50 protein-coding genes, 1 tRNA gene and 1 pseudogene (1 of these 52 cut by a window edge) are annotated in these 57,490 nt (G+C 62.7%); 31 read left to right on the top strand and 21 right to left on the bottom strand.

The window, feature by feature from the left end:
* The 5 genes from NTD88_RS21710 to NTD88_RS21690 all read left to right on the top strand — a co-directional run.
* A protein-coding gene (locus tag NTD88_RS21710) for an NAD(P)H-dependent flavin oxidoreductase (RefSeq protein WP_262153378.1) crosses the window boundary here: on the top strand, positions 1-207 show its 3' portion. The gene continues 750 nt to the left of window position 1, outside the view; 207 of the gene's 957 nt are visible here — the last part of the coding sequence; its start codon lies beyond the left edge, outside the window; it ends in the stop codon at positions 205-207.
* A 61-nt stretch (positions 208-268) separates the two neighbouring features.
* Complete coding sequence (locus tag NTD88_RS21705; RefSeq protein WP_095156129.1) at positions 269-1,042, top strand: SDR family NAD(P)-dependent oxidoreductase; 774 nt, start codon at positions 269-271, stop codon at positions 1,040-1,042.
* Between the two features lie 73 nt (positions 1,043-1,115).
* A complete protein-coding gene (locus NTD88_RS21700) occupies positions 1,116-1,454 on the top strand; it encodes a histidine triad nucleotide-binding protein (RefSeq protein WP_009408519.1) in 339 nt (112 codons plus the stop codon).
* 65 nt (positions 1,455-1,519) lie between these two features.
* On the top strand, positions 1,520-2,167 hold the full coding sequence (coq7, locus tag NTD88_RS21695) for a 2-polyprenyl-3-methyl-6-methoxy-1,4-benzoquinone monooxygenase (protein ID WP_262153379.1): 648 nt from the start codon (positions 1,520-1,522) through the stop codon (positions 2,165-2,167).
* A 6-nt stretch (positions 2,168-2,173) separates the two neighbouring features.
* Complete coding sequence (locus NTD88_RS21690) at positions 2,174-3,214, top strand: DUF2157 domain-containing protein (RefSeq protein ID WP_262153380.1); 1,041 nt, start codon at positions 2,174-2,176, stop codon at positions 3,212-3,214.
* Between the two features lie 43 nt (positions 3,215-3,257).
* Here the strand turns inward: NTD88_RS21690 and NTD88_RS21685 are convergent, their stop codons facing one another.
* Entirely contained in the window at positions 3,258-3,680 is a 423-nt protein-coding gene (locus NTD88_RS21685) for an OsmC family protein (RefSeq protein ID WP_262131203.1), read from the bottom strand.
* Between the two features lie 191 nt (positions 3,681-3,871).
* On the opposite strand from NTD88_RS21685, the gene crp reads away from it, so the two are divergent.
* Positions 3,872-4,516 carry a cAMP-activated global transcriptional regulator CRP gene (gene crp, locus NTD88_RS21680; protein WP_095156133.1) on the top strand — a complete coding sequence of 215 codons (645 nt, stop codon included), beginning with the start codon at positions 3,872-3,874 and terminating at the stop codon, positions 4,514-4,516.
* 8 nt (positions 4,517-4,524) lie between these two features.
* Here crp and NTD88_RS21675 read toward each other — a convergent pair whose 3' ends face one another.
* The 4 genes from NTD88_RS21675 to NTD88_RS21660 are packed head-to-tail and all read right to left on the bottom strand — an operon-like array spanning position 4,525 to position 7,765.
* The gene (locus NTD88_RS21675; protein WP_095156134.1) at positions 4,525-5,229 is read right to left on the bottom strand and encodes a biotin/lipoate A/B protein ligase family protein; all 705 of its coding nucleotides are present in this window, start codon (positions 5,227-5,229) and stop codon (positions 4,525-4,527) included.
* 53 nt (positions 5,230-5,282) lie between these two features.
* On the bottom strand, positions 5,283-6,116 hold the full coding sequence (gene trpC, locus NTD88_RS21670; RefSeq protein ID WP_095156135.1) for an indole-3-glycerol phosphate synthase TrpC: 834 nt from the start codon (positions 6,114-6,116) through the stop codon (positions 5,283-5,285).
* A complete protein-coding gene (gene trpD, locus NTD88_RS21665; protein ID WP_095156136.1) occupies positions 6,113-7,162 on the bottom strand; it encodes an anthranilate phosphoribosyltransferase in 1,050 nt (349 codons plus the stop codon). The genes trpC and trpD overlap by 4 nt, the downstream gene beginning before the upstream one ends.
* Positions 7,163-7,171: 9 nt before the next feature.
* The gene (locus NTD88_RS21660; protein WP_095156137.1) at positions 7,172-7,765 is read right to left on the bottom strand and encodes an aminodeoxychorismate/anthranilate synthase component II; all 594 of its coding nucleotides are present in this window, start codon (positions 7,763-7,765) and stop codon (positions 7,172-7,174) included.
* 360 nt (positions 7,766-8,125) lie between these two features.
* On the opposite strand from NTD88_RS21660, the gene estP reads away from it, so the two are divergent.
* Positions 8,126-10,033 carry an esterase EstP gene (estP, locus tag NTD88_RS21655; RefSeq protein WP_262153381.1) on the top strand — a complete coding sequence of 636 codons (1,908 nt, stop codon included), beginning with the start codon at positions 8,126-8,128 and terminating at the stop codon, positions 10,031-10,033.
* Positions 10,034-10,112: 79 nt separating this feature from the next.
* On the opposite strand, the gene trpE is transcribed toward estP, so the two are convergent.
* The 9 genes and pseudogenes from trpE to NTD88_RS21610 form a co-directional block, all read right to left on the bottom strand.
* Positions 10,113-11,594 carry an anthranilate synthase component I gene (gene trpE / locus NTD88_RS21650; protein ID WP_262131205.1) on the bottom strand — a complete coding sequence of 494 codons (1,482 nt, stop codon included), beginning with the start codon at positions 11,592-11,594 and terminating at the stop codon, positions 10,113-10,115.
* 72 nt (positions 11,595-11,666) lie between these two features.
* A pseudogene (locus NTD88_RS21645) lies at positions 11,667-12,484 on the bottom strand (phosphoglycolate phosphatase).
* Entirely contained in the window at positions 12,481-13,155 is a 675-nt protein-coding gene (rpe, locus tag NTD88_RS21640; RefSeq protein WP_095156140.1) for a ribulose-phosphate 3-epimerase, read from the bottom strand. Before rpe ends, NTD88_RS21645 begins: the two are co-directional and overlap by 4 nt.
* Before the next feature lie 123 nt (positions 13,156-13,278).
* Positions 13,279-14,106 carry an ABC transporter permease gene (locus NTD88_RS21635; protein WP_095156141.1) on the bottom strand — a complete coding sequence of 276 codons (828 nt, stop codon included), beginning with the start codon at positions 14,104-14,106 and terminating at the stop codon, positions 13,279-13,281.
* An 11-nt stretch (positions 14,107-14,117) separates the two neighbouring features.
* Positions 14,118-15,365 (bottom strand): ABC transporter permease, encoded by a 1,248-nt coding sequence (locus NTD88_RS21630; protein WP_095156142.1) that lies wholly within the window; start codon positions 15,363-15,365, stop codon positions 14,118-14,120.
* Between the two features lie 67 nt (positions 15,366-15,432).
* Positions 15,433-16,467, bottom strand: coding sequence for an ABC transporter substrate-binding protein (locus NTD88_RS21625; RefSeq protein ID WP_262153382.1), 1,035 nt, complete (start codon positions 16,465-16,467; stop codon positions 15,433-15,435).
* Positions 16,468-16,507: 40 nt separating this feature from the next.
* On the bottom strand, positions 16,508-17,632 hold the full coding sequence (locus tag NTD88_RS21620; RefSeq protein ID WP_095156144.1) for an ABC transporter ATP-binding protein: 1,125 nt from the start codon (positions 17,630-17,632) through the stop codon (positions 16,508-16,510).
* A gap of 244 nt (positions 17,633-17,876) precedes the next feature.
* A complete protein-coding gene (locus NTD88_RS21615; protein ID WP_095156145.1) occupies positions 17,877-18,506 on the bottom strand; it encodes a response regulator transcription factor in 630 nt (209 codons plus the stop codon).
* Between the two features lie 15 nt (positions 18,507-18,521).
* Positions 18,522-20,906 (bottom strand): PAS domain S-box protein, encoded by a 2,385-nt coding sequence (locus NTD88_RS21610; RefSeq protein WP_262153383.1) that lies wholly within the window; start codon positions 20,904-20,906, stop codon positions 18,522-18,524.
* Between the two features lie 94 nt (positions 20,907-21,000).
* On the opposite strand from NTD88_RS21610, the gene NTD88_RS21605 reads away from it, so the two are divergent.
* A complete protein-coding gene (locus tag NTD88_RS21605; RefSeq protein ID WP_262153384.1) occupies positions 21,001-21,999 on the top strand; it encodes an alpha/beta hydrolase family protein in 999 nt (332 codons plus the stop codon).
* Here the strand turns inward: NTD88_RS21605 and NTD88_RS21600 are convergent.
* From NTD88_RS21600 to NTD88_RS21590, 3 genes are read right to left on the bottom strand one after another with little or no spacing between them, the layout of a single operon-like run.
* Entirely contained in the window at positions 21,996-22,757 is a 762-nt protein-coding gene (locus NTD88_RS21600) for a DnaJ domain-containing protein (protein WP_095156148.1), read from the bottom strand. The two genes, NTD88_RS21605 and NTD88_RS21600, sit on opposite strands and share 4 nt — an antisense overlap.
* Position 22,758: 1 nt before the next feature.
* Positions 22,759-23,430: an N-acetylmuramate alpha-1-phosphate uridylyltransferase MurU gene (gene murU / locus NTD88_RS21595; protein ID WP_095156149.1), complete on the bottom strand. Its 672-nt coding sequence runs from the start codon at positions 23,428-23,430 to the stop codon at positions 22,759-22,761.
* Positions 23,427-24,452: an aminoglycoside phosphotransferase family protein gene (locus NTD88_RS21590; protein ID WP_262131211.1), complete on the bottom strand. Its 1,026-nt coding sequence runs from the start codon at positions 24,450-24,452 to the stop codon at positions 23,427-23,429. The genes murU and NTD88_RS21590 overlap by 4 nt, the downstream gene beginning before the upstream one ends.
* Positions 24,453-24,737: 285 nt before the next feature.
* Between NTD88_RS21590 and NTD88_RS21585 the strand changes: the two genes are divergently transcribed.
* The 11 genes from NTD88_RS21585 (at position 24,738) to NTD88_RS21535 (ending at position 38,755) form a co-directional block, all read left to right on the top strand.
* The gene (locus NTD88_RS21585) at positions 24,738-27,509 is read left to right on the top strand and encodes an LPS-assembly protein LptD (RefSeq protein WP_262153385.1); all 2,772 of its coding nucleotides are present in this window, start codon (positions 24,738-24,740) and stop codon (positions 27,507-27,509) included.
* Positions 27,490-28,806, top strand: coding sequence for a peptidylprolyl isomerase SurA (gene surA / locus NTD88_RS21580; RefSeq protein WP_095156153.1), 1,317 nt, complete (start codon positions 27,490-27,492; stop codon positions 28,804-28,806). The genes NTD88_RS21585 and surA overlap by 20 nt, the downstream gene beginning before the upstream one ends.
* Entirely contained in the window at positions 28,803-29,792 is a 990-nt protein-coding gene (pdxA, locus tag NTD88_RS21575; protein WP_095156154.1) for a 4-hydroxythreonine-4-phosphate dehydrogenase PdxA, read from the top strand. Before surA ends, pdxA begins: the two co-directional genes overlap by 4 nt.
* Positions 29,789-30,595 carry a 16S rRNA (adenine(1518)-N(6)/adenine(1519)-N(6))-dimethyltransferase RsmA gene (gene rsmA / locus NTD88_RS21570; protein ID WP_262153386.1) on the top strand — a complete coding sequence of 269 codons (807 nt, stop codon included), beginning with the start codon at positions 29,789-29,791 and terminating at the stop codon, positions 30,593-30,595. The genes pdxA and rsmA overlap by 4 nt, the downstream gene beginning before the upstream one ends.
* Before the next feature lie 99 nt (positions 30,596-30,694).
* Entirely contained in the window at positions 30,695-31,075 is a 381-nt protein-coding gene (gene apaG, locus NTD88_RS21565) for a Co2+/Mg2+ efflux protein ApaG (protein ID WP_095156156.1), read from the top strand.
* On the top strand, positions 31,075-31,932 hold the full coding sequence (locus tag NTD88_RS21560; RefSeq protein WP_095156157.1) for a symmetrical bis(5'-nucleosyl)-tetraphosphatase: 858 nt from the start codon (positions 31,075-31,077) through the stop codon (positions 31,930-31,932). Before apaG ends, NTD88_RS21560 begins: the two co-directional genes overlap by 1 nt.
* A gap of 32 nt (positions 31,933-31,964) precedes the next feature.
* Complete coding sequence (glpE, locus tag NTD88_RS21555; RefSeq protein ID WP_095156158.1) at positions 31,965-32,294, top strand: thiosulfate sulfurtransferase GlpE; 330 nt, start codon at positions 31,965-31,967, stop codon at positions 32,292-32,294.
* Positions 32,295-32,575: 281 nt separating this feature from the next.
* A complete protein-coding gene (locus NTD88_RS21550) occupies positions 32,576-34,498 on the top strand; it encodes a PrkA family serine protein kinase (protein ID WP_095156159.1) in 1,923 nt (640 codons plus the stop codon).
* A 136-nt stretch (positions 34,499-34,634) separates the two neighbouring features.
* The gene (locus NTD88_RS21545) at positions 34,635-35,906 is read left to right on the top strand and encodes a YeaH/YhbH family protein (RefSeq protein WP_095156160.1); all 1,272 of its coding nucleotides are present in this window, start codon (positions 34,635-34,637) and stop codon (positions 35,904-35,906) included.
* The gene (locus NTD88_RS21540; RefSeq protein ID WP_095156161.1) at positions 35,903-37,465 is read left to right on the top strand and encodes a SpoVR family protein; all 1,563 of its coding nucleotides are present in this window, start codon (positions 35,903-35,905) and stop codon (positions 37,463-37,465) included. Before NTD88_RS21545 ends, NTD88_RS21540 begins: the two co-directional genes overlap by 4 nt.
* Positions 37,466-37,525: 60 nt before the next feature.
* Complete coding sequence (locus NTD88_RS21535) at positions 37,526-38,755, top strand: multifunctional CCA addition/repair protein (protein WP_262153387.1); 1,230 nt, start codon at positions 37,526-37,528, stop codon at positions 38,753-38,755.
* 15 nt (positions 38,756-38,770) lie between these two features.
* Here NTD88_RS21535 and folK read toward each other — a convergent pair whose 3' ends face one another.
* The gene (folK, locus tag NTD88_RS21530) at positions 38,771-39,286 is read right to left on the bottom strand and encodes a 2-amino-4-hydroxy-6-hydroxymethyldihydropteridine diphosphokinase (protein WP_262153388.1); all 516 of its coding nucleotides are present in this window, start codon (positions 39,284-39,286) and stop codon (positions 38,771-38,773) included.
* A complete protein-coding gene (gene folB, locus NTD88_RS21525) occupies positions 39,277-39,630 on the bottom strand; it encodes a dihydroneopterin aldolase (protein ID WP_095156164.1) in 354 nt (117 codons plus the stop codon). The genes folK and folB overlap by 10 nt, the downstream gene beginning before the upstream one ends.
* A 74-nt stretch (positions 39,631-39,704) precedes the next feature.
* Between folB and plsY the strand changes: the two genes are divergently transcribed.
* Positions 39,705-40,274, top strand: coding sequence for a glycerol-3-phosphate 1-O-acyltransferase PlsY (gene plsY / locus NTD88_RS21520; protein ID WP_262131217.1), 570 nt, complete (start codon positions 39,705-39,707; stop codon positions 40,272-40,274).
* A 26-nt stretch (positions 40,275-40,300) separates the two neighbouring features.
* On the opposite strand, the gene tsaD is transcribed toward plsY, so the two are convergent.
* Positions 40,301-41,326, bottom strand: coding sequence for a tRNA (adenosine(37)-N6)-threonylcarbamoyltransferase complex transferase subunit TsaD (tsaD, locus tag NTD88_RS21515; RefSeq protein ID WP_095156166.1), 1,026 nt, complete (start codon positions 41,324-41,326; stop codon positions 40,301-40,303).
* A gap of 201 nt (positions 41,327-41,527) precedes the next feature.
* Here tsaD and rpsU point away from each other — a divergent pair, with 201 nt between their 5' ends.
* From rpsU to NTD88_RS21490, 5 genes are all read left to right on the top strand, one after another.
* On the top strand, positions 41,528-41,743 hold the full coding sequence (gene rpsU, locus NTD88_RS21510) for a 30S ribosomal protein S21 (RefSeq protein WP_002551877.1): 216 nt from the start codon (positions 41,528-41,530) through the stop codon (positions 41,741-41,743).
* A gap of 324 nt (positions 41,744-42,067) precedes the next feature.
* A complete protein-coding gene (dnaG, locus tag NTD88_RS21505; protein ID WP_262153389.1) occupies positions 42,068-44,044 on the top strand; it encodes a DNA primase in 1,977 nt (658 codons plus the stop codon).
* 67 nt (positions 44,045-44,111) lie between these two features.
* A complete protein-coding gene (gene rpoD / locus NTD88_RS21500) occupies positions 44,112-45,962 on the top strand; it encodes an RNA polymerase sigma factor RpoD (RefSeq protein WP_095156168.1) in 1,851 nt (616 codons plus the stop codon).
* 124 nt (positions 45,963-46,086) lie between these two features.
* On the top strand, positions 46,087-49,830 hold the full coding sequence (locus NTD88_RS21495; protein ID WP_262153390.1) for a bifunctional diguanylate cyclase/phosphodiesterase: 3,744 nt from the start codon (positions 46,087-46,089) through the stop codon (positions 49,828-49,830).
* A 13-nt stretch (positions 49,831-49,843) separates the two neighbouring features.
* Positions 49,844-49,920, top strand: a tRNA-Ile gene (locus NTD88_RS21490).
* Positions 49,921-49,971: 51 nt separating this feature from the next.
* Here the strand turns inward: NTD88_RS21490 and NTD88_RS21485 are convergent.
* On the bottom strand, positions 49,972-50,760 hold the full coding sequence (locus NTD88_RS21485) for an AraC family transcriptional regulator (protein WP_262153391.1): 789 nt from the start codon (positions 50,758-50,760) through the stop codon (positions 49,972-49,974).
* Between the two features lie 85 nt (positions 50,761-50,845).
* On the opposite strand from NTD88_RS21485, the gene panB reads away from it, so the two are divergent.
* From panB to pqqA, 6 genes are all read left to right on the top strand, one after another.
* A complete protein-coding gene (gene panB, locus NTD88_RS21480; RefSeq protein ID WP_262153392.1) occupies positions 50,846-51,667 on the top strand; it encodes a 3-methyl-2-oxobutanoate hydroxymethyltransferase in 822 nt (273 codons plus the stop codon).
* A 57-nt stretch (positions 51,668-51,724) separates the two neighbouring features.
* Positions 51,725-52,183, top strand: coding sequence for an Lrp/AsnC family transcriptional regulator (locus tag NTD88_RS21475; RefSeq protein WP_095156172.1), 459 nt, complete (start codon positions 51,725-51,727; stop codon positions 52,181-52,183).
* A gap of 210 nt (positions 52,184-52,393) precedes the next feature.
* Positions 52,394-54,076 (top strand): flavin monoamine oxidase family protein, encoded by a 1,683-nt coding sequence (locus NTD88_RS21470; RefSeq protein ID WP_262153393.1) that lies wholly within the window; start codon positions 52,394-52,396, stop codon positions 54,074-54,076.
* A gap of 13 nt (positions 54,077-54,089) precedes the next feature.
* Positions 54,090-54,890, top strand: a complete 801-nt coding sequence (locus tag NTD88_RS21465) for a carbon-nitrogen hydrolase family protein (protein WP_262153394.1) — start codon at positions 54,090-54,092, stop codon at positions 54,888-54,890.
* A gap of 41 nt (positions 54,891-54,931) precedes the next feature.
* On the top strand, positions 54,932-57,142 hold the full coding sequence (gene pqqF, locus NTD88_RS21460) for a pyrroloquinoline quinone biosynthesis protein PqqF (RefSeq protein WP_262153395.1): 2,211 nt from the start codon (positions 54,932-54,934) through the stop codon (positions 57,140-57,142).
* Between the two features lie 161 nt (positions 57,143-57,303).
* The gene (pqqA, locus tag NTD88_RS21455) at positions 57,304-57,375 is read left to right on the top strand and encodes a pyrroloquinoline quinone precursor peptide PqqA (protein ID WP_003243383.1); all 72 of its coding nucleotides are present in this window, start codon (positions 57,304-57,306) and stop codon (positions 57,373-57,375) included.
* The last annotated feature ends 115 nt before the right edge of the window (positions 57,376-57,490 follow it).

Genomic DNA, 57,490 nt, shown 5'->3' with positions numbered 1-57,490 from the left:
CTGGCCAACCTGAACAAGGGTGGCGAGATCCAGCTCAAACCTATTCACGACGAAGCGAAGGCCTGGAAGACCGTCTGGTCCGCCGGCCAAGGCGTGGGCGGTATCGATGAGCAGTTGCCGACACAGGCACTGATCGAGCGCCTGGACACCGAATATCGCCAGGCCCTGGCCAACGCCCAGCGCCTCGGCACGCACTGGCCGCGCTGAGCGAGCGGCCTTTGTGTAGACTAGGCCGCCCTTTCAAACGCCCCCGCCATTGGAGAACTGCATGACCCGTTACGCCATGATCACCGGTGCCTCCAGCGGTCTGGGCCTGGCACTGGCCGAAGCATTGGCGCGTCGGGGGCGCAACTTGATCCTGGTGGCACGCCAGCGCGACCTGCTGGAACCCGTCGCCATCGAGCTGACCCAGCGTTTCGGCGTGGAAGTCTTGTTCCGCGCCTGCGATATCGGCGAGCCGCTGCGCTTGTCGGGCTTCCTGCTGGAGCTCGAAGAAAGCGATCGGCACATCGACCTGCTGGTCAATTGCGCCGGGATTCGTTCCTACGGTCATTTCCTCGCGCAGGAATGGGCCGACGAGCAAGACCTCATCGAAGTGAACATCATCGCCCTGACCCGCCTGTGCCATGCCATGGGCAATGCCATGGCCGTGCAGGGCGGCGGGCAGATTCTCAATGTCGCGTCGCTGGCCGCCTTCGCGCCGGGCCCATGGATGAGCAGCTATGCCGCCAGCAAGGCGTACGTGCTGCACTTCTCCGAAGGGTTGCGCGAGGAACTGAAGCAAACTGGCATCAAGGTCTCGGTCCTCTGCCCCGGGCCGGTCCGCTCGCCCAACCGGCGCATCCCGCGCCTCGAGTCCGGCAAGCGCTGCCTGAGCCCCGAAGAAGTGGCGCTCTACACAGTTCGCGCGCTGGACCGCAACAAGGCGATCATCATTCCCGGCCGGCGCAACCGCTGGCTGGCCTTCAGTCCGCGTCTGCTGACACGCTGGATGAGCCGCAAACTGGCCGGCGCCATCAACCGCGCCTACTGCCCGCGCTGAATCGAATCGCTACTGGGCGGCGGCGCGCGGGCTGAGTACACTCAGGCCCGACCACCACCATGGAGCAAGCGTTGTGGAAACTATTTTCACCAAGATCATCAACCGGGAGATCCCGGCCAAGATCATCTACGAAGACGACCAGGTCCTGGCGTTCCACGATATCGCCCCCCAGGCCCCGGTACATTTCCTGGTAATCCCGAAAAAGCCGATCCGCACCCTCAACGACCTCACCGAGGAAGACAAGGGCCTGGCCGGACACATCCTGTTCACCGCGCAGCGGCTGGCCAAGGAACTGGGCTGCGAAGACGGTTTCCGCGTCGTGATGAACTGCAACGAGCTGGGCGGGCAGACGGTCTACCACATCCACATGCACGTGCTCGGCCAGCGCCAAATGCACTGGCCACCGGGCTGATCCAGCGCAAGCCCTGTCACATCGATTGGGTTAAACTGTCGGGCACATTCTTGCGGAGGTGCCCGATGGCTACCGAACGTCAATATTCCCCGCTCGACCGCTTGTTGCTGCAGGCCGACACCGCCATGCGCACCTTGCTGCCCTTCAGCGGCCAACCTACCCGCCCGTCCCCGGCGATCGTCCAGCCCGAGTCCGAGCTCGACGAGAAACAGACCCGCCACATCGCTGGCCTCATGCGCATCAACCACACCGGCGAAGTCTGCGCCCAGGCGCTGTATCAGGGCCAAGCCTTGACCGCCAAGCTGCCGCAAGTGCGCAAGGCCATGGAACAAGCCGCCGATGAAGAAATCGACCACCTGGCCTGGTGCGAACAGCGCATCCGTCAGTTGGGCAGCCATCCGAGCGTGCTCAACCCGCTGTTCTACGGCCTGTCCTTCGGCATTGGCGCCTTTGCCGGGCTGATCAGCGACAAAGTCAGCCTGGGTTTCGTCGCCGCTACCGAGCACCAGGTCTGCAAGCACCTGGACGAGCACCTGGAGCAGATCCCGCCGGAAGATGAGAAATCCCGCGCCATCCTCGAACAGATGCGTATCGACGAAGAGCACCACGCCGAGTCGGCGCTCAACGCTGGCGGCTTCCGCTTCCCGGCCCCGGTCAAATTTGGCATGAGCCTGATGGCCAAGGTCATGACCAAAAGCACCTACCGCATCTGATCCGCCATGACCGGGCGCTTCGATGCCAGTGACCTGACCCGCGCGGTCGACGCGGGCGTCCTCGACGCCGCGCAAAAACAGGCGCTGCTGTCCTTTCTGGAGCAGCAGACGCCACGACAGGCCAGCTTCCAGTTGGCCCACGTCGCCTTCTACCTTGGCGCCCTGCTGATCATGGGCGCCATGGGCTGGCTGCTCAGTGAAGCCTGGATGCGCATCGGCGATGGCGCGCTGCTGACGGTTGCGCTGGCCTACATTCTGCTGCTGACCCTGGGCGGCCTGGCGTTGCAACGCCGAGGCCAGCTCATTCCCGGAGGCGTCCTCGCCGCAGTGGCGGTCAGCATCGTGCCGCTGGCGGTGTTCGCCATTGAGCGCCTCGCCGGCTTCTGGCCACTGGACGACAACCAGTCCAACTACCACCACTACTACACCTACGTGCAAGGCGGCTGGCTGCTGATGGAGTTGGCGACGGTGTGCGCCGGCCTGCTGATGCTGCGGCTGATCCCTTTCCCGTTCATCGTCATGCCGATCGCCCTCGCGCTGTGGTTCATTTCCATGGACCTGACGGAATGGCTTTATGGCTCACCGTTCGACTGGGATCAGCGCCAGCAGGTGTCGCTTTGGTTCGGCCTGGGGTTGCTGATGGTGTTCCTGCTGATCGACGGCCGCACCCGCCAGGACTTCGCCTTCTGGGGCTACCTGGCCGGATTGCTGGCGTTCTGGGGAGGACTGACGTCGATGAACAGCGACAGTGAAGTGGGCAAGGCCCTGTACTGCCTGATCAACCTGGGGCTGATGTTGATCGCCGTGCTGTTGCGCCGGCCGATGTTCATGGTCTTCGGCGCACTGGGCGTGGCGGCGTACCTGGGTTATCTGTCGTATGAAGTGTTCGCCGACTCGCTGCTGTTCCCGCTGGTATTGAGCGTGATCGGCCTGGGCGTGATTGGCCTGGGGCTGCTGTATCAGAAGCATCGCGAGCGCTTGAGCGCGACATTGCGCGCCGCCATTCCGACGGGCGTGATGGCATTGTTGCCGGGGTTGCGTCGCTGAACCTTGCCACGGAGCTGTCGGGCTCCGTGGAAGTTGCCACGGCTCAGCCGAGTTCGACGATCTCGTAGCTGTGGGTGATGTCCACACCCGCGCGGCCCAGCATGATCGAGGCCGAGCAGTACTTCTCCGCGGACAGTTCCACGGCACGCTTGACCTGCGCTTCCTTCAGACCACGCCCCTTGACCACAAAGCGCAGGTGAATCTTGGTGAAGACCTTCGGGTCTTCATCCGCCCGCTCGGCTTCCAGGAAGGCTTCGCAGCTTTCCACGGCCTGGCGGGATTTCTTCAGGATGCTGACCACATCGAAATTGCTGCAGCCGCCCAGGCCCAACAGCAGCATTTCCATCGGACGGACACCGAGATTGCGACCACCGGCATCGGGCGGACCGTCCATTACCACGACGTGGCCGCTGCCCGATTCACCGAGGAACATGGCCTCACCGGCCCACTGGATACGCGCCTTCATTAACCGGTCTCCCCTTGCTTGAAAAAATGGCTGCCAGCTTAGTCCCTACACGCACAGGCGAAAAGACTTAAGCGTTCGATCAAATCTGCCGACACAGAGGGTGGTCTGATAAACTGGCGCCAAATTGATGGCGTTTTGCACCCATCCCACCTACAAGAATACTCACGGACCGCGTATTTCGGGGCTTAACCATGGTTGCCGCAGCACTTCCAGCCAAGATCAAAAACGTCGACAAGTTGCTCGCTCATTGCCAGCGTCGTCGTTTTGCAGCAAAAACCAACATCCTCAGTGCTGGCGACACAGCCGATACCCTGTCGTTCATCGTCAAGGGCTCGGTCACGATCCTTATCGAGGACGATGAGGGCAGGGAAATGATCATCGCCTACCTCAATAGCGGTGATTTCTTCGGAGAACTGGGCCTGTTCGAGCCTGCGGGCAAGGAGCAACACCGCAGTGCTTGGGTACGGGCCAAGACCGAATGCGAGGTCGCGGAAATCAGCTACGAGAAATTCCGCGAACTGGCACGCCAGGATCCGGACATTCTCTATGCCCTGGGCAGCCAGATGGCCCAGCGCCTGCGCAACACCACCCGCAAGGTCGGCGATCTCGCCTTCTTCGATGTCACCGGACGGGTTGCCCGCTGCCTGCTGGAGCTGTGCAAGCAGCCGGACGCCATGACTCACCCGGACGGCATGCAGATCAAGATCACCCGCCAGGAAATCGGCCGGATCGTGGGTTGTTCACGGGAGATGGTCGGTCGCGTTCTGAAGGACCTGGAAGAACGCAACCTGGTCAACGTGAAGGGCAAGACCATGGTGGTCTTCGGCACGCGCTGAACCCAGGGTCAATCCTTGGGGATAGCCTCGATGGTCCGGGCGTAAGCCTGGGCCAGCCGCTCCAGCAGCGGCGCTTCGGGGACCACTTCATGCAGGGCGATGTGACTGTCGGCCAGACAGCGCTGTTCCAGCTCGCAACATTCATTGAAGCGGTTGACCGCCGCCACCATCGACTCGCGCTCGTTATCCAGCAGCAGCGCCCCATGCACCAGCACAACCGGTCGTTTGCCACCGAGGCCCTGACGCCAGCGCTGGGCCGTGCCGACCAACTTGCGACCATTGAGGTTGACGTTGTAACGCCCGTCGCAGAACGCCCCTTCGATCTCACCGACCGACGCCACCCCGCCCCATTCCCGCAGCACCTCGCACAACGGCTCGCACAGGCGCAGGTAAGCGTTCTCGATGCGTCCGTTATCGCCTTCGCTGCGCGGCGCCACATACACCAACGCGATATTGATCACCGCAGGCGATTGCGGCACCGGCTCGCCGCCCGTCTCGCGCAACAATACCGGCCAGCCGGAAATCGCCAGTTCGCCGCAAGCGGCCTCGAAGCCCTCCAGCCGGCTCATGCGCCGTGGCATCACCAGCGCCCGGTCCGTAGGGCGCCAGAACAGCACGCCGTGATCACGCTCGCCCTTGCAAACGGCCGCCAGCAGATCCTGCTCGGCATGCAGCCCGGCCTCGACGGTGACGGCAACAGGTTGTTCAGTCATGACAATCATCCTGAAAGAAAAAAGCCGGCAATGAATGCCGGCTTTCGAAGGGATCAGTCCAGCCCGTTCAGGCCTTGCACCACGCGTCCCGGGAAGAACAGGCGCTGCAACTCCAGCCCTGGCTGTTCGGCACGCATGAAGGCTTCGCCCACCAGGAACGAGTAGACCTCGTTGATTTCCATCAGCTCGACATCGGCGCGATTGAGGATGCCGCTCTCGGTGATGGCCAGGCGATCGCGAGGGATGCGTGGCAACAGGTCGAGGGTGGTTTCCAGGCTCACTTCGAAGGTGTGCAGGTTGCGGTTGTTGACGCCGACCAACGGGGTGTCGAGGGTCTTCAGCGCGCGCTCCAGCTCGTCACCGTCGTGCACTTCCACCAGCACGTCGAGGCCGACGCTCTTGGCGGTGGCCGCCAGTTCGGCCATCTTCACGTCATCCAGAGCGGAGACGATCAGCAGCACGCAGTCGGCGCCCAGGGCGCGGGCTTCGACGATCTGGTACGGATCGATCATGAAGTCCTTGCGGATCACCGGCAGTTGCACCGCGGCACGGGCCTGCTGCAGATAGACGTCGGCGCCCTGGAAGTAATCAACATCGGTCAGCACCGACAGGCAGGTTGCCCCACCCTTCTCGTAGCTGACGGCGATATCGGCGGGCACGAAGTCCTCGCGGATCACGCCCTTGCTCGGCGATGCTTTCTTGATCTCGGCGATCACCGCTGGCTGCTTGCGCTTGGCCTGCTCGATCAGGGCGTTGGCGAATCCGCGCGGCGCGTCGGCGGCAGCCGCCAGACGTTCCAGTTCGGCGAGGCTGACCCGGGCGCTACGCTCGGCGACTTCCTCGACCTTACGGGCGAGGATCTTTTCCAGAACCGTCGGCACACTCATCCTTCGTTCTCCTGCTTGAATACCGCGGTAAAGGCGCCCAGCTCTTCGAGTTTTTCCCGGGCAAGGCCGGTGTGCAGCGCATCGTGAGCAAGCTCGACGCCCTGCTTGAGGCTCATGGCATGGTCCGCGGCGTAAAGCGCGGCGCCGGCGTTGAGCACGATCATCTCCGCGGCCTTCTGGCCGTTTTCGGTTTTGCGCCGGCCAATGGCGTCGCGAATCAGCGCCAGCGATTCTTCCGGACCGCTTACCGACAAGCCGTGCAGGCTCTGGCTCTTCATGCCGAGGTCTTCGGGCTCGACCCAGTATTCGCTGATCTCGCCGTTCTTCAGTTCGGCAACGAAGGTCGGCGCGGCCAGGCTGAACTCGTCCAGCCCGTCCTTGGAGTGCACCACCAACACGTGCTTGCTGCCGAGACGCTGCAGCACTTCGGCCAGCGGACGGCACAGCGCCTGGGTGAACACGCCGACCACCTGATGCTTGACCCCGGCCGGATTCGTAAGCGGGCCGAGCATGTTGAACAGGGTGCGTAGACCCAGGTCGCGACGCGGGCCGGCGGCATATTTCATGGCGCTGTGGTGAGTCTGGGCGAACATGAAGCCGATGCCCACGCTGTCGATGCAACGAGCGACCTGGACCGGCGTCAGGTTCAGATAGATACCGGCGGCTTCCAGCAGGTCGGCGCTGCCGCTCTTGCCCGAAACGGCGCGGTTGCCGTGCTTGGCCACGGTGCAACCGGCGGCGGCAACGACGAAGGCCGACGCGGTGGACACGTTGAAGATATTCGCGCCATCGCCGCCGGTGCCAACCACGTCGACCACGCCGTCGAGGCTGTTGAGCTCGACCTTGTCAGCCAGCTCGCGCATGACCGAAACGGCACCGACGATCTCGTCGATGCTTTCGCTCTTCATGCGCATGCCCATCATGAAGGCGCCGATCTGCGCCTCGGTGCACTGACCGGTCATGATCTGGCGCATCACACCGCGCATTTCCTCGGTGGACAGGTCCAGCTGATCGACGATCCGACCCAACGCGTTCTTGATATCCATATTCAATCCTTAGCGGTGGCCGCCGGTCTGCTTGAGGAAATTGGCGAACAGCGCGTGGCCCTGCTCAGTGAGGATCGATTCGGGGTGGAACTGTACGCCTTCGACGTTCAGGGTCTTGTGACGCAGGCCCATGATTTCGTCGATCGAACCGTCTTCCAGCGCGGTCCAGGCAGTCAGTTCAAGGCAATCAGGCAGAGTCTCGCGCTTCACCACGAGCGAGTGGTAGCGGGTCACGGTCAGCGGATTGTTCAGGCCGGTGAACACGCCTGTGTTCTCGTGTACTACAGGGCTGGTCTTGCCGTGCATGACCTGGCGGGCACGGACCACCTCACCGCCGAAAGCCTGGCCGATGGACTGGTGGCCCAGGCACACGCCCAGGATCGGCAGCTTGCCGGCGAAATGCTTGATGGCTTCGAGGGAAACACCGGCTTCGGTCGGGGTGCACGGACCGGGAGAGACGACAATGCGCTCGGGCTGCAGGGCTTCGATCTGGGCGATGGTCAGTTCGTCGTTGCGAATGACCTTGACCTCCGCCCCCAACTCGCCGAAGTACTGCACGACGTTGTAGGTGAAGGAATCGTAGTTGTCGATCATCAGTAACATCTGGGTTCAACCTCTTGAATACTGACTTTGAATAACCGCCTTTCGCGATACAGGGCTGCCCGACGCACAGCAGGTGTGCGCTGTTGCGGGGCGTGAAGCGATTTCGGAAAGGCAAAACGTAACGGGCCGGCACTGGCCGGCGGGAGATAAAGTCAGGCGCGCCAACGCCAACGGGCGTGGGCCTTGATAACGCGCATCAAGAGTTTGCTGACGATCAACACGGGGTAGGTCTCGTTCATACGTTTCGGCACAGTAGCTCACGGAAACATTGCGTGCAATATCGACAAGGCAGGATCCGGGGTATTTGCTACTTTCTTCGGACGCAATACCAAAAACAAAGACAAAAAAAGGACTCTTGCGATGAGAAAGTGCCGTTATCTGCGTCAATCCGCTGCATGTCTGCTGGCCGCAGCCTGCTCCACCGCTATTGCAAGCCCCTCGCCTTACTCCACCATGATCGTTTTCGGCGACAGCCTCGCCGATGCCGGGCAGTTTCCCGACTCAGCCGGGGCGCCAGGCACCAGCCAGCGCTACACCAACCGCAATGCCGACGGCAGCTTTGCGCCCGTGTCGCCGATGATCCTGGGTGGCTACCTCGGAATCGCACCCGGTGACCTGAATGCCTCCACTTCGCCCATGAATGCAGCCCTCGGTATCCCCGACGGCAACAACTGGGCAACCGGAGGCTATCGCACCGACCAGATCTTCCAATCCATCACCGGCGAATCGCTGGTGGTGATCCCGCCCGGCAACCCCGGTGCGGGCACGGTACTGCGGCAGAAGCCCGGCTACCTTGCCGGCGGACGACTGGCCGATCCCAATGCCCTGTATTACCTGACCGGTGGCGGCAACGACTTCCTTCAGGGGTTGATCACCTCCCCCGTCGGAGCCGCCACGTCGGCAACCCAACTGGCCGCCAGCGCCCAGGCCCTGCAACAGGCGGGCGCACGTTACATCATGGTCTGGCTGCTGCCCGATCTCGGCCTGACGCCTGCCCTCAACGGCACACCGCTGCAAGGCCCGAGTTCGCAGCTCAGCGCCGTCTTCAACCAGACACTCGTCGCCAGCCTCGCCCGGATCGACGCCGAGATCATCCCGCTGAACATCCCGTTGCTGTTTCAGGAGGCCCTCGCCTCACCGGTGCAGTTCGGCCTGGCCAGCGATCAGAACCTGATCAATACCTGCTACAGCGGCAATGGCTGCGTGCAGAATCCGGTGTATGGCGCCAACGGCACCACCCCGGATCCGACCAAGCTGTTGTTCAACGACTCGGTGCACCCGACCATCGCCGGCCAACGGATGATTGCCGACTACGGCTATTCGATCCTCTCCGCGCCCTGGGAACTAACGCTGCTACCGGAAATGGCCCACGGCACATTGCGCGCCCACCAGGACGAACTGCGCAATCAGTGGCAGGCCGACTGGCAGCCAGCCGGGCAATGGCAGGCGATTGTGGCGGCAGGTGGCCAGAACCTCGACTTCGACAGCCAGCGCAGTTCCGCCAGCGCCGACGGTCGCGGCTACAACCTGACCGTTGGTGGCAGCTACCGCCTCGATGAAGCCTGGCGCGCCGGCATCGCTGGCGGCGTGTACCGGCAGAAACTGGAAGCCGGCGCGCAGGACTCCGACTACCGCCTCGACAGCTACCTCGCCACCGCCTTCGCGCAGTTCCATCAAGGCCGCTGGTGGGCAGATGCGGCGCTGACCGGTGGCCGGCTGGACTACGACGACCTCGAGCGTACCTTCGCCCTCGGCCCGAACAACCGCAGCGAGAAAGGTGACACCGATGGCGACTTGCTTGCCGTCTCCGCCCGCCTCGGCTTCGAGCTGGCCGCGCCGGGCAGCGACTGGCAGCTTTCGCCGTTCGTTAGCGCCGATTACGCCCGTGTCGAGGTGGATGGCTACAGCGAAAAAGGTGCGCGCGCCACGGCACTGACCTTCGACGATCAGAAACGCGACTCACGGCGGCTGGGCGTGGGCTTGCAGGGCAAATACCGGGTAGCGCCGGCGACGCTGCTGTTCGGCGAAGTGGCCCATGAGCATGAGTTCGAGGACGACCGTCAGGACCTGACCCTGCACCTCAACAGCCTGCCGGCCAACGACTTCACCCTGACCGGCTATACGCCGCAGAGCAATCTCAACCGGGTGAGTGTGGGGTTGAGCCAGAGCCTGGCGCCGGGGTTGGCGCTGCGTGGCGGCTATAACTGGCGCAAGAGCGATGAGCTGACTCAGCAGGGGGTCAATCTGGCGCTGAGCCTGGAGTTCTGACAGCGGCCTATCGCGAGCCAGCTCGCTCCTACAGGGTTTGGTGCATTCCTGTAAGAGCGAGCTTGCTCGCGATCAGGCATCACTGTTTCGGCGTCTGCTCAGCCAGCGCCACCGCGCGGAACATTGCGCGACGCTTGTTGATGGTTTCCTCCCACTCCAGCGCCGGCACCGAGTCGGCGACGATGCCGCCACCGGCCTGCACATGCAGCTCACCGTCCTTGATCACCGCGGTGCGAATCGCAATGGCGGTGTCCATGTTGCCGTTCCAGGCGAAATAACCCACCGCGCCACCGTAGACGCCACGCTTGACCGGCTCCAGCTCGTCGATGATTTCCATCGCGCGAATCTTCGGCGCACCGGACAAGGTGCCCGCCGGCAGGATGGCGCGCAGCGCGTCCATCGCGGTCAGGCCGCTCTTCAGTTGGCCGGTGACGTTGGAAACGATGTGCATCACGTTGGAATAACGCTCGATGACCATCTTCTCGGTGACCTTGACCGAACCGGTTTCCGACACACGACCCGCGTCGTTGCGGCCCAGGTCGATCAGCATCAGGTGCTCGGCGATTTCCTTGTCATCGGACAGCAGGTCTTCTTCAAGTGCCCGGTCGGCTTCCTCGTTGGCGCCACGTGGACGGGTGCCCGCAATCGGACGCACGGTGACCAGATTGTCTTCGACCCGCACCAGCACTTCCGGCGAGCTGCCGACCACGTGGAAATCGCCAAAGTTGAAGAAGTACATGTACGGCGTCGGGTTGAAGCAGCGCAACGCACGGTACAGGTCGATCGGCGCGGCCTTGAAGTCGATGGACATCCGTTGCGACGGCACGACCTGCATGCAGTCGCCGGCGAGAATGTATTCCTTGATGGTATCGACGGCGCGCTCGTAGTCAGCCTGAGTGAAACTGGAGCGGAACTCAGGCTCGGCAGCCTGCGCACCGCTGAAGTCGAGGCCACGGCGCGGGGTGATCGGCTGACGCAGTTGTTCGAGCAGGTCCTGCAGTCGCGCCTGACCTTGCTCGTAGGCATCGTCCTGGGACGGATCGGCGAGAACGATGGCGTGCATCTTGCCTGCGAGGTTATCGAAGACCACCACCGCGTCGGACACCATCAGCAGGATATCCGGCACGCCCAGCGGATCCGGGTTCGGGCACTTGCCCAGGCGCTTCTCGACATACCGCACGCAGTCATAGCCGAAGTAACCGACCAGGCCGCCGTTGAAGCGCGGCAGGCCAGGAATGGTCGGCACCTTGTAGCGTTCTTTGAAGGCTTCGACGAAGGCCAGCGGATCTTCCACATCGTGGCGCTCGATTTCGACGCCGTCGTGGGTGATCCGGACCTGATGGTCATACACCCTCAGCACGGTGCGGCACGGCAGACCGATGATCGAGTAACGGCCCCACTTCTCGCCGCCTTGCACCGATTCGAGCAGATAGGAGTTGGGTTGGTCGGCGAGCTTCAGGTAGATCGACAGCGGTGTGTCGAAGTCGGCCAGGGTTTCGCAGGCCAGGGGAATGCGGTTATAGCCGGCAGCGGCCAGGCGCAGGAATTCTTCGCGGATCATGATTGCCTCGTGGCAGTAGGGCAAGAAAAGTCGAATGGCAAACGTGCCGGATCAGAGCCGGCCGGAGAGGAGTCAGGCGCGCCAACGCCAACGGGCCAGGGCCTTGATGACTTTCATCCAGAGTTTGCCGGGTGCTACCACGATGGAATCTCTACCAAGGGGGGAATTGAGGTCCGCCAACGTTAGCTCAGTGGCTGCACCGAAGCAACCGGGAGCAAGGCGCGCAAATCGTCGATCACCAGGGCGGGCGATTCGTCGCTGATTGGCCGGCCATGGTTGTAGCCGTAGGTCAGGCCGACGCACTGTACGCCCGCAGCCTTCGCCGCCTGCACGTCACTGCGCGAGTCACCGACGAACAGGGCGTCGTGCGCCTGCACGCCAGCCATCTGCATGACAAACAGCAGCGCCGCCGGGTCCGGCTTCTTCTGCGGCAGCGTGTCACCGCCGATGATCCATCGGAAATAGCGACCGATCTGCATCTGGTCCAGCAGCGGGCCGACGAAGCGCTCCGGCTTGTTGGTGATCAGCGCCATTTCCACTTTCTGCTGGTGCAGCCACTTGAGGGTGTCGTGCACCCCGGGGTAGGTCACCGTCAGGTCGTGGCTCTCGGCATAGGCTTCCATGAAGATTTCCAGACCGCGCTCGGCCTCGTCGTCGCTCACCGCGCTATGGTCGATGCCACCGGCCAGCGCCCGGCGCACCAGCACCGGAGCACCATTGCCAACCCACTCGCGCACCGCGTCGATGCCGGCCGGCGCGCGATTCATTTCGAGCAGCATGCGATCGACCGCCACCGCCAGGTCCGGGACGGAGTCGATAAGGGTACCGTCCAGATCGAACATCACCAGCCTGGGCAGACTCCCGGGGAACAGCTGCTCGAAACCGCTCATGGGCGGGCCTGAGCCAGTTCGGCGCGCATCTTGTCGATGACTTCCTTGTAGTTCGGCGTGTTGAAGATCGCCGAGCCCGCAACGAAGGTGTCGGCGCCAGCGGCGGCGATTTCGCGGATGTTGTTGACGTTCACGCCACCGTCGATTTCCAGGCGGATATCGCGACCGCTGGCGTCGATCAGCGCGCGGGCTTCACGCAGCTTGTCGAGGGTGCCGGGGATGAACTTCTGGCCGCCAAAGCCTGGGTTGACGCTCATCAGCAGGATCATGTCGACCTTGTCCATCACATACTTCAGCGCTTCCAGACCAGCAGCCGGGTTGAACACCAGACCGGCCTTGCAACCGCCGTCGCGGATCAGTTGCAGCGAGCGATCGACGTGCAGGGTGGCATCCGGGTGGAAGGTGATGTAGGTAGCGCCAGCCTCGATGAAGTCGCCGATGATGCGGTCGACCGGGCTGACCATCAGGTGCACATCGATCGGCGCGGTCACGCCGTGCTTGCGCAGCGCCGAGCAGACCATCGGGCCGATGGTCAGGTTGGGCACGTAGTGGTTGTCCATCACGTCGAAGTGAACGATGTCGGCGCCGGAGGCCAGCACGTTATCGACTTCCTCGCCCAGGCGGGCGAAGTCGGCGGAAAGAATCGAGGGGGCAATAGCGAAGGGCTGCATGGCGCACCTGTAGGCAATTTCACGGTGGCGCGCATTGTACCTCACGCAACCGGCCTGGGGCTGCCCGGTGTCAAACACCTCGACGGATGCAGTCCGGGGCCGGCTGGCCGGCCCCAGGAAAGATCATTCCGGTTGTTGCGTACGCATTTTCTCACTGCGACCGCGCAGCCATTCCAGGGTCAGCAGCAGAACGACCGAGAAAGCAATCAGCAGGGTCGCTGCAGCGGCGATGGTCGGGCTGAGGTTCTCACGGATACCGCTGAACATCTGCCGTGGCAGGGTGGCCTGCTCGGGACCGGCGAGGAACAGGGTCACCACCACTTCATCGAACGAGGTGGCGAAGGCGAACAGTGCCCCCGAAATCACCCCCGGCGCGATCAGCGGCAGGGTCACCCGGCGGAATGCAGTCACCGGCGAAGCACCCAGGCTCGCGGCGGCCCGCACCAGGTTGTGGTTGAAGCCCTGCAGGGTCGCCGACACCGTGATGATGACGAACGGCACACCCAGCACCGCGTGCACCAGAATCAGCGAAATGAAGCTGTTGCCCAGCCCCAGCGGCGCGAAGAACAGGTAGCTGGCCACACCGATGATCACCACCGGCACCACCATCGGCGAAATCACCAGGGCCATGATCAGCGACTTGCCGGGAAAGTCCCCGCGGGTCAGGCCGATCGAGGCCAGGGTGCCGAAGACCATCGCCAGTGCGGTGGCCGCCGGGGCGACGATGATGCTGTTGGTCAACGCCCGCATCCACTCATCCGAGGCGAAGAAGTTGTGGTACCACTGCAGCGAGAAGCCTTGCAGCGGATAGACCAGGAAGCTGCCGGAGTTGAACGACAACGGGATGATCACCAGCACCGGCAACACCAGGAACAGCAGGATCAGGCCGCAGAGAATGCGCAAACTGTAGAACCAGACCCGCTCGACGGGCGACATGTAGGGGCTCAGCATGAATTCGCTCCTCAGCTCAGACGCAGGCGGCTGGAGCCGACCAGCCAGCTATAGATCAGGTACAGCAGCACGGTGGCGAGCAACAGCAGTCCGCCCAGCGCGGTCGCCATGCCCCAGTTGATGCTGGTGTTGGTGTAGAAGGCCACGAAGTAGCTGACCATCTGGTCGTTCGGGCTGCCCAGCAGTGCCGGGGTGATGTAGTAACCAATGGCCATGATGAACACCAGCAGGCAACCGGCGCCGACACCGGCGTAGGTCTGCGGGAAGTACACGCGCCAGAAGCTGGTGAACGGATGGCAACCCAGCGAGATCGCGGCCCGCATGTAGGTCGGCGAGATGCCTTTCATCACGCTGTAGATCGGCAGGATCATGAACGGCAGCAGGATGTGCACCATCGAGATGTACACGCCGGTGCGGTTGAACACCAGTTCCAGCGGCTTGTCGATGATCCCCAGCGCCATCAGCGCGCTGTTGATCAGTCCGCCCGATTGCAGCAGCACGATCCACGCGGCAACCCGCACCAGAATCGACGTCCAGAAGGGCAGCAGCACCAGAATCATCAGCAGGTTGCTCTGCCGGGTCGGCAGGTTGGCCAGCAGGTACGCCAATGGGTAAGCCAGCACCAGGCAGATGGCGGTGATGACGAAGCCCATCCACAGGGTACGGGTGAAGATGTCCAGGTAAATGGCCTGGTCCGGGGTGGCCGGGGCCAGTTCGCCCAGGTCGTCGATGCGATGGTCGACGGCTGCCAGCAGGTAGAACGGGGTCACGCTGCTGGTGTTGCGGCGGATCGCCTGCCAGTAGGCGGGGTCGCCCCAGCGCTCGTCCAGCTCTTGCATGGCATCTTTATAGGAAGCCGGTTCGGTCTTGAACGGCAGGGCCCGGGCGGTTTTCGCCAGGAGGCTGCGGTAGCCGGCCAGTTCCATGTTCAGACGCTTGGACAGGTCGCCCAGGGTCTGGTTCTTGCGCGATTCGGCGAGGTCTTCGCTCAGCGCCTTGTACACGGGCTCGCCCGGCAGGCTCTTGCCATCCCACTCGGCCACGGCGACCACGGTGCGCGGCAGGCCACTGACGACCTCGGGGTTGCCGACGCTCTTGTACAGCAGCGCGGCAATCGGCACGAGAAACACCAGCAACAGAAACAGCGCCAGGGGCGCGATCAGCGCCTGCGCCTTCCAGCGGTTGACCCGCTCGGCACGCGCCAGACGCTGCTTGAGGTTGGAACCTGCGCCTTCTTTGAGGGGCACTGCGATGGCCATAGCGAACTCCGGAAAATCTTGGAAACAGGGGGCGCCGGTGTCAGCACCGGCGCCCTGTCAGCACGGCTTACTTGGCCGCCCAGGCGTTGAAGCGTTGCTCCAACTGTTCGCTGTTGTCAGCCCAGAACGCCACGTCGATCTGCACCTGGTTGGCGATGTTTTCCGGGGTGGTCGGCATGTCCTTCTTGATCTCGTCGGACAGCAGCGCGACCGCCTTGGAGTTGGCCGGACCGTAGGCGATGTTTTCCGAGTAGATCTTCTGCTGCTCAGGCTTGACCGAGTAGGCGATGAACTTCTTCGCCTCTTCGGCGTTTTTCGCGCCCTTCGGAATGGCCCAGGCGTCGAAGTCGTAGATGCCGCCGTTCCACACCACTTTCAGGTTGCTTTCTTTCTGTACCGCGGCGATCCGGCCGTTGTAGGCCGAGCTCATCACCACGTCACCCGAGGCCAGGTACTGCGGCGGCTGGGCGCCGGCTTCCCACCACTGGATGCTCGGTTTCAGCTCGTCGAGTTTCTTGAAGGCGCGGTCCTGGCCTTCCTTGGTGCCGAGCACCTTGTAGACGTCCTTCGGCGCAACGCCGTCGGCCATCAGGGCGAATTCCAGGGTGTACTTGGCGCCCTTGCGCAGGCCGCGCTTGCCCGGGAAGTTCTTGGTGTCCCAGAAGTCTTTCCAACTGATTGGCGCGGTCTTCAGTTTGTCGGCGTTGTAGGCCATGACCGTGGACCAGACGAAGAAGCCTACGCCGCACGGCTGGATAGCGCCGGGAACGTAGTCGGACTCATCGCCAAACAACGAAGGATCCAGCTCTTCGAACATGCCTTCGTCGCAGCCGCGAGCCAGTTCCGGCGATTCGACTTCCACCAGGTTCCAGGACACGCTTTTGGTGTCGACCATGGCTTTGACCTTGGCCATCTCACCGTTGTATTCACCCGCGACGATCTTGCCGTTGCCCGCCTTTTCCCACGGTTCGTAGAACGCCTTGACCTGGGCCGCCTTGTTGGCGCCGCCGAAGGAAATCACGGTCAGATCGCTTGCCGCCATCGCCTGGGTCGCAGCGAACAGTCCCAGAGTCAGTGCGGTCAACTTCAAGTGCTTGAGCATTCTTATTTTCTCCACGTTGCAGGGGTTGGTATCGCAAACCTCATTGGGCTTCCAGAAGCGGATCGAGCGCACGTCCGTGCTCGACCGCCCAGCCCAGTGGTACCACGTCGCCCACGGCCAGGGCCGGGTCGAGTTCGGCGATAGGCTGCTTCACGAAGAAATCGGCCTTGCCGCAAACTTCCAGGCGTACCCGCACGTGGTCGCCCAGGTAGATGAATTCGGCCACCCGGCCAGAGAAACGGTTGACGCAGCTTTCGCTGTGGCCGTTCAGGCGCACGCGTTCCGGACGCACCGACAGGGTCACCGGCTCGCCTGGCTCACCGACGTTGACCGCCAGCGCCTCGACTTTCTCGCCGCGTGCCAGGGACACCAGGCAGCGGTCGCCGTCACGGCTGAGCAAGCGCCCGTTGATGCGGTTGTTCTCGCCGATGAAGTTGGCGACGAAGGTGTTCTTCGGCTCTTCGTAGAGGGTGCGCGGGTCGGCGATCTGCTGGATCTCGCCCTGGTGGAATACCGCTACGCGGTCGGACATGGTCAGCGCTTCGCCCTGGTCGTGGGTCACGTAGACCACGGTCACGCCCAGGCGCTGGTGCAGGTGTTTGATCTCCATCTGCATGTGTTCACGCAGTTGCTTGTCCAGTGCGCCGAGGGGTTCGTCCATCAGCACCAGTTGCGGCTCGAACACCAGCGCCCGGGCCAGGGCCACACGCTGCTGCTGACCACCGGAAAGCTGGCCCGGATAGCGCTGGGCGAAGGCATCAAGCTGGACCATGTTCAGCACGCGCTTGACCCGCTCGCTGACGTCGGTCTTGCTCAGGTTGCGCACGGTGAGGGGGAACGCCAGGTTCTCGGCCACGGTCATGTGCGGGAACAGCGCGTAGTTCTGGAACACCATGCCGATGTCGCGCTTGTGCGGCGGCACGTTGTTGATCGAACGGCCGGCCAGCTGGATCTCGCCAGCGGTCGGCGTCTCGAAACCGGCCAGCATCATCAGGCTGGTGGTCTTGCCCGAACCGGACGGGCCGAGCAGGGTCAGGAACTCGCCCTTGCGAATGTCCAGGTTGAGGTCTTTGACGATCAGCGATTCGCCGTCGTAGCTCTTCTGCACACCACGGAAGCTGACCAGCACTTCGCCGGTTCCAGCGCTCGAATTGACCTCACTCATACCCGCACCTTTTATTGGATGACTGCTGTGATCCAAGCGTAGAGAAGGGTCGGGGCTGAGCAAATCGGGGGGGCTGAGAGATTGATATCAGCCGGTTGGAAAGGTGGCTGTAGGGATTGCCCTACAAGGATGGCGGTTTTAGGTATGCACCCCTTCGCGAGCAAGCGCGCCCCCACACTCCCCCCGGTAGGAGCGAGCTTGCTCGCGAAAGGGAACACCGCAATCCCTGTCGCTTTCAGAACAGTCAGAGCAGCTTGTGCTCCATCGCGTACTTCACCAATTCCGCCAACGACGTCACGTTGAGTTTCTGCATCAGCCGCGCCTTGTGGGTGCTGATGGTCTTGTTGCTCAGCGCCAGCTGCTGGGCGATGTCGTTGACGTTGGCGCCCTGGGCCAAACGCTCGAACACCGAGAACTCGCGCTCCGACAACAGCGAATGCAGCGGCCGGGCATCCGTGAGGCCGACTTCGAAGACCATACGGTCGGCCAGGTCCGGGTCGATATAGCGCCCGCCGCCCGCCACGCGGCGAATGGCGGTGAGCAACAGCGCCGGGTCGCTGTCCTTGGTGGCATAGCCTGCAGCACCGACTTTCAATGCCCGCGCCGCCATCTGCGCTTCGTCGTGCATCGACAGCACCAGGATCGCTGGCGGCGAGTTCAACGCGCGAATCCGCGGGATCGCCTCCAGGCCATTAACCCCGGGCATGGAAATATCCAGCAAGACCACTTCGCATGCGGTGTGCCGCAGCGTCTCCAGCAACTGCTCGCCGTTGCCCGCCTCGCCCACCACCTGCATGTCCTTGGCCAGGCCAATCAGTTGCTTGATGCCTTCGCGCACGATGGTGTGGTCTTCGGCAACCAGAACTCGAATCACTTTTTCGCTCCTGTCTCAATCCAGAGGTATGCGCACGCGCAGGCTGGTGCCCTCGCCCGGCTCGCTTTCAAGGTGCATGTCACCACCGAGCATCAACACCCGCTCGCGCATGCCCACCAGCCCGAAGGAAGTGGGACGGCTGTCGTCCCGCACGAACCCAAGGCCATCGTCGCTGATAATCAGGCACAGCATGGGGCCGTCGAGGTGCAGTGTTATTTCGACAGTATGCGCCTGGGCATGGCGCATGACATTGGTCAGCGCCTCCTGCAACACGCGGAACAGGCTGGTGGCCTTGGCATCGCTGAGCGGCGGCAGGTTTTCCGGGACCTGCACCAGACACGGAATCTGCGTGCGCGCTTCGAAACGCTGGGCCTGCCATTCGATCGCCGAAGCGATGCCCGCATCGAGAATCGGCGGCCGCAAGGCCGTGGCCACATCGCGGACCAACTGGAACAGTTGGGCGATCAGACGCTTCATGCTGCCCAACCGCTCCGTCAGACCGGGGTCGAGGTCGGCGTAGGCCAGTTCGCACATTGATGTCTCCAGTTTCAACACTGTGAGCATCTGCCCCAACTCGTCATGGACTTCCCGGGCAATCCGCGCCTTTTCTTCCTCTCGCACGCTTTCCAGGTGTGCAGCCAGTTCCCGCAGTTGCTCCTGGGAACGGGCCAGTTCCAGCTCGACCTGCTTGCTCTGGGTGATGTCCCAGACGATACCGTCCCAGACCACCCGGCCACCGCTGAGTTTGCGGGCACTGGCCTTGATGTCTGCCCAGCGCTGTTCGCCCTGGCGGGTGAGGATGCGCCCCTGCCAGGACCAGTCGCTGTCGCTGGCCAGCGCCTGATCCTGGACACGGTGATAGTCGGCGCGGTCGGCGCTGTGGACCAGGCTGCGCAGGCCCATGTCCGGGTGCTGGATTTCTGCCGGCGCGTAGCCGACCAGCGCCTCGCTGCCTTCACTGATGTAGGGAAATTCCAATTCGTCGATGCCGGGATCGCGCTCCAGGCGGAACACCAGCCCCGGCACGTTGGCGGCGATACCCTTGAGCCGTGCCTCGCTTTCGCGCTGGGCGGCTTCGGCACGGCGGCGTTCGGTCACGTCGGTGAGGAACACCACCAGGTACTCGGCATCACGAAAGCGCAGGAAGCTCAGCGACATGTCCACCGGCAGCAAGCTGCCATCGGCGCGCAGCCAGCGGGTTTCGAAACGCTGGGCGGACTCATCGCTGGCCCGCGCGCGCTTCCACAAATCCAGCCAGCGGTCCATGTGCAGCTCAGGATCGAAGTCGATCAACGGCCGCTCGGCCATCGCCCCCGGCTGATAGCCGAGCATCGTTTCCACGGCGTGGTTGGCATAGCGCACATGGCTGTCCCAGTGCACCCAGAGAATGCCCACCGTGCTCTGATCGAGAGAGAACTGGCTGAGGCGCAGTTCCTCTTCGCGGGACAACCGCTGGGCCAGGTCTTCCCGCGCGGTCAGCAGGCTGTGCTCAAGGAAATGCTGCTGGCGGCGCTGCCAAATGATGATGGCCACCCCGCTGAAAAACAGCGCGGCGAACAACAGCGCAAGGTTCTGCCAGAAGCCCGGCGACTCGCTCAACCGCGGGTACTTGGGCTGCAACCAACGCGAGTGAAGTTGCTCCAGCTCCTTGGCCGGAATCGCCTGCAGGCCACGCTCGAGGATGTCGGCGAGCAGCGGCCAGTCACGCCGTGAGGCGACCCGGAGCAATTGCGGGAAACCGATATCGCCGACCACCGCCAGCTCGCTGAATTCGCTCTCCCGCGACAGCCGGCTCAGTTGCGCCTCATCCACCACCGCGTAGCGCGCCTGCTCGCCGACCACCAGTTGCAGGGCCTGGCGCTCGCCCGGCACGCCTTGCAGGTTGAGATTGGAATAGGTGGCGCGCAGGTAGTCGGCCACGGCGCTGGGCATGCGCACGGCGACCCGTTCGACGTCGCCGATCTTCTCCAGATCCACCGCCACCGCACCGCTGCGCGGACCGACGATCAGCTGCGGCACGCGCATGTACGGATCGCTGAACAACCATAGGCGCAGGCCTGCGGGCGTCTGGGTCAGGCCCGGTGCCAGGTCGACCTCGCCGCCGGCCAGCGCCCGTTCGAGTTCGGCCTGATCGGAGAAATTGCGCCAGGTCAGGTCCAGGCCAAGGCTGCGGGCGAGCATGTTCATCAGCTCGACGTTGACCCCGGACAGCTGCTGCAAACGCCGGTCGAACTGGGCAAAGGGGGCTTGCAGCACCATGCCGACCCGCAGGCTGCGGTGCTGCTCAAGCCACTGCCGTTGCGCCGGGTCCAACTGCACCGTAGTCGGCGCGGGCGCGGCCCAGACGATCAAGGGCAAGCAAAAACAGCCGATAACCCACAGACGGCACAAACGAATCATCTTGAATCTCGTCAATAGAAGGACGGTCGCGAGGCGTGGCCGTTCCGGACAAATACCATTAGGCTGCCGGTATCATTCTGGCCTGGATCGATCAATGTTCTCACTCTATCGCACGACGCTTCCTACGTTATGCCTGACCTTGATACTACCGTGTACCGTGCTCGCCGAGGATGGCAAAACGCCAGAAACCACGAAGGACGCCGCCGTAGTTCAACGTCAGCCGCTGGCCGAGCGGAGTCAGGAAGACGCGCTGGCGCTGGAACGTCAGGTGCCCAAGGAAGAACAGCAAACCCTGCAAGCCGGCAGCGATAACTTCCTGGCCTTGTGGAAGCCGGCCAATAGCCCTTCTCCCCATGGCGTTCTGGTAATTCTCGCCGGCGCGGGAGAAACCGCCGACTGGCCGAAGACCGTCGGCCCGCTGCGGCGCAAGTTTCCCGATGCCGAGTGGGGCACCCTGAGTCTGTCGCTACCCGACCTGCTGACCGAAAGCCCGGTTGCCCGCAGCGAAAGTCCCGCACCTGCACCGGAAGCCGCTGACACCAGCAAAGCCGCACCGGCGAAAGACACGCCCGCCGACGCCAACGCCAACATCGCCCAGGCCACCGCGCCGGAAGCGGAAACTCCTGACGCACCTGGTGTAGCGGGCGGCGGTGCAAGCAGTGACAGCACCGACGCCGAACGGATTTTCGCCCGCCTCGATGCCGCCGTGGCCTACGCCCAGCAGCAGAACGCGCGCAGTATTGTCGTGATCGGAAATGGCAGCGGCGCCTACTGGGCGACCCGTTACCTGAGCGAACGCCAGCCAGCCCAGGTGCAGAAACTGGTGCTGGTGGCCGCACAGACACCGCCGAAGGCCGAACACAGCCTGGACAGCCTGACCCCGTCGCTGAAAGTGCCGACCGCCGACTTCTATTACAGCGATCAGGAACAGGCCCGCCAGGCAGCAAGACAACGCCTGCAGGCCAGCAAGCGGCTCAAGGACAGCAACTACCGGCAAGTGGCGCTGACCGCGATGCCCGGCAACCGCACTGCAGAGCAGGAGCAATTGTTCAGGCGGATTCGCGGATGGTTGAGCCCGAGTCAGGTGGACTAAAAACCGTGGCGCTTGCGGATGATTGAGTAGGCCTGATGCAGTTCCCGCGTGCGCTCGGTCGCCTCGCGGACCCGGGCCGGGCTGGCGCCGCTGCCCTGCAGCTTGTCCGGATGATGGCGGCTCAGCAGGCGCCGGTAGGCTTGCTTGATCTGGCCGGGCTCGGCCTCCGCCGTCACACCGAGCAAGCGCAACGCCTCGGGATAACTGCCCGCCCCCTCAAGCGCAGCTTTGCGCGGCTCGTAGTCACCCGCCAGCGCCTGCACCTTGGCCGCCGACCAGCCCAGTTGCTGCCCCCAGTTCACCAGTAGCTCCTTCTGTTCGCGCCCGGCACGGCCTTCGGCCCAGGCCATGCGGCAACAGGCACGCAATACGCCTTCGGCAGCATGCGGCTGTTCCTTCAGGCGGCGCAGGTGCCCGTCCACTTTTTCGCGCCCGGCCTTGCCGCGATTGAACGCGGCGATGGCCTTCTTGCGGCCGGCGGTGTCCATCTCAAGCCGCTGCATCTCGTGGCGCGCCTGCTGAATATGCCCTTCGAGCACCCGGCCGCCGCTTTTGGCAAGGCGCCCCAGTAGCACGAACAGCACTTCGTCGTCCCGCAGCACCGGACGCCCGCCCAGCTTTTCCCGCAGGTGCGCCCAACTGTGCAATTGCAGTCGGCGGTCCATCGCCTGGCCGAGCAACGCCCCCAGCAACGCGCCAGGAATACTGGCGAGGGCAAAGCCGGCTCCGGCACCAATCACTGTGCTCGGCCACAACATCTCAGCGCTGCTCAGCGAGCAGGTGCTCGACTTCGGCAAGACGCTCCAGCGTCCCGACATCCACCCAGTGCCCACGGAAATGCTCGCCGCTGACCTGGCCGGAAGCCATGGCGTGACGCAGCAGTGGAGCCAATTTGAAAGCGCCCGCCTGGCAACCGGCAAACAGCGCCGGATGGATCACGGCGATACCGCTGTAGGTCAAGGTATCGCTGGCACCCTCACCGTCGCGCACTTCTCCGGCATCCAGGCGGAAATCGCCGGCGCCGTGATGCCCGGGATTGTCCACCAGCACCAGATGCGCCTGCCCTTGCAGCGGCTGGCGCAGGCGGGTGAAGTCGTAGTCGGTCCAGATATCACCGTTGACCAGCACGAACGGCTCGTCACCCAGCAGCGGCAAGGCCTTGAAGATCCCACCACCGGTTTCCAGCGGCTCGCCCTCGGCGGAGAAGCGGATGCTCAGCCCCCACCGCGAACCATCGCCGAGGTGGTCCTCGATCTGCTGGCCGAGCCAGGCATGGTTGATGACGACTTCGGTGAATCCTGCCGCCGCCAGCGCGCGCAGGTGATATTCGATCAACGGCACACCCGCCACCGGCACCAGCGGCTTTGGCGTGTGCAGGGTCAGCGGACGCATCCGTTCGCCCTTGCCGGCCGCGAGGATCATCGCCTTCATGGACGCGCCTCCGCAGCCGCGCGAAGACTGACGATCAATTCGCCCAGTTCGGCCAACTCCGGCCGCCGGGAAATCACTTCATCTATATAGGCAAAGAAACGCGGCACGTCGGCGAGGTAGCGCGGCTTGCCGTCGCGGTGGCAGATACGGGCGAAGATCCCGATCACTTTCAGATGGCGCTGCACGCCCATCAGGTCGCTGGCGCGATGGAAGTCCTCGAAATCCGCCTGCACCGGGATGCCCTCGGCCTGGGCACGTTGCCAGTAGTCGCGCAGCCAGCCGAGCACCTGCGGCTGCGGCCAACTGAGGAAGGCGTCCTTGAACAGGCAAGTGATGTCATAGGTGACCGGACCGTAGACGGCGTCCTGGAAGTCCAGTACGCCGGGGTTCGGCACACTGCGCATCAGGTTGCGCGGCATGTAGTCGCGGTGCACCAGGACCTTCGGCTGGGCCAAAGCGCTGTCGATCAGCAGGCTGCTGATGCGCTGCCAGGCTGCGGCCTGCTGCTCATCGAGGGTCACGTTGAGCTCGCGGCCGACATACCACTCGGGGAACAACTCAAGCTCGCGGCGCAGCAGCGCCACATCGTAGCTCGGCAGCGGAGCGTCCATGGGCAGGTGCTGGAAGGCGAGCAGTGCGTCGATCGCGTCGTGGAACAAGGCGTCGGCATTGCCGGTGTCGATCACATCGAGGTAGGTCTGGTTGCCCAGGTCGCTCAGCAAAAGGAAGCCGCGCTCCAGGTCTTCACCATGAATAACCGGCACATTGACATTGGCACTGGCCAGCAGGCGGGCGATATCGACGAAAGGACGGCAGTTCTCCTGGGGCGGCGGTGCGTCCATCACGATGAAGCTGCGGCCATCGGCCTGCCAGCGGAAGTAGCGGCGGAAACTCGCATCGCTGCTGGCGGCCGTCAGGCTGCCGGCGGGAACCGGACCCCAGCCCTGCTGTTGGAAAAGACGTGCAAGTTGCTCATCGAGCCAGACGTTGAGGTGCTGCAGACGTACATCGTGATCGGGCATTACAAGGGTCTCCAACGGCCCAGGGCTCTGGAAAAATGTATTCGAACGAAGGCCAGGCAAGGCCAAAACAGGCAACGAAGGCCGCGGGCGCGCCCGACTTTACCGGTTGTAGAGGGGCATTCCGAGCGCATTTACAACGCAACGCAAGCGAGCCGGGACGCATTTCGTAGAGAGCCTAGCCGCCAAGCGGGTCATGCTTTATTATCCAGCATCTTTTTCAGACCATCGAGAGGCGTGCGGCCCCACACGCGGGCAGATGGCACGCAGGAAGCCCGGACTAATAAGATGGCATTGAAATCCCCCGCGTTTCGTAGAAAATTCCCGTTGCTGGTCACCGGCGGTTTGCTGGCACTGCAACCCCTGGCCACGTCGTACGTGGTGGCCGCCGAGCAGTTCGACTGCCAAGTTTCCGCTTCCGGTAGCTGGGACTGCAAGCCCAAGACCAGCGTGAACGCCCTTCCGCCGCGCCCGGTGCACGACGGTGCGGCCGTCAGTTCGGCCAATGCCACGCCAGAGCAGGTCGCCGCAGGCACTGCCGAGGCGAAAGGCACCGGCACCACGCTGGTGACCGAGAGCAAAGGTCGTGGACTGAAGTCCCGCAGCGCCGATTACAGCCACCTGGACTGGGTTCCGCGTGACAAGCTGACTGCGGCGCAACTCGCCGAGACCGGCCCGTACTGCTCCGGCGCCTATATTGAACCCACCCGTCCGGGCATGGATGACAGCACGCCAAAGGACGAGTCGCCGACCTTCATCGGCGCCAAGGTCTCTCGCTACCAACAGGAACAGCAGATCGCCACCCTCGCGGGTGACGTGGTCATGCGCCAGGGCAGCATGCAGGTCGAGGCCGACGAGGCCAACCTGTACCAGGCCGAGAACCGCGGCGAGCTGAGCGGCAACGTGAAAATCCGCGACAACGGTTCGCTGGTGGTGGGCGATCACGCCGACATCCAGCTCGACACCGGTGAAGCCAAGGTCGACAACGCCGAATACGTGATGCACAAATCGCGCATCCGCGGTAACGCGCTGTACGCCAAGCGTGCCGAGAACGCCATCATTCGCCTCAAGGACGGTACCTATACCACCTGTGAGCCGAACAGCAACGCCTGGCAGCTCAAGGGCAACAACATCACTCTGAACCCGGCTACCGGTTTCGGCACCGCGACCAACGTCACCCTGCGGGTCAAAGATATTCCGGTGTTCTACACCCCGTATATCTACTTCCCGATCGACGATCGTCGCCAGTCCGGCTTCCTGCCACCGTCCTTCAGCACCAGCAGCGATACCGGCTTCATGCTGGTCACGCCGTACTACTTCAACCTGGCGCCAAACTACGACGCCACCTTGTACCCACGCTACATGGCCAAGCGCGGCTTGTTGATGGAAGGCGAATTCCGCTACCTGACCAAGTCCAGCGAGGGGCAGTTTGGGGGGGCGTGGTTGAATGACAAAGATGACGAGCGCAAGGAGATGTCCGATTACAAGGACCAGCGCTGGATGATCAACTGGCAGCATAAAGGTGGGCTGGACTCGCGCCTGCTGACTGAAGTCGACTACACCGACATCAGCGATCCTTACTACTTCCAGGATCTGGAATCGGACCAAATTGGTGTGGAAAGCACCGACTACGTCAATCAGCGCGCGGGGCTGAGCTGGCGCGGCGATAGTTTTACGGCTGGATTGAACGTCCATGCCTATGAAATGGCGAACATCTCAACGATTACACCCTATAACCGCCTTCCACAGGTGTTTGCTTCCGGTGTGCTCCCTTACAAACCGGCGGGCCTGAATTTCGCTTACAACACCGAGTTCGTGCGTTTTGAACGCAGCCTGCGCTCCGGTGACTTTAGCAACGAAAAAGGCGAGCTTTCCTCTTGGTATGACAACAACGTATCAGGCTTGGCTCGCGCCAACGGTAACAGGGTCAACCTGGCGCCAGAGGTCAGTTTGCCGATGGACTGGACCTACGGCTTCCTCAAGCCGACGCTGAAGTATGTCCATACCCAGTACGATCTGGATCTGGACTCGAGAGGCAGAAGTCAGGTTGCCAGCTACGACCAAAGCCCGAGCCGAAGCATCCCCGTTGCTAGCCTGGACAGCGGTCTGTACTTTGATCGCAACACTCAGTGGTTTGGCAAAAACTATCGCCAGACCCTTGAGCCACGTCTGTACTACCTCTACGTGCCATATAAAGATCAGAGCGATATTCCGATCTTCGACACGAGCGAGTCGACCTTCAGCTATTCCTCTCTCTTCCGCGACAACCGCTTCAGCGGTAATGACCGTATCGGTGACGAGAACAAGCTCTCTCTGGGTCTCACTAACCGCTGGATCGAAGAGAACGGCTTTGAACGCCAGCGCTTCAGTATTGGCCAAGCACTGTACTTCAAGGATCGCAAGGTTCAATTGCCTGGCATTGACGGAAGTATCCGCCAGGATTCGACCTCTGACGTGTCGCCCTATGCCATGGAGTACGAACTCCGCTTCAATCGTGACTGGCGTGTGACTTCCGACTTCAACTGGGACCCGGATACGCGCAGTACTCGTTCCGGAAGCGCCATGTTCCACTACCAGCCTGAAGATAACGTCAACAAGATCGTCAACTTCGGCTACCGCTACCGTAATGATCTGGTCCGTTACGACCAAACCACCGGTAAATGGTCAGTGGGAGGCGGCGACTACGGAACTCCAGGCCAACCGGGCTACGTCAAGGACTACTACAAGATCCAGCAACATGACTTCTCCGTCATGTGGCCGATCGTTCCGCAGTGGACCGCAATCGCTCGCTGGCAGCACGATTACAACCGCAACCGCACCCTGGAAGCCTTCGGTGGTTTCGAATATGACAACTGCTGCTGGAAGCTGCGTCTGATCAACCGCTACTGGGTCGATTACGACGAATTCAGCCAGGACGCACCGCAAAACGAAAAAGGCGACCACGGCGTCTTCCTGCAGATCGTGCTGAAAGGCCTCGGTGGTGTAGTGGGCAACAAGGTTGAGTCGTTCCTCGATCAAGGCATTCAAGGTTACCGTACACGTGAAGACCAAGCTTATTGATTGTCTGCGCCCGCTAGTGCTGGGCGCCGTGATGTTGAGCAGCACCGCGCACGCCGCGGTGCAGACCCTGGACAAGATCGTCGCCATCGTCGACAACGACGTGGTCATGCAGAGCCAACTGGACCAGCGCGTCCACGAAGTTCAGCAGACCATCGCCAAGCGGGGCGGCGCGGTGCCGCCTACCAGCGTGCTCGACCAGCAGGTGCTGGAACGTCTGATCGTCGAAAACCTGCAACTGCAGATCGGCGAACGCTCCGGCATCCGCATCACCGATGAAGAACTCAACCAGGCCATCGGCACCATCGCCCAACGCAACAACATGAGCCTGGAGCAGTTCCGTGCTGCCCTGGCCCATGATGGTCTGTCGTTCGATGACGCCCGCGAGCAGGTTCGTCGCGAGATGATCATCAGCCGCGTCCGCCAGCGCCGGGTTGCCGAGCGCATCCAGGTGTCCGAGCAGGAAGTGAAGAACTTCCTCGCTTCGGATCTGGGCAAGGTGCAGCTGTCGGAAGAATACCGTCTGGCCAACATCCTGATCCCGACTCCGGAAAGCGCCAGTTCCAACGCGATCCAGGCCGCTGCCCGTCAGGCCGGCGAGATCTATCAGCAGCTCAAGCAAGGCGCCGACTTCGCCCAGCTGGCAATCGCCCGCTCTGCTAGCGAAACCGCGCTGGAAGGCGGCGAGATGGGCTGGCGCAAAGCGGCCCAGTTGCCACCTCCATTCGACAAGATGCTCGGTTCCATGGCAGTTGGTGACGTCACTGAGCCGATCCGTACGCCAGGCGGCTTCATCATCCTAAAACTGCAGGAAAAGCGCGGCGGCCAAACCCAGCTGCGTGATGAAGTCCATGTACGCCACATCCTGATCAAGCCAAGCGAAATCCGCAGCGAAGCCGAGACCAAGGTCCTGGCCCAGCGCCTGTACGATCGCATCCAGGCGGGTGAAGACTTTGCCGAACTGGCGAAGAGCTTCTCGGAAGACCCGGGCTCGGCGCTCAACGGCGGCGACCTCAACTGGATCGACCCGAATGCCCTTGTACCCGAGTTCCGCGAAGTCATGGCCCACGCCCAACAAGGCGTAGTGTCCAAGCCGTTCCAGACCCAGTATGGCTGGCACGTACTGGAAGTCCTTGGTCGTCGCGCCACTGACAGCACTGCCCAGGCCCGCGAGCAACAGGCCATGACCGTACTGCGCAACCGCAAGTACGACGAAGAGCTGCAAAGCTGGCTGCGTCAGATCCGCGACGAAGCCTACGTCGAGATCAAGCTTCCTGGCGCCGAACAGGCAGCCCAGTGAAACCTCAGCGCTTCGCCATCACACCCGGCGAGCCGGCCGGCATAGGTCCTGACCTTTGCCTGCTGCTCGCCTCGCAAGCCCAGCCTTATCCCCTGATTGCCATCACCAGCCGTGACCTGCTCGCCGAGCGGGCCACGCAACTGGGTGTGGCTGTCGAACTGCTGCCAGTCAGCCCCGCTGCCTTCCCCGATCAGCCCGCCAAAGCCGGCAGCCTGTACGTTTGGGATACGCCACTGGCGAACAAGGCAGTCGCGGGCACGCTGGACAAGGCCAACGCCGCCTTCGTCCTGGAAACCCTGACCCGCGCCGGGCAGGGCTGCCTGGACGGGCACTTCGCCGGCATGATCACCGCCCCGGTACACAAGGGCGTGATCAACGAGAGCGGCATCGCTTTCTCCGGACACACCGAATTCCTCGCCGAACTGACCAACACCGCCCAGGTCGTCATGATGCTCGCCACCCGAGGCCTGCGCGTTGCCCTGGTGACAACCCATCTGCCCCTGCGCGATGTGGCCGACGCCATCACTGTCGAACGCCTCGAGCGGGTCACGCGGATCCTGCATGCCGACCTGCAACAGAAGTTCGGTATCGCCGCTCCGCGCATCCTGGTCTGCGGACTCAACCCGCATGCCGGCGAAGGTGGCCATCTGGGTCGCGAGGAAATCGACATCATCGAGCCCACGCTGGAACGCCTGCGTGGCGAAGGCATGGACCTGCGCGGTCCGCTGCCCGCCGACACACTGTTTACCCCCAAATATCTGGAGCACTGCGATGCAGTGCTGGCGATGTACCACGACCAAGGCCTGCCCGTGCTCAAGTTCAAGGGCTTTGGCGCCGCACTGAATGTCACCCTCGGCCTGCCGATCATCCGCACTTCGGTGGATCACGGTACCGCTCTGGACCTTGCCGGCACCGGCAAGATCGACACAGGCAGCCTGCAGGTCGCACTGGAAACCGCCTACCAGATGGCCGAGACCCGACTATGACTGAGCAATACCAACACCGGGCGCGCAAGCGCTTCGGTCAGAATTTCCTGCACGACGCTGGCGTGATCGATCGAATTCTGCGCGCCATCAATGCCAAGGCCGGCGAACACATCCTGGAGATCGGCCCTGGCCAGGGCGCCCTGACCGAAGGCGTGCTGAGCAGCGGCGCGCAACTGGACGTGGTGGAGCTGGACAAGGACCTGGTGCCGATCCTCAACCAGCAATTTGCCGACCGCAGCAACTTCCGCCTGCACCAGGGCGACGCGCTGAAGTTCGACTTCACCACACTCGGCGCCGAACCACGCGCCCTGCGGGTGGTCGGTAACCTGCCGTACAACATCTCCACCCCGCTGATCTTCCACCTGCTGAACAACGCCGGCCTGATCCGCGACATGCACTTCATGCTGCAGAAAGAAGTAGTCGAGCGCCTGGCCGCAGGCCCTGGCGGCGGCGACTGGGGACGCCTGTCGATCATGGTGCAGTACCACTGCCGGGTCGAGCACCTGTTCAACGTCGGCCCGGGCGCATTCAATCCGCCACCGAAAGTCGACTCCGCGATCGTACGCCTGGTGCCTCACGAAACCCTGCCTCATCCGGCCAAGGACCACCGCCTGCTGGAGCGCGTCGTTCGCGAAGCCTTCAACCAGCGCCGCAAGACCTTGCGCAACACCTTGAAGGCCCTGCTCAGCAGCGATGCCATCGAAGCCGCCGGTGTCGACGGCAGCCTGCGTCCCGAGCAGCTCGACCTGGCCGCGTTTGTCCGTCTGGCGGACAAGCTGGCCGAGCAAGCGCCGGCCAAGTAATACAAGCCCGGCCAGCTTCCGTCTGAAGCTGGCCGGCGCACCGGCCAATGGCCTAGACTGACTCCTTCGCAACATCCGCTTGTATTGAAGGCCCCTCGCATGTCCGAACCGCGCTATCAGGTCGACGTCAGCGTCGTCACCCGCTTCCTCCCGGAACAGTCCAACCCCGAGAACGAGCAGTTTGCGTTCGCCTATACCATCACGGTGAGCAACAACGGCGCCCTGGCGGCCAAGCTGATCTCCCGTCACTGGGTCATCACCCATGGCAGCGGCAAGGTGGAAGAGATTCGCGGAGACGGCGTGGTGGGGCAGCAGCCACTGATCGCACCGGGCCAGAGCCACACCTACAGCAGCGGTGCGGTGCTGTCCGCCAAGGTCGGCACCATGCAAGGTAGCTACCAGATGTTCGCCGAAGACGGCGTGCGCTTCGAAGCGGTGATCGCGCCGTTCCGCCTTGCCGTTCCCGGGGCCCTGCACTGATGGCGACGTATGCCGTCGGCGATCTGCAGGGTTGCCTGGAGCCGCTCAAGTGCCTGCTCGAACGGGTCAACTTCAACCCCGCCGTCGATCGTCTGTGGCTGGTGGGCGATCTGGTCAACCGCGGCCCGCAGTCCCTGGAAACCTTGCGCTTCCTCTATGGCATGCGCGACTCGCTGGTCTGCGTGCTGGGTAATCACGACCTGCACCTGCTGGCGGCCTGGCACAACATTGAGCGACTGAAAAAGAGCGATACCCTGCGCGAAGTGCTCGACGCACCGGACGCACCGGAGCTGATGGACTGGCTGCGCCAGCAGAAGCTGCTGCATTTCGACGAAGCCCGCGGCACGGTGATGGTTCACGCCGGCATTCCACCGCAGTGGACCCTGGCCAAGGCCCTGGCCCTGGCCGCCGAGGTCGAAGAGGTATTGCGCGACGACAACCGCCTCAAGCCTTACCTGGACGGCATGTACGGTAACGAACCGGCCAAGTGGAACAAGGACCTGACCGGCGTCACCCGCCTGCGCGTCATCACCAACTACTTCACCCGCATGCGCTTCTGCACCGTGGACGGCAAGCTCGACCTCAAGGGCAAGGAAGGCGCCGACACCGCCCCGCCCGGCTACAAGCCCTGGTTCGCCCACAAGGACCGCCGCTCGCGGCACGTGAAGATCATCTTCGGCCACTGGGCGGCCCTTGAAGGCCGCTGCAATGCGCCTGGGGTCTTCGCCCTGGACACCGGCTGCGTGTGGGGCGGCGCCATGACCCTGATGAATGTCGACAGCGGCGAAATCCAGCGCTGCGACTGCAAGCCCAAAGGCCCCTCGGCCCCACCTGCCACGCCCCACACAAACGGCTAGAATGGCCCGCCACTGCTGAAGGAAACCGCCCCATGAGCGAATTCAAACGCATCCCTCCCGAGCAGGCCCAGGCGCTGCGTGAACAAGGCGCGGTCGTGGTCGACATTCGCGACCCTCAAAGCTACGCCACTGGCCACATCGCAGGCTCCCATCACCTGGACAACCAGTCGGTTGCCGACTTCATCCGCAACGCCGACCTGGACGCCCCCACCGTGGTGGTCTGCTACCACGGCAACTCGAGCCAGAACGCGGCGGCGTACCTGGCTGGCCAGGGCTTCTCGGAGGTCTACAGCCTCGACGGCGGTTTCGAGTTGTGGCGCGGCACCTACCCGGCGGAAACCAGCCAAGGGACGTCCGAATAATTTTTTAAATTCCCCGCAGCCCGCGTCCCGTGCGGGCTCGCGCCTGACCAGACGAACGGTCATGGCGAACTTATCGCCCTTCCGTCCTTGACCTCCCGGATTCCGAACTATCCTTAAGCCCAGGCCATCCAAAAAGGGGAGAGCCGGTACACCGGCGTGCGGGTCATCGGTAGCGATTTCAAGGTGTTCTGGGGGGTATACAGCAATCGTCCATCCCGATTGCATGCCAGCATCAGCTGACTGATCCGGCGTCGGCTCCACGTATCGAGCGAGGTGACGTCATGAGTATTTTTAGCCACTTCCAACAACGCTTCGAGTCCACCCGTCAGGAAGAGCTCTCGCTGCAGGAGTATCTAGAGCTCTGCAAGAACGACCGCAGCGCATACGCCTCGGCGGCTGAGCGCCTGCTCATGGCCATCGGGGAGCCGGAACTGGTCGACACCTCGAACAACTCCAGGTTGTCGCGAATCTTCTCCAACAAGGTCATCCGGCGTTATCCGGCCTTCGAGGATTTCCATGGCATGGAGGAATGCATCGATCAGATCGTTTCCTACTTCCGCCATGCCGCACAGGGTCTGGAAGAGAAGAAACAGATCCTTTACCTGCTCGGCCCGGTAGGTGGCGGTAAATCGTCCCTGGCGGAAAAACTCAAGCAACTGATCGAGAAGGTGCCCTTCTACGCCATCAAGGGCTCGCCGGTCTTCGAGTCACCACTGGGGCTGTTCAATGCCACCGAGGATGGCGCGATTCTGGAAGAAGACTTCGGCATCCCGCGTCGCTACCTGAGCACCATCATGTCGCCTTGGGCGACCAAGCGCCTGGCCGAATTCGGCGGCGATATCAGCCAATTCAAGGTGGTCAAGCTCTACCCTTCGATCCTCAACCAGATCGCCGTGGCCAAGACCGAGCCGGGCGACGAGAACAACCAGGACATCTCGGCCCTCGTGGGCAAGGTGGATATCCGCAAGCTCGAGGAATTCCCGCAGAACGACGCCGATGCCTACAGCTATTCGGGCGCGCTGTGCCGGGCCAACCAGGGCCTGATGGAATTCGTCGAGATGTTCAAGGCGCCGATCAAGGTCCTGCACCCGCTGCTGACCGCGACCCAGGAAGGCAACTACAACAGTACCGAAGGCCTGGGGGCGATCCCTTACTCCGGGATCCTGCTGGCCCACTCCAACGAATCGGAATGGCACAGCTTCCGCAACAACAAGAACAACGAGGCGTTCATCGACCGGATCTACATCGTCAAGGTGCCGTATTGCCTGCGCGTCAGCGACGAGATCAAGATCTACGACAAACTTCTCTTCAACAGCTCCCTGGCCAAGGCGCACTGCGCGCCCGACACCCTGAAAATGCTGGCCCAGTTCACCGTTCTCTCGCGCCTCAAAGAGCCGGAAAACTCGAACATCTATTCGAAAATGCGCGTCTATGACGGTGAAAACCTCAAGGACACCGATCCAAAGGCCAAGTCGATCCAGGAGTACCGCGACAGCGCTGGCGTGGACGAAGGCATGAACGGCCTGTCGACCCGCTTCGCCTTCAAGATCCTGTCGAAGGTGTTCAACTTCGACCCTCATGAAGTGGCGGCCAACCCGGTTCACCTGCTGTACGTGCTGGAACAACAGATCGAGCAGGAGCAATTCCCAGCCGAAGTGCGCGAACGCTACCTGCGCTTCCTGAAGGAATACCTGGCGCCGCGCTACATCGAGTTCATCGGCAAGGAAATCCAGACCGCTTACCTGGAGTCCTACAGCGAATACGGCCAGAACATCTTCGACCGCTATGTGCTGTACGCGGACTTCTGGATTCAGGATCAGGAATACCGCGATCCGGAAACCGGCGAGATCCTCAACCGCATCGCGCTCAACGAAGAACTGGAGAAAATCGAGAAGCCGGCCGGCATCAGCAATCCGAAGGATTTCCGCAACGAGATCGTCAACTTCGTACTGCGCGCCCGGGCCAACAACAACGGCAAGAACCCGACCTGGCTCAGCTACGAAAAACTGCGGGTGGTCATCGAGAAGAAAATGTTCTCCAACACCGAGGACCTTCTGCCCGTCATCAGCTTCAACGCCAAGGCCAGCAAAGAGGATCAACAGAAACACAACGACTTCGTTACGCGGATGGTGGAGCGCGGCTACACGGACAAACAGGTTCGCCTGCTCTCGGAATGGTACCTGCGGGTCAGAAAATCCCAGTAAAAGCTGCAAGCAGTAGGCCACAAGCCACGAGCTGGTCGCGGGTGCCCAAGGCACACCGCGCAGCTCATGGTGGCGGCGGATGCTTTTACTTGCAGCGCGTAGCTTGACGCTTGCGGCTGCATTACCGGAGGGGCCCATGAGCTATGTAATCGACCGACGCCTGAACGGCAAGAACAAGAGCACGGTCAATCGCCAGCGCTTTCTGCGGCGTTACCGTGACCACATCAAGAAAGCCGTCGAGGAAGCCGTAAGCCGCCGCTCCATTACCGATATGGAACACGGCGAGCAGATCAGCATTCCCGGACGCGATATCGACGAACCTGTTCTTCACCACGGACGTGGTGGCAAACAGACCGTGGTTCATCCTGGGAACAAGGAATTTACTGCTGGCGAGCACATTCCGCGCCCACAAGGCGGCGGGGGCGGCGGCGGCCGTGGCAAGGCGGGCAATTCCGGCGAAGGCATGGATGAGTTCGTTTTCCAGATCACCCAGGAAGAGTTCCTCGAATTCATGTTCGAAGACCTGGAACTGCCCAACCTGGTCAAACGCCACCTGACCGGCACCGACACCTTCAAGACCGTACGCGCCGGCATCAGCAACGAAGGCAACCCGTCGCGCATCAATATCATCCGCACCCTGCGTTCGGCCCATGCCCGGCGCATCGCCTTGTCCGGCAGCAGCCGCGCGCGCCTGCGCGAGGTACGGGAAGAGCTGGAACGGCTGAAACGCGAAGAACCCGACAATTTCGGCGACATTCAGGAAATCGAGGCGGAAATCGAGCGCCTGAGCGCCCGTATCCACCGCATCCCCTTCCTTGACACGTTCGACCTCAAGTACAACCTGCTGGTCAAACACCCGAACCCGAGCTCCAAAGCCGTGATGTTCTGCCTCATGGACGTTTCCGGCTCCATGACCCAGGCCACCAAGGACATCGCCAAGCGCTTCTTCATCCTGCTGTACCTGTTCCTGAAGCGGAATTACGACCGTATCGAAGTGGTATTCATCCGCCATCACACCAGCGCCCGCGAAGTGGACGAAGAAGAATTTTTCTATTCACGCGAAACCGGCGGCACCATCGTCTCCAGCGCGCTGAAATTGATGCAGGAAATCATGGCCGAACGCTATTCGGCCAGCGAGTGGAACATCTACGCCGCCCAAGCTTCGGACGGTGACAACTGGAACGACGATTCGCCCATCTGCCGGGAGATCCTCAGCAAGCAGATCATGCCGTTCGTGCAGTACTACACTTACGTCGAAATCACGCCCCGCGAACATCAGGCCCTCTGGTACGAATACGAACGTATCGGCGAAGCCTTTGCTGACACGTTCGCCCAGCAACAGTTGGTGTCGGCCGGCGATATCTATCCGGTCTTCCGTGAACTCTTCCAGCGCAGGTTAGTGACATGACCGCCAGAGAGCAGAAACGCCATCCCATTTCCACCGGGTCCGAGTGGACGTTCGAGCTCATCCAGGCTTATGACCGCGAGATCAGCCGCCTGGCAGAGCGCTACGCCCTGGACACTTATCCCAACCAGATCGAAGTGATCACCGCCGAGCAGATGATGGACGCCTACGCCTCGGTGGGCATGCCGCTGGGTTATCACCACTGGTCCTACGGCAAGCACTTCCTGAGCACGGAAAAATCCTATAGCCGCGGTCAAATGGGCCTGGCCTACGAGATCGTGATCAACTCCGACCCCTGCATCGCCTACCTGATGGAGGAAAACACCATCTGCATGCAGGCCCTGGTGGTGGCTCACGCCTGCTACGGGCACAACAGCTTCTTCAAGGGCAACTACCTGTTCCGCACCTGGACCGACGCCAGTTCGATCATCGATTACCTGGTGTTCGCCAAGCAGTACATCACCCAGTGCGAGGAGCGCCACGGCATCGACGCCGTGGAAGACCTGCTGGACTCCTGCCACGCCCTGATGAACTACGGCGTCGACCGCTACAAACGGCCCTACCCGATTTCCGCCGAAGAAGAGCGACGTCGGCAGAAAGACCGCGAAGAACACCTGCAGAAGCAGATCAACGACCTGTGGCGCACCATCCCTAAAGGAGCTGACAAGTCCAGCGACAAGGACGCCGGCCGCTTCCCTGCCGAGCCTCAGGAGAACATTCTCTACTTCATCGAGAAACATGCGCCGCTGCTGGAGCCCTGGCAGCGTGAGATCGTGCGCATCGTGCGCAAGATCGCCCAGTATTTCTATCCACAGCGTCAAACCCAGGTAATGAACGAAGGCTGGGCAACCTTCTGGCACTACACGCTGATGAACGACCTGTACGACGAAGGCCTGGTCACTGACGGTTTCATGATGGAATTCCTCCAGTCCCACACCAGTGTGGTGTTCCAGCCCGGCTTCGACAGCCCCTACTACAGCGGCATCAACCCCTATGCGCTGGGGTTTGCCATGTACACCGACATTCGCCGCATCTGCGAGCACCCAACCGAAGAGGACCGCCGCTGGTTCCCCGACATCGCCGGCAGCGACTGGCTGTCCGCCATCAAGTTCGCCATGAGCAGCTTCAAGGACGAGAGCTTCATCCTGCAGTACCTCTCGCCCAAGGTCATTCGTGATCTGAAACTGTTCAGCATCATGGATGACGATCAGCGCGACGACCTGCTGGTCCCGGCAATCCATGACGAGAGCGGTTACCGCGTCATTCGCGAAACCCTGGCGGCCCAGTACAACCTCGGCAACCGCGAACCCAACGTGCAGATCTGGAGCATCGACCGCCGCGGCGATCGCTCGCTCACCCTGCGCCACCAACAACACGACCGCAAACCACTGGGCGACTCCACCGAGGAAGTCCTCAAGCACCTGCACCGTCTCTGGGGCTTCGATATTCACCTCGAAACCCTGCAGGGCGAGCAGATCATGAAAACCCATCATGTTCCGCCACGGGGGGAGCACTCAGACGGTGACCACGGTCGCCTCGATCTCGCCGTCGTCCACCTGTAACCCAGGCAGCCTCCGTGATGTCACACAGGTTATCCTGTGGGGCATCTACGGAGGTTTTTCATGCAGATTTACAAAGTCGGCGGCGCCGTGCGCGACCGCCTGCTCGGCAGGCCGGTCACCGACAACGACTGGGTGGTGGTTGGAGCCACGGTCGAACAGATGCAGGCCCAGGGCTTTCGCCCGGTAGGCAGCGATTTCCCGGTGTTCCTGCACCCCAAGAGCGGCGAGGAATATGCCCTCGCCCGCACCGAGCGCAAGAGTGGCGTTGGCTACGGCGGCTTTACGTTCCATGCCAGTCCGGAGGTCACCCTTGAGCAGGACCTGATCCGCCGCGACCTCACCATCAACGCCATGGCCGAAGACAGCGACGGTAATCTGACCGATCCCTACAACGGCCAGAAAGACCTAGAAGACCGCATTCTCCGCCATGTTTCCCCCGCGTTCGCCGAAGATCCTTTGCGAGTCCTGCGCGTGGCCCGCTTCGCCGCGCGCTTCGCCGGGCTCGGTTTCACGGTGGCCCCTGAAACCCTGGAACTGATGCGTCAGTTGAGCGAATCAGGTGAATTGCAGGCCCTCACCGCAGAACGCAGCTGGAAAGAAATTTCCCGCGCAATGATGGAAGATGCCCCCCAGGTATTCATTCAGGTCCTACGCGACTGCGGCGCACTCAAGCAACTGATGCCCGAGCTGGACGCCCTGTTCGGCGTGCCCCAGCCGGCCGCCCATCACCCGGAAATCGATACCGGCGCCCATACGCTTGCGGTGCTGGAACAAGCCGCGCGGCATGAGCATCCACTGACCGTGCGCTGGGCCTGCCTGCTCCACGACCTGGGCAAGGGCACCACGCCGGAAGCCGAATGGCCCCGACATATCGCCCATGAACATCGCGGCCTGAAATTGATCGAAGCGGTCAACCAGCGCTTCAAGGCACCGCGCGACTGCCAGGAGCTGGCGCTGCTGGTAGGCGAGTTCCACACCCACGGCCATCGCGCCCTGGAACTGAAGCCCTCGACCTTGCTGGAGCTGCTGCAACGTTTCGACGTGTATCGGCGCCCACAGCGGTTCGAAGAATTTATTGCCGCTTGCGAAATGGATGCGCGGGGTCGGCTGGGGCTGGAGGATCGTGCTTATCCACAGGCGGAATATCTGCGCGGCGCGGCTGCGGCGACGAGAGAAGTGGCCGTGCAGCCGTTGGTGCAGCAGGGCTACACCGGGCAGGCACTGGGCGAAGCACTGAAGAAAGCGCGTCTGAATGCGCTGAAAGCCTACAAGGAAAACGCCGCGACCTGAGTTCGCGGCGCTCGATCAGAGCCCTTGCGGAGTCAACTGCCGGTCGCTCCAGAGGAACGGCACGGGGGCGAGGACCTGGTCGATCTGCGCCTCGCTCCATAGCTGCGCCATGGTCTTGCCGGCGCCCGGATGCAGCAGCGTCGGCGCTATCAGCGATAGCGGCCACAGAACGAAAGCGTTTTTCAGAATTTCGGCACGGGGCAGGATCAGGCCGTCGAAGTTGCCGTGAAGGTCGCCGTACATCAGCACATCGATGTCCAGCGGCAGCCCTTTGCGCTCCGGCGCATAGCGGCCGTTGTCGGCCTCGATGAACTTGAGCCGGCGATCCAGTTCGATCAGCGGCAGATCGGTCATGCCGGTCACCACCAGATTGAAAAACGGCCCGCTCTTGATGCCCACCGCCTGACTTTCGAAGACGGCGGAACACTCCATTTGCTGGAGAAAACCGGCCAGTGCGTCGAGGCCGGCACTGAGGTGCCGTTCGCGCTCGACATTACTGCCGAGGCCCAGGTAGACCCGTATCAGAGGCATCCGCGCTCGATCTCCACACCAACTCCCGAGGCCGCAGGCACCGCGCCGGGCTTGGTCAGCTTCAAGTGCAGCCATGGAATGTTGAACTCCGCCATCAGCACCTGGGCCAGACGCTCGGCGAAGGTTTCCACCAACTGGAACTGCGTCTGTTCGGCAAATGCCTGGATTCGCGCCGAGACGCTGGCATAGTCCAGGGCGAGGGTGAGGTCGTCTCCCGCTGCCGCCGGGCGATTATCCCAGGCGAACCGCAGGTCCAGCCGCAGGCACTGGCGAATGCCACGTTCCCAGTCGTAGGCACCGATCACGGTGTCGACTTCCAGCCCCTCGATGAACACTCTGTCCAAGCACTTCTCTCCACAGCACGACAAGGGCGCCTTGCGCCGTTAGAATCAGGGCGTCCTCGCCCGGAATAGTTAGCATGTTTTGGTTACTGGCGTTATTCGCCTACCTGCTCGGCTCTCTGTCCTTCGCCATCGTCCTCAGCCGCCTGAGCGGTAGCCCGGACCCGCGCCTGAGCGGTTCAGGCAATGCCGGCGCCACCAACATGTTGCGTCTGGCAGGGCGGAAACTGGCGATCCTGACCCTGCTTGGCGACCTGTGCAAGGGGCTATTGCCCGTACTGCTCGCCCATTCGGCTGGCCTGGACCAACAAGAGCAGGCCTGGATCGGCGTCAGCGCGGTCATCGGCCACCTGTTCCCGGTGTACTTCCGCTTCCGCGGCGGCAAGGGTGTCGCCACCGCCGCCGGCATGCTGCTCGGCCTCTACCCGCCGGCCGCCTTGCTGGCCATCAGCAGTTGGCTGCTGACCTTCTACCTGACCCGCACCAGCTCGCTGGCCGCCCTGATCGCAACACCCCTCACCCTGCCACTGCTGGCCTGGCGCGAGCCTGAAGCGTTGTTGCCAATGAGCCTGTTGACCTTGCTCATCGTCTGGCGTCATCGCGGCAATCTACGCGACCTGTTCGCCGGGCGCGAACGGCATTTCTGAACGCGCCGAATGAACAGGATTCACCTTCAGATCGCCTGCAACTGTTCCATCGGCCAGCGTGCCTGCACGCTGATCGCCAGGCTTTCCTTCTGGCCCGCCGCCAGGCGCTGGCATCCCGCATAGGCAATCATCGCGCCGTTATCGGTGCAGAACTGCGGCCGGGCGTAATACACATTGCCCTTCAGGCCTGCAGTCATATCTTCGAGGGACGCGCGCAACGCCTTGTTGGCGCTTACACCGCCAGCGATCACCAGGCGCTTCAGGCCGGTCTGCTGCAATGCGCGACGGCACTTGATGGTCAGAGTCTCTACCACCGCCTTCTCGAAGGCCAGGGAGATGTCGCAACGGGTTTGCTCGCCGTCGTCCCCAGCGCTCTTGCACTGCTGCCAGGTATTGAGGGCGAAGGTTTTCAAGCCACTGAAGCTGAAATCCAGGCCCGGGCGATCGGTCATCGGCCGCGGGAATACGAAGCGGCCGGGCACGCCCTGGGTTGCCAGGCGCGCAATTTCAGGACCGCCCGGATAATTCAGGCCGATCAGCTTGGCAGTCTTGTCGAAGGCCTCGCCTGCGGCGTCGTCCAGCGACTCGCCGAGCAGCTCGTAACGGCCAATGCCATCGACCCGCACCAGTTGCGTATGGCCGCCCGACACCAGCAAGGCGACGAACGGGAATTCCGGAGGATGCTCTTCCAGCATCGGCGCCAGCAGATGACCTTCCATATGGTGGACGCCCAACGCCGGAATATCCCAGGCAAAGGCCAGGGCCTGGGCGCAAGAGGCGCCCACCAGCAGCGCACCGACCAGGCCGGGGCCGGCCGTGTAGGCGATCGCATCGATCTCGGTAGGCGCGCAATCGGCTTCGGCCAGAACCTGGCGGATCAGCGGCAGCATGCGCTTGACGTGATCGCGCGAAGCGAGCTCGGGCACCACGCCGCCGTAGACGCGGTGCAGGTCGATCTGGCTGAATAACGCGTCGGCCAGCAGGCCTCGCTCGCTGTCGTAGAGCGCGACGCCGGTTTCATCGCAGGATGTTTCCAATCCCAGTACTAGCATGGGTGTTTGCCTTGTCGAGGCTGAATTCGAAGGCGCGCATGATAGTCCCCGCTCCCGGTGCCGACCAGCGGTTTTCGATCAGAGGCTTTGCATTCCGCCCAGCTAAGAGTTACCATCCGCAACCCTTAAAACCGACGTTACTCCAGTGCACATTTCTGCCACGAGTTCGTTGACCCCGGTAATGAATGAAGGTAGCTCTGGATGCCAGCCGTCAAAGTTAAAGAGAATGAACCCTTCGACGTAGCTCTGCGTCGTTTCAAGCGCTCCTGCGAAAAAGCCGGTGTACTGGCTGAAGTTCGTAGCCGCGAATTTTACGAGAAGCCAACTTCTGAGCGTAAGCGTAAAGCAGCAGCCGCTGTTAAGCGTCACGCCAAGAAAGTTCAGCGCGAACAGCGCCGCGCCGTTCGTCTGTACTAATACAGACATTCGTCGCAAGCTTCTGCCTTGCCCGGCCTACAGCCGGGCTGCCGGCAGATGTTCTGCTGTTTACTCCGGCAGCGACCCAGGTCGTGATGCCAGAGACGCCCAGACTGTTTATCAGCGCGGGCAAGCCTGCTTAAATCGTCAGAACTGGCCTCAACGCCAGCCGTGCACGTCACCACTGACGAGCCCTTACGGGCTGCAGACGAGCACACCCTTCTTTCCGTTTTTGCGTCATGCCATTCGACACCTGCTTCGAATGCACCGTCGTTCCCGCTGCATTAGCGATAGACTTTGTTATCGCCTGACGACGAGAGAGCCATGGCCGGGTTGATTCCCCAAAGCTTCATTGACGACCTTCTGAACCGCACCGACATCGTCGATGTGGTGAGTTCTCGCGTCCAGCTGAAAAAAGCCGGCAAGAACCTCACCGCCTGCTGCCCGTTCCACAAGGAAAAGACCCCGTCCTTCAGCGTCAGCCCCGACAAGCAGTTCTATTACTGCTTCGGCTGTGGCGCCGGCGGCAACGCCCTCGGCTTCATCATGGACCACGACAACCTGGACTTTCCCCAGGCTGTCGAAGAACTGGCCAAGGCTGCGGGGATGGAAATCCCCCGCGAAGAAAGCGGTCGCGGACACAAGCCGCGCCAGCCGACCGATTCGCCGCTCTACCCGTTGCTCACCGCGTCCGCCGAGTTTTATCGCCAGGCCCTGAAAAGCCACCCGACCCGCAAAGCGGCGGTGGACTACCTCAAGGGCCGCGGCCTGTCCGGGGAAATCGCCCGCGACTTTGGCCTCGGTTTCGCCCCGCCCGGCTGGGACAACCTATTCAAGCATCTGGGCAGCGATACCCTGCAACAAAAGGCCATGATCGACGCCGGCCTGCTCATCGAGAACGCCGAATCCGGCAAGCGCTACGACCGCTTCCGCGACCGGGTCATGTTCCCGATCCGCGACAGTCGCGGCAGAGTGATCGCCTTCGGTGGCCGGGTACTCGGCGACGACAAGCCCAAATACCTCAACTCCCCGGAAACCCCGGTCTTTCACAAGGGCCAGGAGCTGTACGGGCTGTACGAGGCACGCAAATTCAACCGCAACCTCGACGAGATCATCGTCGTCGAGGGCTATATGGACGTCATCGCCCTCGCCCAGCAAGGCCTGCGCAATGCCGTCGCAACCCTGGGCACAGCGACCAGTGAGGAACACCTCAAACGCCTGTTCCGCGTGGTGCCCAGCGTATTGTTCTGCTTCGACGGCGACCAGGCCGGCCGCAACGCCGCCTGGCGTGCACTGGAAGCAGCACTGTCGAGCCTGCAGGATGGCCGCAAGGCGCGCTTCCTGTTCCTGCCCGAAGGTGAAGACCCGGACACCCTGGTACGCGCCGAAGGCACCGATGCCTTCCGCGCCCGCATCAACCAGCACGCTCAGCCGCTGGCCGACTACTTCTTCCAGCAACTGACCGAGGAAGCCGATCCGCGCTCGCTCGAAGGCAAGGCCCACATGGCCACCCTCGCCGCACCGCTGATCGACAAAGTGCCGGGCGCCAACCTGCGCGCCCTGATGCGCAATCGCCTGAAGGAAATCACCGGGCTGGACAACCAGCAGGTCGAGCGACTGGCCCAGAGCGCGCCGCTCGAGGCGCCGCCGGCCTACGACCCGGGCATCGACTACGATGCGATTCCGGACTACAGCCAGGACTACAGCGACTTCCACCAGCCGGAGCATTTCCAGCCCCAGCCGCAATGGACGCCCAACCAGGGCGGCCAGCAGCAGAAGAAGAAATGGGACGGCCAGGGCAAGAAGGGCAAACCGTGGGATCGCAATGGCAAACGCCAGGAATTCCACCCGGCATGGGTCCCGACCTCGGTCGAACCACCGACCATCATCGCCCTGCGGACCTTGCTGCATCACCCGGAACTGGCGAGAAAAGTCGAGGAAACCAGCCATTTTGCCGCCGAAGAACATCTTCACGCGCAACTGCTGGTAGCACTGGTCGAAGCGCTGCAAAAAAAACCTGAGCTACGCTCATTACAGTTGATCGCACGCTGGCACGGTACTGAACAAGGCCGTCTGCTGCGGGCGCTGGCGGAAAAGGAATGGCTGATCGATGCCGACAACCTTGAACAACAGTTTTTCGACACTATAACTAGCTTGTCCGCTCGCCAACGCGAGCGCAGCCTGGAACATCTGCTCAGAAAAGCACGTCAAAGCGAATTGAGCGCAGAGGAAAAAAATCAGCTGCGCGACCTGCTGAGTCGCAATGTTCCCGCACAAACCCCGACCTCAACTGGCGCGTGAGGTCCATGCTCGGGTATAATCCTCGGCTTGTTTTTTGCCCGCCAAGACCTTCAGTGGATAGGGTGTTATGTCCGGAAAAGCGCAACAGCAGTCTCGCATCAAAGAGTTGATCACCCGCGGTCGTGAGCAGGGCTACCTGACTTACGCGGAGGTCAACGACCACCTGCCGGAGGATATTTCAGATCCGGAACAGGTGGAAGACATCATCCGCATGATCAACGACATGGGGATCAACGTATTCGAGAGTGCTCCGGATGCGGATGCCCTTTTGTTGGCCGAAGCCGATACCGACGAAGCCGCAGCCGAAGAAGCCGCAGCAGCGTTGGCGGCTGTGGAAACCGATATCGGTCGCACCACCGACCCAGTGCGCATGTACATGCGCGAAATGGGGACCGTCGAGCTTCTGACCCGTGAAGGCGAAATCGAAATCGCCAAGCGGATCGAGGAAGGCATCCGTGAAGTAATGAGCGCTATCGCTCACTTCCCCGGTACCGTCGAATACATCCTCGGCGAATATGATCGCGTTACCGTCGAAGGCGGTCGGCTGTCCGACGTCCTGAGCGGCTACATCGACCCGGACGACGGTATTGCACCGCCGGCCGAAGTGCCTCCGCCTGTCGATCCGAAAGCCCCGGCCAAGGCCGAAGGTGACGAGGACGAAGACGAAGAGAAAGAAGGTGCCGAAGAAGAGGAAGAGACCGAAAGCGGTCCCGATCCTGAAATCGCGCGCCAACGTTTCGGTGCCGTCGCCGAACAACTGGAAGCTACCACCAAGATCCTGAAGAAGCATGGTCGCGGCAGCAAGCAAGGCGTTGCCGAGCTGCTGGCACTGGCCGAGCTGTTCATGCCGATCAAGCTGGTTCCGAAGCAGTTCGAAGTGCTGGTCGAGCGTGTTCGCGGTGCACTTGAGCGTCTGCGTGCCCAGGAACGCGCCATCATGCAACTGTGCGTCCGTGACGCCCGCATGCCACGCGCCGACTTCCTGCGTCTGTTCCCGAGCAACGAAGTCGACATGACCTGGAGCGGCGACCTCGCCAAGCGCAGCACCAAATGGGCTGAAGCCCTGGGTCGTCTGGACGCGGACATCGTGCGTTGCCAGCAGAAGCTGGTCGACCTCGAAGCCGAAACCGGTCTGACCATCGCCGAGATCAAGGACGTCAACCGTCGCATGTCGATCGGTGAAGCCAAGGCTCGTCGCGCCAAGAAAGAAATGGTCGAGGCCAACCTGCGTCTGGTTATCTCGATCGCCAAGAAGTACACCAACCGCGGCCTGCAGTTCCTCGACCTGATCCAGGAAGGCAACATCGGCCTGATGAAGGCGGTGGACAAGTTCGAATACCGTCGCGGCTACAAGTTCTCGACCTATGCCACCTGGTGGATTCGCCAGGCGATCACCCGTTCGATCGCCGACCAGGCCCGCACCATCCGTATTCCGGTGCACATGATCGAGACGATCAACAAGCTCAACCGCATTTCCCGGCAGATGCTGCAGGAAATGGGTCGTGAACCGACCCCGGAAGAGCTGGGCGAACGCATGGAAATGCCTGAGGACAAGATCCGCAAGGTACTGAAGATCGCCAAAGAGCCGATCTCCATGGAAACCCCGATCGGCGACGACGAAGATTCGCATCTGGGTGACTTCATCGAAGACTCGACCATGCAGTCGCCAATCGATGTCGCCACGGTCGAAAGCCTCAAGGAAGCAACCCGTGACGTGCTCTCGGGCCTGACCGCACGCGAAGCCAAAGTGCTGCGCATGCGTTTCGGTATCGACATGAACACCGATCACACCCTCGAAGAGGTCGGCAAACAGTTCGATGTGACCCGTGAGCGGATCCGTCAGATCGAAGCCAAGGCGCTGCGCAAGCTGCGCCACCCGACGCGAAGCGAGCATCTACGCTCCTTCCTCGACGAGTAATGACAAACCCCGGCACCCGCCGGGGTTTTTCTTTTCCGCTCGGAAAATCCTGCTGTCGGCAGCGGCCCTGTGGACGGAATGCCCGTCTACACTCGACTCTATCCATTAGATCGATGAGGCCGCTATGCCGAGAATGCCGGCCCTTCTGTTATCGCTCCTGCTGGCCTGGAGCGCGACGGCCGGCGCCTTGACCCTGACTGAAGAAGAGCAGGCCTGGCTCAGCGCGCACCCCAAACTGCGCCTGGGCGTCGATGCTTCGTGGCCACCGTTCGAATACCGGGACCAGGAAGGCCGCTACCAGGGATTGGCCGCCGACTACATTGCCGTGATTCAGGATCGCTTGAATGTCGCCTTCGAACCGGTGGAGCCAACCAGTTGGACCGCCGTACTCGAGCGCGCGCGGCAAAACCGGCTCGACCTGCTGCCCGGCGTCATGTCCACGCCGGAGCGCCAGGCCTACCTGTCCTTCACCCGCCCTTACCTCGACTTTCCCATTGTCATCCTGTCCCATGAAGGCGGTCCCCAGCCCAAGGCGTTGAAGGACCTCTACGGCCTGAAAATCGCGGTGGTGGAAAACTATGCGCCGCATGAGCTGCTGCGCACCCACCACCCCGACCTCAATCTGGTTGCCATGCCCAACGTCAGCTCGGCACTGCAAGCCCTGGCCACGGATGAAGTGGACGCGGTCGTCGGCGACCTTGCCTCCAGCGTCTGGAGCCTGCGCGAGCTCAAGCTTGAAGGGCTCTATGTCAGCGGTGAAACGCCTTACCGTTATCAACTGGCAATGGGCGTTCCGAGGGAACAGAAAGTACTGGTCGGCATCCTCGACAAGGTCATCGCCGACATGACCCCCGAGGAAATCAACAGCATCCAGCAGCGCTGGGTCGGCAATGTCCTGGACCACCGCACCTTCTGGTACGACCTGCTGACCTACGGCCTGCCCGGCGTGCTGTTCATGGTGGCGATACTGGCGGGGGTCATGCGCGTCAACCGCCGCCTCAGCTCCGAGATTTCCAGGCGCATCGCGCTGGAACAAGAACTGCGCAGCAGCGAATACCACTATCGCGGCCTGGTCGAGAGCCTGTCGGCCATTGCCTGGGAAGCCGACGCCAATGACTTCACCTACAACTACGTGTCGCCCCACGCCGAAGACCTCCTTGGCTACCCGCTCAGCCGCTGGCTGGAGCCTGGTTTCTGGCGCTCCATCCTGCACCCCGAGGACGCGCTGTGGGCGCAGGCTTACTGCGACGCAGAAACCGCCGCCGGCCGCGATCACAGCCTCGATTACCGGGTAATCCGTTCCGATGGCCGAACCTTGTGGATCCGCGACATCGTCAGCCTGATCGAACACGGTCATCGCCCGGTAATGCGCGGCCTGATGATCGACATCAGCGAGGCCAAATACACCGAGCAAGCGCTGCGCCTCTCAGAACAGAAGTTCGCGTCGGTCTTCCATCAATGCCCCGACATCCTGGTCATCGCTCGACTCAGCGACGGCTGCCTGCTGGAGGTCAACGAAACATTCGTGGAACAGATCGGCCTCAGCCCTTCCCAGGTCGTTGGCCGAACCGCCACCGAATTGAACATCTGGGGCGTCGAAGGCATTGGCGCCGGCCTGCTGGAACGCCTGCAGCGGGGCAGCGTGCGCAATCTGGAGATGAGTTTCCGTCGCAGTAACGGCCAGTTGTTCACCGGCCTGATTTCGGCAGAATCCTTCGACCTGGAAAGCACCCCGGCGCTGGTGGTGGCGGTGCGTGACATCAGCCAGCTCAAGGAAACCCAACAGCAACTGCAGATTTCCGAAGAGAAGTTCGCCAAGGCCTTCCACGCTTCTCCCGACGGCATGCTGCTGTCGCGTCAGAGCGATGGGCTGCTATTGGAGGTCAATGAAGGCTTTTGCCGCCTGACCGGCTTCGACAGCCATTCGTCCCTCGACCACACCGCCATCGACCTGGGCATCTGGGTCAACCTGAACGAACGCCGGCAAATGCTGGAGTTACTGAAAAAGGATGGCTTCGTCCGCGATTTCACCTGCAACCTGAGGCGCAGCGACGGGCAGATCCGCCTGTGCGAACTGTCGGCCCGGCCGCTGCCCATCGGCGGCATCGACTGCATGCTGACCATCGCCCGCGACATCACCGACCGCCAGCAGATGCAGGAAAAGCTGCAACTGGCGGCGACCGTCTTTGAAAACACCGCCGAAGGCGTGCTCATCACTGACACCGAGCAACACATCAGTGCGGTCAACCGGGCGTTCAGCGAAATCACCGGCTACAGCGAAGCCGAAGTCCTCGGCCAGACCCCGCGCCTGCTCGCCTCCGGCCAGCACGACAGCGCCTTCTACGCCGCCATGTGGCATCAACTGAGCGCGGAAGGCCACTGGCAGGGCGAGATCCTCAACCGGCGCAAGAACGGCGAGCTTTACCCCGGCTGGCTGACCATCAGCGCCGTGCGCAACCCGGAACTGGGCACCACGCATTTCGTTGCGGTGTTCGCCGATATCTCCAGCCTCAAGCACGCCCAGGCCAAGCTCGACTACCAGGCCCACCACGACCCACTCACCGGCCTGCCCAACCGCACGCTGTTCGAGAACCGTCTGCAAGCGGCGCTGCACTGCACGCAGGCATCGAGCCGCCAGGGCGCGGTGTTGTTCCTCGACCTGGACCGTTTCAAGCACATCAACGACAGCCTCGGCCACCCGGTAGGCGACTTGCTGCTCAAGGCCATCGCCCATCGACTGAAGGAACAGGTGCGCGACATCGACACCGTGGCCCGGCTTGGCGGCGATGAATTCATCATCCTGCTGCCCGGCCTGCATCAGGCCAGCGATGCCGAGCACATCGCACAGAAAGTGCTGACCTGCTTCAACGCACCGTTCCAGGCCGGCGACCACGAGTTCTTCTCCAGCGCTAGCATCGGCATCAGCCTGTACCCGCAGGACGGCGCCGATGTGGCCTCACTGATCCGCAACGCCGACGCGGCGATGTACCGCTCCAAGGCCAAGGGGCGCAACCGGGTCGAGTCCTACACCCGTGACCTCACTGCCCAGGCCAGCGAGCGCATCGCCCTGGAGCATGAACTGCGCCGGGCCATCGAGCGCAACGAGCTGAGCCTGTACTTCCAGCCCAAGCTGAGCCTGAAGAACCACACCCTGGTTGGCGCCGAAGCCCTGATCCGCTGGACCAACCCGACCTTCGGCGAGGTCCCGCCCGAGCACTTCATCCCGCTGGCGGAAGAGAACGGCATGATCCTGCTGCTCGGTGATTGGGTGCTGGAGCGTGCCTGCCAGCAGATGCACGAATGGAAGCGCCACTACCAGGCCTTCGGTCCGCTCTCGGTCAACCTTGCCGGCGCCCAGTTGCGCCAGCCGGGGCTGGTGCGGCGCATCGAGCAACTGCTCAAGACCTACCAGCTCAAGGCCGGCGACCTGCAACTGGAGATCACCGAGAACTTCATCATGAGCCAGGCCGAGGAAGGCCTGGCCATCCTCCACCAGCTCAAGCACCTGGGCGTGCAACTGGCGATCGACGACTTCGGCACCGGTTACTCGTCCCTCAGTTACCTCAAGCGCCTGCCGCTGGACATCCTCAAGATCGACCAATCGTTCATCCGCGGCCTGCCCGACGATCCCAACGATGCCGCCATCGCCCGCGCCATCATTGCCCTGGGCCGCAGCATGCAACTGACCATCATTGCCGAGGGCGTCGAGACCCAGGCCCAGCAGGAATTCCTCGCCGCCGAAGGCTGCGAACAGATCCAGGGCTACATCGTCAGCCTGCCGCTGCCGCCACACGCCTTTGCCGAGTCGTTTTTACGCATAGTACTTTCGGATCTTTCGGATGGCACTGCCTGGAATCCCTCGATATAATCCGCGACCTCTGGGGCCTATAGCTCAGTCGGTTAGAGCAGAGGACTCATAATCCTTTGGTCCACGGTTCGAGTCCGTGTGGGCCCACCAGATACCAAAAGCCGCGCACTGCGCGGCTTTTTCATTTCTCCCGGTCGGGCCTCAGCCCAGGCCGAGCGCATAAGCGCCGGGCGTCTCGCCATAGTGGCGCTGAAACAGCGCGATGAACGCCGACACCGAGTCATACCCCAACTCATTCGCCACCGCTGTGACGCTCGTGCCTTGCGCCAGCATCGGCAGCGCCGCCAGCAAGCGCGAGCGTTGGCGCCAAGCCTGGAACGACAGTTGCGTTTGCGCCTGGAACAGCCGCACCAGGGTACGTCGCGAGGCGCCGACCTGTTGTGCCCATTCCTCGATACCACGGTTATCGCCCGGTTCGGCCTGCAAGGCGGCGGTGATACGGCGCAGGCGCGGGTCGCTGGGCAGCGGCAGACTGAAAGGCGCCTCGGGCAGTTCGCGCACCTCATCCACCAGCACCTGCAACAGCCGCGCTTGCGGGCCCTGCTCGGGATAGTCGTTGGCGAAGTGGCTGGCCTTTTCGATCAGCTCGCGCACCAGCGGCGTGACCTGCACCACCGCGCAATCCCGCGCATAGCCCTTGAGGATGCCGTCGCCCAGATAGAGGCTGCGAAAGGCCAATGCCCGCTCGCTGTAGACGGTGTGGCGCACGCCGGGCGGAATCCACACGGCGCACTGCGGCGGCAGCAGATAGCTGTGGCGTTCGGTCAGCACCTGCATGATCCCCGCACTGGCGTAGGTGAATTGCACCCAGTCGTGGCTGTGCATGTCCACCCGATAGCCCGCCGGGATGTCGAACATGCGCCCGTGCACGGACCGGGTCAGTTGCCCCGGCACTGGCGGTACCGGGGCGGGTTGTCCCGTGTGCGGCATTGTTAGTCCCCTTTGCTCAAGTGAGCCAGAAAAGCCGATGTTAGCCTGCGCCGCGTCTCGTTGAACAACGCCAGGAGCACACGTCATGAGCACACAGATCCGCGCAAGCCGCCTGACCATTCCCGCCATCCGCCAGCGCAAGGGTGCTGGCAGCCTGGTGGCGCTGACGGCGTACAGCCTGCCGATGGCGCGCTGGGTGGATGCCCACGCCGACATCATCATCGTCGGCGACTCGGTGGGCATGGTGCTGTACGGCATGCCCAGCACCCTGGGCGTAACCCTCGACATGATGATCGCCCACGGCCAGGCCGTAATGCGTGGCGCGGAGCGGGCCTGCGTGGTGGTGGACCTGCCGTTCGGCAGCTACCAAGCCTCGCTGGAGCAGGCATTTCTCAACGCCGCGAAAGTGCTGCGCGGCACCGGCGCCCAAGGCATCAAGCTGGAAGGCGGCGAGGAGATGGCCGAGACGGTGGCCTTCCTTAGCAAACGTGGGATTCCGGTGATGGCGCATGTCGGACTGATGCCGCAGCAGGTCAACAGCCAAGGCGGATTCAAGGCCCAGGGCCGGGACGAAGAAAGCGCGGCGAAAGTGCGTCGCGACGCCCTGGCGATGCAGGCAGCCGGCGCGTTCTCGGTGGTGCTGGAAGGTATCGCCGAGCCACTGGCGCGGGCCTTGAGCGAGGAGCTGGAGATTCCCACCATCGGCATCGGTGCCTCACCGGCCTGCGACGGACAGGTGCTGGTGACGGAAGACCTGCTGGGGCTGTTCGGCGAATACCAGCCGCGCTTCGTCAAACGCTACGCCGAGCTGCAGGGGCCGATCGACCGGGCGCTGGGCGAGTATGCGCGGGAAGTGCGCGCGGGGGTTTTCCCGGCATTGGAGCACTGCTTCAAGGCGGCGGGTTGAGTCGCCCGGCGCCGTCTGTACACTGGGCCGACCTTCACCGTTGTACCCGGGAATCCCATGTCCGACAGCCGCACCGCCCTCGATGAAATCGACCGCCAGCTTATCGCCGCCTTGCAGATCAACGCCCGCGAAAGCGTCGCCACCCTCGCCCGCCAACTGGGCATCGCCCGCACCACGGTGACCTCACGGCTGGCGCGGCTGGAGAAGACCAAGGTGATCAGCGGCTACGGCGTGCGCCTTGGCCAGCGGGTAATTGATGGCGGGCTGCAAGCCTACGTGGGCATCACCGTGCAACCGCGCTCCGGGCGGGAGGTGGTGCGGCGATTGAGCGCCATGGGTCAGGTGCAGCAGCTTTGCGCGGTGAGTGGCGAGTTCGATTATGTGGCGTGGCTGCGCAGTGAGTCGCCGGAACAGCTCGATCAGTTGCTGGACCAGATCGGCAGCCTGGAAGGGGTGGAGAAAACCACCACGTCGATCATTCTGAGTAGCAAGGTGGATCGGGGGCAGCCGGTTTAGCTGGCGGCGGCCTGATCTGTAGGAGCGAGCTCGCTCGCGAAAACAAGCGCAACTGTCATTCTGCAAACACAACCCGTCAAATCGACCAAAAACACCACAAAACGACAACACTCTGCATCTTAATTACGAACACCCCACTCCCTAAAATTGACCCCAGGCATTTCCTATACTCAGGCTCCGCACCCCGCGCAGCCCCTGGCAAGGTCAATCATGAACAAGAACAACCGCCACCCCGCCGACGGCAAGAAGCCTGTCACCATCTTCGGTCCCGACTTCCCTTTCGCCTTCGATGACTGGATTGAGCATCCGGCCGGCCTGGGCAGCATTCCCGCCGAACGTCATGGTGAGGAAGTGGCGATCGTCGGCGCCGGTATCGCCGGGCTGGTGGCGGCCTATGAGCTGATGAAGCTGGGCCTCAAGCCGGTGGTCTACGAGGCCTCGAAGATGGGCGGGCGCCTGCGTTCGCAAGCCTTCGCCGGGACCGAGGGCATCGTCGCCGAGCTGGGCGGCATGCGCTTTCCGGTGTCGTCCACGGCCTTCTATCACTACGTCGACAAGCTTGGCCTCGAGACCAAGCCCTTCCCCAACCCGCTGACGCCCGCCTCCGGCAGCACGGTGATCGACCTCGAAGGCCAGACCCACTACGCGGAAAAGATCAGCGACCTGCCGGCCCTGTTCCAGGAAGTCGCCGACGCCTGGGCCGACGCCCTGGAAGACGGCTCGCGCTTCGGCGATATCCAGCAGGCGATCCGTGACCGCGATGTGCCGCGTCTGAAAGAACTGTGGAACACGCTGGTTCCGCTGTGGGACGACCGCACGTTCTACGACTTCGTCGCTACCTCGAAAGCCTTCGCCAAGCTGAGCTTCCTGCACCGCGAAGTGTTCGGCCAGGTCGGTTTCGGCACCGGCGGCTGGGACTCGGACTTCCCCAACTCGATGCTGGAAATCTTCCGCGTGGTGATGACCAACTGCGACGACCATCAGCATCTGGTGGTCGGCGGCGTCGAGCAGGTGCCGCTGGGTATCTGGAAGCACGTGCCCGAGCGCTGCGACCATTGGCCGGCCGGCACCAGCCTGGCGTCGTTGCACCGGGGTGCGCCGCGGCCGGGGGTCAAGCGCATCGCCCGCAATGCCGACGGCAGCGTGGCGGTCACCGATAACTGGGGCGATACGCGCAACTACGCGGCCGTGCTGACCACCTGCCAGAGCTGGCTGCTGACCACCCAGATCGAGTGCGAGGAATCGCTGTTTTCGCAGAAGATGTGGATGGCTCTGGACCGCACCCGCTACATGCAGTCGTCGAAGACCTTCGTCATGGTCGATCGGCCGTTCTGGAAGGACAAGGACCCGGAAACCGGCCGCGACCTGATGAGCATGACCCTCACCGACCGTCTGACCCGCGGCACCTACCTGTTCGACAACGGCGACGACAAGCCGGGGGTGATCTGCCTGTCCTATTCGTGGATGAGCGACGCGCTGAAGATGCTGCCGCACCCGGTGGAAAAGCGGGTCAAGCTGGCACTCGATGCGCTGAAGAAGATCTACCCGAAGGTCGATATCGCCGGGCATATCATCGGCGATCCGATCACCGTGTCGTGGGAAGCCGATCCGTATTTCCTCGGCGCCTTCAAGGGCGCGCTGCCAGGACATTACCGCTACAACCAGCGCATGTACGCGCACTTCATGCAGCAGGACATGCCCGCCGAACAGCGCGGCATTTTCATCGCCGGTGACGATGTATCCTGGACCCCGGCCTGGGTCGAGGGCGCGGTGCAGACCTCGCTCAACGCGGTCTGGGGCATCATGAATCACTTCGGCGGTCGCACCCACGCCGACAACCCCGGCCCGGGCGATGTGTTCAACGAAATCGGCCCGATTGCCCTGGCCGACTGACAGGAGATTTGCCATGCGTATCGCCCTCTACCAGGGCTCGCCGCAGCCGCTGGACGTTGCCGGCAACCTTGAGCGTCTGCAGCAGCAGGCGCAGGTTGCCGCCTCCCGCGGCGCCGAGTTGCTGGTGTGCCCGGAGATGTTCCTCACCGGCTACAACATCGGCAGCGAAGCCGTCGCCCGCCTGGCCGAAGCCGACGACGGCGCCTCGGCGATGCGCGTGGTGGAAATCGCCCAGGCCAACCGTATCGCCATCGTCTATGGCTACCCGGAGCTGGGCGACGACGGACGGATCTTCAACAGCGTGCAGTTGATCGACGCCCACGGCAGCAGCCTCGGCAACTACCGCAAGACCCACCTGTTCGGCGGCCTCGACCGGGCGATGTTCAGCCCCGGCGACAACCACTTCCCGGTGGTCGAGCTCAACGGCTGGAAGGTCGGCATGCTGATCTGCTACGACATCGAGTTCCCGGAGAACGCCCGCCGCCTGGCCATGGCCGGCGCCGAGCTGATCCTGGTGCCGACGGCGAACATGGAACCCTACGATTTCATCTGCCAGGTGACCGTGCGCTCCCGTGCCCAGGAGAACCAGTGTTACCTGGTCTACGCCAACTACTGCGGCGCCGAGGGCGAGATACACTACTGCGGCCAAAGCAGCATCGTTGGCCCCGACGGCAGCATCCTCGCCATGGCCGGGCGCGACAGCGCGCTGTTGTCGGCCGACCTGGAATTGCGTCGGGTCCACGAAGGCCGCGCCCACACGCCCTACCTGCAAGACCTGCGCAGCGAGCTGCACCGCGAGCCGCGCAGCGACTGATTTATCCGCTAGCATGATGGCTCGCGCGTTTCGGAGCCATCATGTCCAGCACCCTCCAGCACCTCATCCTGAGCAATGCCCTGCGGGTCAACCTGCGCCATGCGCCGCACCTCAAGCGTTGCGCGGCGGCGGTGCGGGTGCATGCCGGCAGCCATGACGCGCCCGCCGGCTATCCCGGCCTGGCGCATTTTCTCGAGCACCTGTTCTTTCTCGGCACCGTCCGTTTTCCGGTGGAAGACGGGCTGATGCGTTTCGTCCAACGCGAAGGCGGACAGCTCAATGCGAGCACCCGCGAACGCACCACCGAGTTCTTTTTCGAAGTGCCGCCGGCGGCATTCCCCGGTGCGCTGGAGCGGCTGTGCGAGATGCTGGCGAACCCGTTGCTGACGCCGGAGCGCCAGCGCGCCGAGCGCGAGGTGATCCATGCCGAGTGGGTCGCCTGGTCGGGCAATACCGAGGCGCAGCGCCAGTACGCGCTGTTGCGCAGCGTGTCGACGAAGCATCCGTTGAGTGGTTTTCATGCGGGTAACCGCGACAGCCTGCCAATCGATGAGCCGGTGTTTCAACAGGCGCTGAAGGCCTTTCATCAGCGCTTTTATCAGGCCGGGCAAATGACCCTGAGCCTGAGCGGGCCACAATCGCTGGATGAACTGGAACAGGCCGCGCGCGCGTTCGGCAAGCTGTTCGCGGCGGCAACGCGGACCGAGCAGACCGCGCCACCGGCCTTGCTCGACGGACCGCTGCGTGTGCCACCCATCGACGGCCAACTGGACCTGCTGTTCGCCCATGAGCATCTGCCGGACGGCGCCGACGAGGCCATCGATTACCTCACCACCTGGATCACCGACACGCGCCCGGGCGGGCTGCCGGCCGAACTACGCCAACGTGGCTGGCTGGAAGACTTCAGCTTCACCGCGCTGTACCAGTTTGGCGATCAGGCGCTGTTACATGCTCGATTGAAACTGAGCCCGAACGCCGATGCGGTCGAGGCCGAAGCGTTATTGCACGACTGGCTGGCGTTCTTCCGCGAGGCGGATCACAGCGCCCTGCTCCTGGAATATCAGCGCCTGCAAGCGTGTCGCGAAGCCAGCGCCGGCGCGCTGGAGCTGGCGCGGCGCGAGCGGCCGTTCCGGGCGCTGGATCAGCAGGGTCAGACGGCGCTGCGGGTATTGCTGGCGGACACCGGCGTGTCTCGTCATCCGTGGCGATTGCCGGAACCGGAGCCGCTGCTCGCCGCCACGGTTGCCGAAGTTGGAGACTCGCCCATACCCCCCGGATTGACCGTCAGCCTTGCCCTGCCCGCCGTTCGCCAGTACGCCGCGCTGTACCTGCGCCTGCAATTCGAAGATCAGGCCGGGCACCTTCGCGATGTGCTCAAGCCGCTCATCGAACGCGCCAGCCGCGCCGCAGTTGAACTGCAATGGACCCGCACGGCCAACACCTGGCAACTGCGCTGTGCTGGTGCGCCTGCGCCAGTGCTGGCAGTGATTGAACAAGCGCTGTTGCAACTGGACGAAGCCAGCCCCGCCGAGCCGGGCGCGGAGCCGCCGCTGATCCCGATCCGCGCGTTGATGCGGGAGCTGCCACACCACTTGCTCGCTCCCGCCGCGCCGGGTTGGACCGCGCTGTCCACCGGCTTTGACGAGGCGACGCAGAATGCTCTCAACCTGTTGCTGGCCAACCTCCCCGGCAACCCGATAACACTGCCGCCTCCAACACCGCCGGCCCGCCAATGGCATCGCTACGCCGAGGCCAACGGCGAAGCGGCCCTGCTGCTGTTCTGCCCGATCCCTGACGAAGCCAGCGGGCGGCTGCTCGGGCAACTGATTCAGGGCCCGTTCTACCAACGCCTGCGCAGCGAGCTGCAACTGGGTTACGCGGTGTTCAGCGCCTTTCGGCAAATCCAGGGGCACAACGGGCTGATGTTTGGCGTGCAGTCGCCGAGCGCCAGCCATGAAGAAATCCTCGGCCATATCCGCGCGTACCTCGCCCGGCCCGCGCTGGACCTCGGCAGCGCTCGCGAAGCCCTCGCCGTGCAACTGGCCGAACCGGCCATGCCCAATGCCGACGTCGCCGAATGGGCCTGGCAAACCCACCTGGCCGGCAACGACGGTTTCACCTTGGACCGCCTGTCGGCAGCCATCCTCACACGCAAGCAAGTGGATATCGACCGTGCTTGGAAGCGGTTGAACAGTGAAAAAAACTGGCTGCTGCTGGCCAACGGACCGCCGCCGCAGAGCGGCTGGCTGTGACTGTTACGGGTTTTGCAAAAGCTTTTCTGTAAAAATATTTAACCGTTCAGTTAATTTGTTTCGGTAAGATTGCGCAATCCCGAGACTTTGAACGCCCACCCGAAAGGGTGGACTAAATGAGTAGCGGTGCCCTCTCAGACCTATCCCGAAGGAGTAATCCCATGTGGACCAAACCTGCTTACACTGACCTGCGTATTGGCTTTGAAGTGACCATGTATTTCGCCAATCGCTGAGTCGATTCGCGGAACGACGCCTCGGTTGCCAGTGAGGTTGGGGACCCATCGCGAGCAAGCTCGCTCCCTGTAGGAGGGCGCCTTGGGGCGGTGGGCCGCCCAACCCCAATGCCCG

Origin of the sequence: Pseudomonas sp. 20P_3.2_Bac5, assembly GCF_025466035.1 — a bacterium.
Lineage (GTDB): Bacteria > Pseudomonadota > Gammaproteobacteria > Pseudomonadales > Pseudomonadaceae > Aquipseudomonas.
This window is presented reverse-complemented; position numbering and strand designations above follow the sequence as displayed.

What these genes read in the sequence shown, in the direction of transcription:
- NTD88_RS21705 (WP_095156129.1), top strand. Translation starts at nt 269, where the DNA reads ATGACCCGTTACGCCATGATCACCGGTGCCTCCAGCGGTCTGGGCCTG.
- coq7 (WP_262153379.1), top strand. Translation starts at nt 1,520, where the DNA reads ATGGCTACCGAACGTCAATATTCCCCGCTCGACCGCTTGTTGCTGCAG.
- NTD88_RS21690 (WP_262153380.1), top strand. Translation starts at nt 2,174, where the DNA reads ATGACCGGGCGCTTCGATGCCAGTGACCTGACCCGCGCGGTCGACGCG.
- NTD88_RS21685 (WP_262131203.1), bottom strand. Translation starts at nt 3,680, where the DNA reads ATGAAGGCGCGTATCCAGTGGGCCGGTGAGGCCATGTTCCTCGGTGAA.
- crp (WP_095156133.1), top strand. Translation starts at nt 3,872, where the DNA reads ATGGTTGCCGCAGCACTTCCAGCCAAGATCAAAAACGTCGACAAGTTG.
- NTD88_RS21675 (WP_095156134.1), bottom strand. Translation starts at nt 5,229, where the DNA reads ATGACTGAACAACCTGTTGCCGTCACCGTCGAGGCCGGGCTGCATGCC.
- trpC (WP_095156135.1), bottom strand. Translation starts at nt 6,116, where the DNA reads ATGAGTGTGCCGACGGTTCTGGAAAAGATCCTCGCCCGTAAGGTCGAG.
- trpD (WP_095156136.1), bottom strand. Translation starts at nt 7,162, where the DNA reads ATGGATATCAAGAACGCGTTGGGTCGGATCGTCGATCAGCTGGACCTG.
- NTD88_RS21660 (WP_095156137.1), bottom strand. Translation starts at nt 7,765, where the DNA reads ATGTTACTGATGATCGACAACTACGATTCCTTCACCTACAACGTCGTG.
- estP (WP_262153381.1), top strand. Translation starts at nt 8,126, where the DNA reads ATGAGAAAGTGCCGTTATCTGCGTCAATCCGCTGCATGTCTGCTGGCC.
- trpE (WP_262131205.1), bottom strand. Translation starts at nt 11,594, where the DNA reads ATGATCCGCGAAGAATTCCTGCGCCTGGCCGCTGCCGGCTATAACCGC.
- rpe (WP_095156140.1), bottom strand. Translation starts at nt 13,155, where the DNA reads ATGCAGCCCTTCGCTATTGCCCCCTCGATTCTTTCCGCCGACTTCGCC.
- NTD88_RS21635 (WP_095156141.1), bottom strand. Translation starts at nt 14,106, where the DNA reads ATGCTGAGCCCCTACATGTCGCCCGTCGAGCGGGTCTGGTTCTACAGT.
- NTD88_RS21630 (WP_095156142.1), bottom strand. Translation starts at nt 15,365, where the DNA reads ATGGCCATCGCAGTGCCCCTCAAAGAAGGCGCAGGTTCCAACCTCAAG.
- NTD88_RS21625 (WP_262153382.1), bottom strand. Translation starts at nt 16,467, where the DNA reads ATGCTCAAGCACTTGAAGTTGACCGCACTGACTCTGGGACTGTTCGCT.
- NTD88_RS21620 (WP_095156144.1), bottom strand. Translation starts at nt 17,632, where the DNA reads ATGAGTGAGGTCAATTCGAGCGCTGGAACCGGCGAAGTGCTGGTCAGC.
- NTD88_RS21610 (WP_262153383.1), bottom strand. Translation starts at nt 20,906, where the DNA reads ATGATTCGTTTGTGCCGTCTGTGGGTTATCGGCTGTTTTTGCTTGCCC.
- NTD88_RS21605 (WP_262153384.1), top strand. Translation starts at nt 21,001, where the DNA reads ATGTTCTCACTCTATCGCACGACGCTTCCTACGTTATGCCTGACCTTG.
- NTD88_RS21600 (WP_095156148.1), bottom strand. Translation starts at nt 22,757, where the DNA reads ATGTTGTGGCCGAGCACAGTGATTGGTGCCGGAGCCGGCTTTGCCCTC.
- murU (WP_095156149.1), bottom strand. Translation starts at nt 23,430, where the DNA reads ATGAAGGCGATGATCCTCGCGGCCGGCAAGGGCGAACGGATGCGTCCG.
- NTD88_RS21590 (WP_262131211.1), bottom strand. Translation starts at nt 24,452, where the DNA reads ATGCCCGATCACGATGTACGTCTGCAGCACCTCAACGTCTGGCTCGAT.
- NTD88_RS21585 (WP_262153385.1), top strand. Translation starts at nt 24,738, where the DNA reads ATGGCATTGAAATCCCCCGCGTTTCGTAGAAAATTCCCGTTGCTGGTC.
- rsmA (WP_262153386.1), top strand. Translation starts at nt 29,789, where the DNA reads ATGACTGAGCAATACCAACACCGGGCGCGCAAGCGCTTCGGTCAGAAT.
- apaG (WP_095156156.1), top strand. Translation starts at nt 30,695, where the DNA reads ATGTCCGAACCGCGCTATCAGGTCGACGTCAGCGTCGTCACCCGCTTC.
- NTD88_RS21560 (WP_095156157.1), top strand. Translation starts at nt 31,075, where the DNA reads ATGGCGACGTATGCCGTCGGCGATCTGCAGGGTTGCCTGGAGCCGCTC.
- glpE (WP_095156158.1), top strand. Translation starts at nt 31,965, where the DNA reads ATGAGCGAATTCAAACGCATCCCTCCCGAGCAGGCCCAGGCGCTGCGT.
- NTD88_RS21550 (WP_095156159.1), top strand. Translation starts at nt 32,576, where the DNA reads ATGAGTATTTTTAGCCACTTCCAACAACGCTTCGAGTCCACCCGTCAG.
- NTD88_RS21545 (WP_095156160.1), top strand. Translation starts at nt 34,635, where the DNA reads ATGAGCTATGTAATCGACCGACGCCTGAACGGCAAGAACAAGAGCACG.
- NTD88_RS21540 (WP_095156161.1), top strand. Translation starts at nt 35,903, where the DNA reads ATGACCGCCAGAGAGCAGAAACGCCATCCCATTTCCACCGGGTCCGAG.
- NTD88_RS21535 (WP_262153387.1), top strand. Translation starts at nt 37,526, where the DNA reads ATGCAGATTTACAAAGTCGGCGGCGCCGTGCGCGACCGCCTGCTCGGC.
- folK (WP_262153388.1), bottom strand. Translation starts at nt 39,286, where the DNA reads ATGCCTCTGATACGGGTCTACCTGGGCCTCGGCAGTAATGTCGAGCGC.
- plsY (WP_262131217.1), top strand. Translation starts at nt 39,705, where the DNA reads ATGTTTTGGTTACTGGCGTTATTCGCCTACCTGCTCGGCTCTCTGTCC.
- tsaD (WP_095156166.1), bottom strand. Translation starts at nt 41,326, where the DNA reads ATGCTAGTACTGGGATTGGAAACATCCTGCGATGAAACCGGCGTCGCG.
- rpsU (WP_002551877.1), top strand. Translation starts at nt 41,528, where the DNA reads ATGCCAGCCGTCAAAGTTAAAGAGAATGAACCCTTCGACGTAGCTCTG.
- dnaG (WP_262153389.1), top strand. Translation starts at nt 42,068, where the DNA reads ATGGCCGGGTTGATTCCCCAAAGCTTCATTGACGACCTTCTGAACCGC.
- rpoD (WP_095156168.1), top strand. Translation starts at nt 44,112, where the DNA reads ATGTCCGGAAAAGCGCAACAGCAGTCTCGCATCAAAGAGTTGATCACC.
- NTD88_RS21495 (WP_262153390.1), top strand. Translation starts at nt 46,087, where the DNA reads ATGCCGAGAATGCCGGCCCTTCTGTTATCGCTCCTGCTGGCCTGGAGC.
- NTD88_RS21485 (WP_262153391.1), bottom strand. Translation starts at nt 50,760, where the DNA reads ATGCCGCACACGGGACAACCCGCCCCGGTACCGCCAGTGCCGGGGCAA.
- panB (WP_262153392.1), top strand. Translation starts at nt 50,846, where the DNA reads ATGAGCACACAGATCCGCGCAAGCCGCCTGACCATTCCCGCCATCCGC.
- NTD88_RS21475 (WP_095156172.1), top strand. Translation starts at nt 51,725, where the DNA reads ATGTCCGACAGCCGCACCGCCCTCGATGAAATCGACCGCCAGCTTATC.
- NTD88_RS21470 (WP_262153393.1), top strand. Translation starts at nt 52,394, where the DNA reads ATGAACAAGAACAACCGCCACCCCGCCGACGGCAAGAAGCCTGTCACC.
- NTD88_RS21465 (WP_262153394.1), top strand. Translation starts at nt 54,090, where the DNA reads ATGCGTATCGCCCTCTACCAGGGCTCGCCGCAGCCGCTGGACGTTGCC.
- pqqF (WP_262153395.1), top strand. Translation starts at nt 54,932, where the DNA reads ATGTCCAGCACCCTCCAGCACCTCATCCTGAGCAATGCCCTGCGGGTC.